This is a genomic window from Microvirga arvi, from assembly GCF_016892765.1.
In the GTDB taxonomy this organism is placed as follows: domain Bacteria; phylum Pseudomonadota; class Alphaproteobacteria; order Rhizobiales; family Beijerinckiaceae; genus Microvirga; species Microvirga arvi.
In genome coordinates, this window is record NZ_JAFEMD010000018.1 from 55,526 (window position 1) to 113,196 (window position 57,671).

Genomic DNA, 57,671 nt, shown 5'->3' on the forward strand with positions numbered 1-57,671 from the left:
CCAGCCCTCGTCGGACGCCTTGCTCTCGGTCTCCACGGCCTGCGGAGGCATTTCCTCCGGTGGGCGGAACGGGAAGGTGTCATCAGGCACCAGGCTCTGGGCAATCAAGTGGTCCGAAACCGCCCCAGGCTCGCCTTGCGAATTCTCGAGAGCTGCCCGCTCCCGCGCGGCATCCATGCGCAGGAGGCCGAAGCCCCGGAAGCCGGTCAGCTCCCGGTCAGCCCTGAAGATGGGCATGCCGGCCCAGTCGACAGGCACCTGCAGCGAAGAATTATCGATGTTCCAGAAGATGGTTTGGCCGCTCCAGGTACCCCGGCGGGCGAAAAAGGCCGCGACGGCACCATCCGGATCCTCCACGACCGATTGGGATACCTCCGTCCAGGTTCGCCCGATGACGCTGGCTGCGACCGGTCCAACGGCTTCGGCGAGCTGCGGGGACACCTCCGTGAAGCGGGCTTCCGCATCCGCCTGCCATACGAAGCGGATTGTACCGCGGGGCTGCTCCGCTTGAGGAGTATCGGTTGCGATCTCAGAGGTGGGCTCCTGAGCGGTTCGAGCCTCAGCCGCCATCTGGTACGACCGTGAACGCGCAGCCTTCGGAGCAGTCGATCCGGCAAACGCCGTCATCAGCACTGTTTCGCCATTCTCCAGGGAGGCCAATCGGCAGGCGCAGGCGACGGGAAGCCAAGGGCGGGCCGGGTCCAGCCGCAAACGCTCCACCCTGATGCCCTCGCGGGGCGCAAGCCCGCCTGCAAGAGTCCTGATGCGATCGCGCGCCCGGAAATCCCGGGTCACCCGACCGGCCGAATCCGTGAACGCCTCCTTCACCCCCAGGGCATCCGGCGATGTCCAGAGCAGCTTCTCCCCTGCCCCATCCCAGACGAGCACGACTGCGCCCGGCTGAGCCAGCAGGCGCAGGTCAGGCTCGGCGGCAAGCCGCGCGATCAAAGCTTCGAAGGGATTGGGAATACCCAACATCAACGGTCCTTGCCACACACCATTACAGAGACTCTCAGGCTGAGCTTCTAGATTAGTATCCGCGGTCAAGCATGCAAGGCGGAACCCTTGAATCCATTTACTTTGAGGTAACCTTAATAGGCCGAGGCATATGGGAGTTGATTTTGCAATGCACAATGTGATATTGCACTGCACAAATGCCTTACTTACAAGGAGCAAGCTATGGCGACGAACCAGCCCCAAGGTTATGAGATCCCCCCGGAAATGCGCGACTTCGCCGAGAAGAGCGTCGAACAGGCTCGCAAGGCGATCGACGGCTTCATGAGCGCGGCCCAGAAGACGGCCGACACCTTCGAAGGCTCGGCCACCACGGTCCAGACCAGCGCCCGCGATGCAGCCCGCAAGACCTTTGCCTATACCGAGCAGAACCTGACCGCAGCATTCGACCTCGCTCAGAGAATGGTGCGCGCCAAGGACATGCAGGAGGCCATGCAGATCCAGGCCGAGTTCGTCCGCACTCAGTTCGAGGCGATGCAGACGCAGATGAAGGAATTCGGCTCGATGGCACAGTCCGCCATGAAGCAGCCGGGCGGCAAGAAGTAGTAAAAACCCTCTCCAACATCCTCGCGAGGACCCCACGATGGCGGAAGCGAAGAAGCCTAGAGTCAAGAGTGCAGCCAAGGTCGTCGGCACGAAACCGACGACCGATCTCATCGAGTTGGCTGCCGCGCCGGCAGTTACGGCGACAGAACCGGTCGCGAACTCCAATCCGGCTTTGCCCCTGAAGGCATCCGATGTGAAGCCCATCGCGGCTGAAGTCCTCTTCTCCTCGGCGAAGAAGCAGAGCGATGCCTTCCGTCAGGCCGTCGGCGAGGTGGTCACCGCTTCGGCGAAAGGTGCCCTGGAGGTAAACGGCAAGATCATCGAAGCCCTGAATGTCCAGAGCAACGCAGCTCTCGACCTGTGGCGCTCGGCGATCAGCCCTACACCTCTTCCCGAGGCCCTCAAGGCGCAGAGCCAGGCAACGCGCCAAGCCTACGAGGCTGCCTCCGCGCAGTGGAAGGATGTTGCCGAGACCACGGCCCTCTGGTTCACCAAGAGCCTGGAGCCCCTCCAGTCGGCGTTCCAGCGACAGGGTCGTTAAGTACTACGCTATCCGTCAGCACGATCATGCGCTAAGGCTCGGCCGTCATCGGCCGAGCCTTTTTCATGTCCCCATCCCCCGTCCCCGCCGTCATTCGTGAGGACAGGGCCTTGCTGGTGCGGCGCGCAAATCCGCCAGATGCCGGCTTATGGGGCTTTCCCGGAGGAAAGATCGAGCTCGGCGAGACGGTCAGGGAGGCCGCCACCCGGGAGCTCCTGGAGGAGACGGGCGTCAAGGCCGAGGCCCAGGACATCATCACCACGCTCGACATCCTGGTGCGGAACCCGTCGGGCGCGATGCAGCAGCACTTCATCCTGATTGCCGTCCGATGCCGCTGGATCTCGGGCGAGCCCATCGCAGGCGACGACGCGCTTGAAGCAGGCTGGTTTGCGATTGCCGAACTCGCTCCGGACAAGATCGCCTTGAGCGCCGATGTGGAGGCGATCGCCCGGCGCGCTCAAGCGCTCGCTTCGGATGAGAATGCCGCAATCTGACGGCCTGTCGAACCTGCAATTGCAGGCTCAAGAAAAAGGCCTCGTCCTGTTGGGGACGAGGCCAAGTTTTATCTCGTAACTTAAAGGCCTCGAAGGCCAAACTTCACGATCCGATCTGCACATAATCGGCAGACAATCTCAACCTAGGCACCGGTGCTATGGTTGATGAACAGTAAACCTTCATAAAGCATCAATCATGTTTCTAACGGTCTCGATCCGACATATTGAAACATTCTCTCGTATTCCCTTATGTGTCTCGCGACAGGCAATAAATGCCTAGCCACATCTTCATTAAAAGCACGGAATACAGTTATGCGCACCTCTGCTCTTGGACTGCTCGCTGCCACAGCGGCCCTCGCCCTTGCGGCTTCGAACGCCCATGCGGCCGATCTTCCCTCCCGCTACTCCCCTGCCCCGGCCTATAACGCGCTTCCGGTCTTCGCATGGACCGGGTTCTATGCCGGCCTGAACGCCGGCTATGGCTGGAACATGGGTGACAGCCGTTTCTACGATCCCGCCTTCGGCACTGTGCCCGGAAGAAGGCACGGCGGCTTCGCAGGCGGTGCGCAGGCCGGCTACAATTACCAGTTCGGCATGTTCGTCGCCGGCGCCGAAACCGATCTCCAATATGCTGCGGTCGGCAACAAGGGTGCGTCCTACGGCACAACCTATTACCCGGGAGATTCCGGAGGCTTCTTCGGCACCATCCGCGCTCGCGCGGGCGTCGCCTTGGATCGCGCCCTCGTTTACGGCACCGCCGGCTTTGCCTATGGCGATATCGGCGGCAACCGCGGCTATGATCCGGTTCTCGGATATCACAGCGGGGACGAGATCAACTGGGGCTGGACCATCGGCGGCGGCGTGGAATACGCCATCACCAACAACTTCACCGCCAAGGTCGAAGGCCTCTATGTGGATATCGACACGAAGGACAATTACGACCGCGGCGGTCGCGTCAATATCGACCGCGATGCCGAGTTTGGCGTGCTGCGAGCCGGTGTGAACTACAAGTTCAACTGATCGCCCATCGCATCTCGAAGAGAAGGCCCGGTGCCGGCACCGGGCCTTTTTGCATGGGAACGGATGGCTGATGCCTCATCAGGGGTCGTTGACGCCCTTCGGCACGGGGAGGCTTGTCATCTGCGCCTCTCTCCTCTTGAGATCGAGCAGTCGTCGGGCGGCGATGCCGCCGGATGCCGATGAATAGAGCCTGCCGTTGAGCACTTCGACCTGCCAGCGTTGCAGTTCGAGCAGAGCTTTCAGGGTCCGTACGCGGACCTGCAGGTCGAGAGCGTCTTTCAAGGGGGCCGGTCCCCCTGTCGCCATGGAGCGGTGACCGGCTGTCTTGCGATGAATCATGTCTGAACGCGCAATAAGAATGGACGTTAATCGGGCTGGCCTGCAGTTGGGCAATACGCAACGCCGTACACGTCGCGGACCGGGTTAGAGGGTCCGCGTTTCTGCGATCGTGGATGGCGGGCTCTGATGAATGTAATTATCTTACAACTCATTGGCATAGGGAGTCTCATCGAGTTGGTCCTTCCGCGCTGGTAACGGCCAAGGCAGGCTCTTTTGAGGCCGATGCAGATGGGCGATGTCCGGTCGAATCGTCTCTCGGAACCTCAGGATAAGTTCAGCAGTTCCACCAGCAGAGCTTGAAGGGGTTGATGCGATGCCTGACACGCGCCATGAGATCGAAGCGGATAAAATCCTCGCTGAACTGAGCGTAGCCACGCCTGACGAGCAAACCTTGTCGCAGGGCCGCCGTCTTCTGGCGGAAGCCCTTGAGCGAGCGGAGCGGCGTGGGCGCCAGATCTCCGGGCGCCAGAAGGAATCAAGCGGCTAACGCGTTGTTTATTGCGAAAACCGATTTCCACTTTCGGCAACGGGATTCAGGCTCTGCTAACGACAGCAGAGCTACGATCTGTGATCCCGGCGGGTTAGCCCCCCTGCGACATCAACAGCTAGGAACGGCCCAAGGCGGGGCACGTTCTTCTCCTGTGCGATAGAACACAGCGGACAAGGCTCGGGCGTGATGATCTTCCGGGCATTGGAGAATCGGTTAATGCGCCCCCTTCTGACGGCAATTCTGGTTGGTGTCCTTGGCACCACTGCAATCGGTGCCGCTGCCCGCGCTCAATCCGCCGACACCCGTATCGCATCGATGCCCTATGACGAGTGCCTCTCCATCATCAGCGAGGCTGCCCAGGAGATGGACGAGGAGCCCGTCAAGCTCGTCAGCACGAGCGATGTCACGACTGTTCGGCTCAACGCCTCGGACGGCTTTGTCACCGTCTCTTGCAGCCGCAGCGATAAAAAGATGACCTTGACGAAAAGCCCTGTTCCGGAAGCTGCCGGGATGACGGCGGCGCGCTGAACGCTTTCAGGGCTTCCTCTAATACTAAAAGACGGCGAGCCGCCCGACCGTGCAGAACGGCGCATGATCCCTTTCATGCCGCAATGGGCAACCCGCCCATCTCATGATCATCAGCGGGTGGAGATTAGTCTCCGAGCTCGACGCCGAGACCGGAGACGCGCCGCAGGCCTGCGAGAAGTGGCGGTTTATCCGGCCTCCCGTCGTATTAGGGTCAAGGTTTGCTGTTGAGGTGCATTCATAGACCAGGGTGCTGCGGACTGCGTCCTAAAACCCTGGGAACCTGCATGGCTATGGATGATTCCCATCCTGACCCATCAGCCGAGCGTATATGAGTTCACATAAAACCCCTTTCATTGAGGACATATCATGGCCACCAGACATTTCAGCCAGACTCCACCCGACAGAGCCATTGAGCTTTTCGACAAGCTTCTCGCGACTTCGGACGGCGCAGCCAAGACGCGCGAGCGCCTCTTCGCCGAATTGAAGGATGAACTCGCGCTTCTTGCCACTCTGCAGGAGCAGCATCTCTTTCCCATCCTGCAAAGGCATGGGATGGAGGATCTTCTGAGGGCAGCCGTGAGCGACAATGAGGAAACCTCTTCGCTCCTGGAGGAACTTGATCAGATGCCGAAGAACAGCGGCGAGTTTCTTGGCCAAGTGACGAAACTGAGGAAAGCCTTCCAGCAGCATATCCGAGACGACCGGAAGGAGCTTCTCCCGGCTGTTCTTGACGTATTGAGCGAAGAAGAGGCTCAAGCGGTTGTCGAGCAGGTCGAGGATGAACTGGCGAGCCTCAACGACATGAAAGAGGTCGCAGCGGGTTTGTCAGCTGACGCAAACCAAGTTCTTCGAACCAGCCTCGACGGCGTGGACAATGTGGTGCGCATGGGAACCGACAGCGCTCGCACCGTGACGACCGGCGTACAGGATCTCTCGCAGGAGTGCCTGCGCATGAGCCAGAAGCGCATCCAGACCAACCTGGACGGATGGACCAAGCTCATCCAGTGTCGGTCGCTGCAGGATCTCGCCAGGACACAGGCCTCGCTCATCCAGGACAATCTCGAGCTGACGCTCAGCAACAGCGCCCGCCTGGCCGACCTTGCCGTTCAACTCGCAGAGAAGGCGACGTGGCAGGGCAAGCGCCAGGAGACATCGAGCCAACCCACCCGCGCGAGGGCATGAGCCCTCGCCTCGGATGAAGGTTTGATTCAGCCCTGGGGAGCGCCGGAGACGTATCGCTCCGGCGCTCCCCAGGGCGATACGCCCAAAGCCGGCCGGAAGAGTTGTTTCACGCGGCTTTGACTCCCTCGCTGTCAATGGACAGCCGGTCTGCAAGGTCTATATGTGAAGCATTCATGACGAGGCGCATCCATGCCTGAGACCGATGAGCAGCTTGACGACGGATTGGACGGGCTGGAAACGACAAGCCGAGTCAATTTCCGGGACTATCCAAGCTCAGGGCTCGTTGTGGTCGCCGCCATCAGCTCGGGACTGGGTTGGATGCTGTACAGATGGCTCGGCCGGAAGCGCAAGGCGCGACAGGCCGCCCCAAGCGATCCGGCGCAAGCAGACGAAACCGTTCTTCAAGCTGAGCAGCCTGTCGATAAGACCACTTGAACGAACCTGACGGCACGAGCGCTGGACGAGTGCTGCAGCGCACCGCCTTCAGATCGGCCATGGCCTACCTTCAGAACATCGCAGGAGGTTTCCATGGCCCATGATGCAGTTTCATTCGTCCTCGGCATCATTGCTCCCATTGCTTTGGTGAGCTGGCTTCTCGTCCTGCATTAACGGAGCGTCCCGCTCACTGAATGAACCTCATGACGGCCGTTCAGGCAGCCACATTGAACACATTTCGTTGGCTGATCGAGATTCAGCGCTGAAGAGACTTCCGTGATGACTATCATGCGGTCTTCCACGCTCCTTGAGCGGACCGATGCCAACGCGTCTTTCTATGCGCCTGCTGCAGGCTTTAGCTCTCAATCCGGCAAGCGCACGGATTGTCCGGATCCGCTCACAGAGAGCCTGTTGACGGACCGAGCACTCACCTTTCCCTTTGGTAATCCATCGTTTACTTTTCAGGCGCAGGCTCCGTGAGTGCCTGACTGGCACGGTCCTCCCTCTCTGGTCGCGAAAGCGACCCCCCTAGAGCGCCATCTGTCAAGGCGCTCTTTCTTTAGGTCATTTGTGGTGGCTGAAATACGCGCTGTGCAGGCTTGCAAAAGCCATGCTTCGGCTGCTCCTCAATGGCTTGGTCCGCTTTGTCCTGCAGAGCAAAGGATGATCTAATAACACCTGAAAATCTTCTGCTATCCCTGATAGATTGTCTTAGAATATTTTCTTATCGGCATCACTGTTCTCTGATTGGCGGAAAAATTACTGCCCCGCCACGATGTTGCCTTATTCAGTATTCAGAACATTCTCGCCGGATCACAGAATATTGATTTTGAAGTCGGCACTATTATGAACGCTCTATTGAACGTTCACCTGTAGCTGTACGTATCCTGCGTTTTACTCCAAGTCTATCGCAGCAGTTTCTCCATAGAACCGCGCAATTATTACTTAAAAGCCTCGAAAAAGAGGCTCACTCAATTTTGGGGCAGATATCATGGCTTTGAATCCCTCTGTCGCACCTGGCGGCAATTTTGACTTGTCCAATTGGAAGATCACCCTTCCCACCGACTCCAATGGCGGCTTCAGCGGCACCGCCATGGAGGTGAAGAACCTCTCCACCTACCAGAATTCCAAGTACTTCTACACCGCCGCCGATGGCGCCATGACCTTCATGGCTCCGGTCGATGGCGCCACTACCAGCGGCTCCTCCTACGCCCGTTCCGAGCTGCGCGAGATGAACGGCACCGCGAATGCTGCTTGGAACCTCAGCACCGGCGGCTTCATGAGCGCCACTTTGGAGGTCGATGCCGCTCCCAACCGCGACGGCATGGGCGGCCGCATCATCGTCGGCCAGATCCACGGCCAGGACAATGAGCTGGTTCGTCTCTACTGGGAAAACGGCAAGCTCTACTTCGCCAACGATCAGGCCGGATCCAGCAACAGCGAGACGAAGTTTTACTTCGTGAATGCTTCAGGCCAGCAGCCGAGCGTATCGCTGGACGAGCGCTTCTCCTACACGATCAACGCCAAGGGAGAAAATCTCGAGGTAACGGTCTTCGCCGACGGTCAGATCTACAAGTCGGTCAGCAAGATCAACAGCGTGTGGCAGTCGGATACGTTCTACTTCAAGGCCGGCGCCTATCTCGGCGCGAACGAGACCAACGGCACAGGCTACGGGCAGACCTCCTTCTATGCCCTGAACTTCAATCACAACGGCACCGTGACGACGCCGACGCAGCCCACACAGACGCCGACGCCTGAGTCGAATGACGATGCCGTCACGGCGGCGGACGACCGCTATGCGGCGACCGAGGATCAGGCGCTGACGGTGAGCGCGGCCCAGGGCGTGCTCGCCAACGACACCGCCGCCGACGGCGGCAAGGCCGCCGTGGCCGGCACCTTTGCCACCGCCCAGGGCGGCAGCGTCAAGCTCAACGCCGACGGCTCCTTCGTCTACACGCCGAAGAGCAACTTCTTCGGCTCGGACAGCTTCGGCTACACCGCCAAGGACGCGGACGGCGACACCGACGCCGGCACCGTGACCTTCACGGTGGCCGATGTGGCCGAGACGGGCACGCCGACCAGCCCGACGACGCCCACCACGCCGACGACGCCCGCCCCCGCGCGGCCGACGACGACCACCACCCTCAACGGCACGAGCGCCGCCAACAGCCTGACCGGCACCTCCGGCAACGACCTGATCGACGGCAAGGGCGGCGACGACAAGATCTGGGCCAAGAACGGCTCCGATGTGCTCATCGGCGGCGCGGGCAAGGATGCCTTCACCTTCGACACCAAGGCCGGCAGCAGCAACGTGGACGTGATCGTCGACTTCAACGTGGCCGATGACACGATCCGCCTCAACGACTCGGTCTTCACCAAGCTCAAGTGGGGCGCGCTCTCCGCGAGCAGCTTCGTGGTGGGGGAGAAGGCGTTGGATTCCGCCGACCGCATCATCTACAACGACAAGACAGGGGCCCTGTCCTACGATGCGGACGGCACGGGCTCGACGGCGGCCGTCAAGTTCGCCGTGATCGAGAATCTCGCCAGGCTCACGGCGGCCGACTTCATCGTCATCTAAGAACGCAAGCCACTGGGACACGAGCGGCTCCGGTTTGGACCGGAGCCGCTCTTCGTTTGTGCTCGGGAAGATGAGTACAGTTCGAAGAATTGCACGATTGTGACGCGCCGCTCTCGCCTGCGAGCAGCGATTTCATCTCGTGCGTTTTCATTTCTCAGGGACGAGGGGCAGACCTCAGGGCGCTGCCCGTGTAGATCGCAAGGGCCGTCCAAATCAGTCCGAAAGCGACCGCATCGATCCACCCGAAGGCCTCCCCATAGGCGAGCACGCCAAGCGCAAGCTGGCCTGACGGCGCCAGATACTGCAGAAGGCCGATGGTGGAGAGCTTCAATCGTTGAGCGGCCGCAGCAAACCAGATGAGTGGCGCCGCCGTGCTGAACCCTGTGAGAATGAGAAGCAGGTCGAGGTCCGGACGCCCTTTGAACGCTGCAGCGCTGCCATCCGCAATGGTCATCACCAGATAGCCCAGCGCCAAGGGCGTGAGCAGCAGGGATTCGATGCAAAAACCGATGAGCGGGGTCACCGGCACGATCTTCCGGACCAGACCATAAAAGCCGAAGCTGCATGCCAAAGCCAACGCGACCCAGGGCATCTCGCCGGAGGAGATGCCCAAGACGAGCACTCCCGCTCCCGCAAGAAGGCAGGCGACCACCTGGGCCGGGTGAAGCCGCTCTTTCAGGAACAGTACACCCAGCACCACGTTCAGAAGTGGATTGATGAAATAGCCGAGGCTCGTCTGGACGAGATGCCCGGAGTTCACGGCCCAGATATAGATCAGCCAGTTGATCGCAATCAGACCGGCCGAGATGCTCAACAAAATGAGACTCTTCCCGGAGAGCACAGCCTCAACAAGCTTGTTCCATTGTCTGAAGGCAAGGATCAGCCCAAGAGCAAACAGGCTCGCCCAAACGATGCGGTGAGCCAGGATCTGAAGGGCCGGGATGGATGAGAGGAGCTTGAAGTGCAGCGGAACGGCCAAGCCCCACATGAAGAAAGCGGCCAGTGCATAAAGAACGCCGACCCGCGTCCGACGCGCTTCGGCAGTCTCTGGTCCTGATCCCATCGCTATCGACCCTGTTGACCTGTTGGACGCAGCGACTTGTGCCGGAGATCGCCGCTCGGGTCCTAGTTCAAAATTCGGAAGGGGTACAGTCCAATGAGCGGGCCTCCTCCAAGAGCAGGAGCCTTGAGCCCATGCCTCCGGAAGGCGCGCCAAATCAGGTTCTCAGACGGCATGCCTCGAACCTGCAAGATCTCAACCACTGATTTTGAAGTGGTACGGCCGCCCCGGCTCGAACGGGGGACCCCCAGATCCACAATCTGGCAGCCGCACTGATCATAAGCGATCAGTAAGCATCATAGCACCGAATTTTATTGACAATTCAATGGGGACCACCAGATCATGTGATCCGAGATGATCGCTGGCAAGTATCAGCCTGCTTACCAGCTGCTTACCAGCAGGGTCCCATGCGCTTCTCAAAGCAGTCCGTTTCCAGCCTCCAAATTCCCGCCGGAAAGCCCTACCACATCGAATGGGATGAGGTGCTCCCGGGCTTTGGAGTCCGCATCAACCCGACGGGCAAAGTCTGGGTGGTGCAGTACCGCGCCGGTGGCAAATCCCGCCGCGAAACCATCGGCCGTGTGGATACTGTTCCCCTTGATGCGGCTCGCGAGAAGGCGAAGAAGACACTTGCGAAGGTGCAGCTGGGGTCAGACCCTCACGCCGAGAAGGCACAAGCCAAGGCGCGCGCGAAGATCACCTTTGAGGCTGTCGCTGAGCGGTACCTGAAGCATGCGCAGGACCGCCTGAAGCCGCGCAGCTTCGAGGAGGTCGAGCGTCATCTGAAGAGGCATTGGCAGCCTTTGCAGGGACTGCCCATCAGCGAAATCAGACGGGCTCTGGTCGCGAACCGCCTCGAGGAGATTGCCCAGCAGAGCGGGCCTGTTGCGTCCAACCGTGCCCGTGCCGCCCTGTCTGCGCTTTTCGCCTGGGCAGTGGCAGCTGGGCTCGCTGAGGCCAATCCAGTTATGGGCACCATGAGGGTGGCCGTCGAAGTCTCCCGCGAGCACGTCGTCACAGACGAAGAGCTGGCCGCCATCTGGAGGGCCTGCCGCGATGACGATCATGGCCGCATCATTCGGCTTCTGCTCCTGACGGGCCAGCGGCGCGACGAGGTTGGGGACATGAAGTGGTCGGAGGTGGACCTCGGCCAAGCACTCTGGATCATTCCAAGGGAGCGCACGAAGAATGGTTTGACGCACGAGGTGCCCCTCAGTGATGCCGCCTTGCACATTCTGCAGAGCATCCCCCGCCGAGAGGGGCGCGAGTTTGTCTTCGGCGAGGGCCAAGGCGGGTTCAGTGGGTGGTCGAAATCGAAGACCCGCTTGGATATCCGTGTTGCTAAAGGCGGGGCTGTATTGCGCCTTTGGCGCCTTCACGACCTCCGGCGAACGACGGCAACACGCTTAGGTGAACTCGGCACCCTGCCCCACGTCATTGAGGCAATCCTCAACCACATCTCAGGCCACAAGGCAGGGGTAGCTGGGATCTACAATCGCGCAACCTATGCTAGAGAGAAACGCGAAGCATTGGACCTATGGTCCAAGTATATAGCGGGCCTAACTACTTAGACTGGTTGGGTGCAGTTGAAAGATCGGCGATCATAGATAGGCTTGGATAGCCAGCCAACGCCCTCGCAGAGTTCAAGATCACCCAAGCCGCCTCAATAGGGAATAAGAGGCACTGCAAGCTCATTCAGCGCTCGAATAAAACACTCTTTCTTCATGTGAAGCTGCGTACTCGGATTTCTGATCTGGGACATTACATCTACGTCTAACCCGGATTGTGCGTCCTGAACCCTCAACACTTCCAATCTTGGCGATGCTAGATCCAAGACATTCAATTTGTAAGACTCGATAAAGTCCTCACTCGGTGAGACCGTTCCGAAAAGACTGGCCCACTCTCCGCTTGCATATATGTTGTATACAGAATCTCTATTCCGCGGTTCGCTTCTGGCCGCGAAAATTCCAAACCTTTGGAACCGTCCATTGTCAGCAACTCGGTGACTAAGGCGCTTCCAAGACGTATAGCATCCTCGCTGCCGAAAGACGTCTTGATCCCGCCAGAGAATGTGCCCGGCCTCGTGAGCCAAGATGCCAAGCAATGTCGTGTCAAATCCAGCAGCTCGGGTACCAAATGTTGATCCTAATCTAGCTGATGTATACGTGGCCTGTCCTTGATATCGACCTCGATTTATGCCTCGCACAGCTGCATTGATATTGGTTTCATGACTCGCAAAGTCCGGTTGCTGTTCCCACAGCCTTGCACTGAGGCCGATCGCACTTTGAGGTTGCCCTTGCTGGTCTAAGTCAGCCCAAAATCCCCATCCGCCCGGTGAGGTCCGTCCTGCCCGTGTGCTAGGTGGATTTAGATCGGGATCAATAAAGACGTAATCAAAAACACAAAGCTGTTTGCGAAAGAATGCCGGAGCTCCTTTGAAAGCGTCATAAAGACCGATGCTGTACGTCTGCAGCTCTAAAGGGTTCAGCGCTCGGGCCTGTGGCGGGCGGTCTTTGGATCCTACTCGCTCTGGGTGGTATTCCTGGGTTAGGATACGCAACTTTGATTCCGCGAAATCAGAAAAGTTGTCGTGGCAAAGACTGTATGCACTGGAAAAGGGAATAAGTACTACGAATACGATTAAGCTGAGTAGCTTCATTGTCTTCCTCCAAAGAGATACTACTCTTGCATAGTCTGCACCGACAAAGTCTCAGATCTGCATTAGTGATCTGGAATCAATCGCAACTATGCAAATATATGCAATGTGAACGCAAATAAATACTACAGTTTAACTGAATAGGGTGTTGCAAACAGATATTTGTGGGCACCGCAGTCGGGTTAATCGAAGATCGTTATGATCTCAGAATTAGCACTTGCTGTGCAGGGATGTTTAATGCCTATTTCGCACGTAGAACTGTTTCGTTACTATCATGGCGGCGCAGCCTTGATGTGAAAAGACGTGCATCTTGACGGAACGTCTCAATACGCCACACCAATAAGTTTACCTGCCGTAGTTTCGCGATGAGCGTCGGTCCCAGCAACCGCGTGAGGGAATGCGCCCCTGTGCTGTCTGATGGATGGCTTATTCCAGGAGAATGTCCAAGGACTATGCCAGATTAGTCTTGGTTATTTGGCATTACGGACTGCTCTTCACTTGGAAATCTTTAGTCGACGCTACTTGACAGTTTAGACGACTCGGCAGTCTACTTAACCTCAAGCGCGCCTCATCGACACGATCCATAGATCATTTAACGGTTTGGGGGACGTCCTTACATGCTGAAGTGGCTACGAAATTCATGGCGAACCTCCCTTGTGGCTGGGGTCAGCGCATTGTTTTCACCGGCCTTTGCCCCCAAAGCCAGCGCATCCGTTCCCAGCGATAGGTCTGACGGCTCAGTCATTCTCAAGCGTGAGAATGGAGCTCTGTTGATTTCTGAACGGGGCAGCCCATTCCAACCACTGAACTTAGGCGATACGCCAGAGGCCGCCGAGTTGCACAACCTGTTTCGAAAACTATCACCTAATGGATCTGCCGTGCGCGTTCCGGTCGATCGACGCATTGTAGCGGATGGTGGCATGGGAGCCTCGAAGCCTCTACAGAAGAAGCAGGGCCGACCGTCGTCTGGCAAGCGGTAAACATGTAGACCGCCTTACACGAAGCTGCTGGATCGATGAGTTCGCGCCTGCTCGATGGCTTGGGGCAACATCTCACGAAGGTATATTGGTATGGCGCCCACCGCAGTGAGTCGCCAGAGGAAACCCTTGGCCGCATGCGCCCGCTCGGAGCCAGGATGGGCATCACCCGACTCGGCAATGTCACGGGCCTCGATCATATCGGTATTCCTGTAGCAGTAGCCATCCGGCCGCGATCACACTCTGTCGCCGTCTCGCAGGGTAAGGGACCAACCCTGGTGCACGCCATGACCTCGGCCTTTATGGAGGCCGCTGAACTGCTCCATGGCGAAGAGCTTCGTGCACGCGCTCGTTGGGAAAGCTTACGCCGATTGAGCATGCATGCTCGCGTGGCCCCGCCGGACCTGCTGAACCGGACCGAACGTCATCTCAGTCCCCGAACGGAAATTCCGTGGATTGAAGGCTATGATCTCTGTGAGAACCGCTCGTGTTGGGTTCCGCTTGAGTTGGTGTACACAGATTTCGAGCTGTCATCCCACGATTGTGGAGATTACTTTCTTGCGAGTTCAAACGGTCTGGCCTCTGGCAATCATGTCCTTGAGGCCATCAGTTCCGGCATCTGCGAGGTGGTCGAGAGGGACGCCGTGGCACTGTGGGAACGCCGCAGTACGATAGTCCGCGCACGAACTCGTGTGGATCTTGCAACGATTGATGACCCGAACTGCTTGAATCTCCTTCAACAGTATGAACGGTCCGGCATGGCGGTGCAGGTGTGGGACGTAACATCTGATTGCGGAATTGCTGTCTTCATATGTGAGATCCACCCGAGAACTCACGACCCATCGACTATGAGCCGGCGGTCCCGAGGCGCTGGTTGTCATGTCGGCCGCGAGATTGCGCTCTCGCGCGCACTAACGGAGGCTGCGCAAACCCGGCTAACCCACATCACTGGGATGAGGGACGACATCTTCTCAGATGCGTATGAGGATGCGCTGGAGCAAAGAACCGGTGCGGCCGTGCTCGATGCTCTCGCGGCGATCGCGTCACCGCGATCGTTTCGGGAGGTTCCCACGTTAGTAGCGAACGATATCTGGAACGATATTGGCTGGATGCGGCAGAGGCTACGGGCGGCAGGGTTCCCATCGGTTATTGTCGTGGACCTCACGCGTCCGGAGTTTGGCATTCCTGTCGTACGAGTTATTATCCCCGGGCTTGAGGGCTTTAGCGCCCATCCCAACTATCGGCCGGGTCCGCGCGCGCGCCATATGGAAACCACCAGCATATGAAGGCAATCATCTTCTCGGGCCCTTCTTTGCCAGCGTCGGTCATTCCATCGGGCTTGGAATGGCGCCCACCACTGCGGCAAGGCGATTTGCATCGTGCCGCACTTGAGAGACCCACAGTCCTCGGCGTGATTGACGGCTACTTCGAGACAAGCCCAACCGTTTGGCATGAGGAAATCCTTTTTGCCCTTGATCGTGGCATTGCTGTCTATGGGGCGGCGAGCATCGGCGCATTGCGCGCCGCGGAGCTTCATACATATGGCATGATCGGTGTCGGCCGCATTTTCGAGTGGTTTCGGGACGGTACTCTTGAAGATGACGACGAAGTCGCTCTGCTCCATGGACCGCCCGAACTTGGATTTCTCCCGCTCACAGAAGCAATGGTGAACGTCCGCGCCACGGTGCAAGAGGCCATTCGGCACGATCTCGTTGGAGCTTACACGGGCACCAGAGTGATCGAGATCGCCAAAAGTATGTTCTATAAGACACGAACTTGGGATGCTATTCTTGAGGCGGCCCCTGTTTCAGGGCTATCGGACGAACAACTCAGACGGGCGTGTGCATCGCTGTCTGCCGCCAAAGTCGATTTGAAGCGCAGGGATGCGCTCGCCCTTGTGCAAACGCTCTTTCGCTATCATTCGGTAGGCTAATCGCGGCTTGAGCGGAGCGCTACCGGCTGAGCTATAGCTTTTATAGCGTCTAACCCTCTCTCGCTACGGAACGAGCCGTGTCTCAACCTTGGCAATGAAGTATATTTTCCTGCTGCTAGGCCACTATGATACTTCGACGAAACGCTCGCGCCCACCATACGAGGCATGTTACAAGTAATGAGTAGCTAACAGCTGGACGAGATCTGGGCTGAGCATGGAAGAGTGGCTAGCATCGATTGGTCTCGCGGAACGGATCCCGGCCTTTCACGAGCAGAGGATCACAGCCGATCAGCTCGGCGACCTCACCGACGAAGACCTGCGCGAGCTGGGTCTCACAATCGGTGAGCGACGGCGCTTCCAGCGGGCGCTCAAGGCGCAACAAGACCAAACCGCCTCCCCACTCCGCCCAATCAGTGCCTCCGGGTCTGGCGAGAATCGCCCACTGACAGTCATGTTCGCCGACTTAGTAGGCTCAACTGGTCTCAGTGAACGGCTTGATCCCGAAGATCTGCTGGAGGTGATGCGGATCTATCGGGAGTTCTGCGGCGAGGCGATCGCGCGCTATGGTGGCCACATCGCACGCTTCCTCGGCGACGGCATCCTAGCCTATTTTTGCTACCCGGTTGCGAACGAAAATGATCCCGAGCGCGCGGTGCGGGCGGCGCTCGATATCGTGCGTAGGGTGGGTGCACTCCGCACCGCCGGGGGTGGCGAGCTGCAGGTGAGAATAGGGCTGGCAACCGGCAGGGTAACCATCAGTGATCTCCTCGCTGGGGGCGCAGTCGATCCAGACACCATCATCGGCTCGTGCCCAAACCTCGCCGCCCGGCTCCAGGCTCTGGCGCAGCCCAACGAAATCATTATCGCCGAACGCACGCACGAGCGGATCGCGCCGCATTTCACATGCGAGCCACTCGGAGTTCTCGAAATCCGCGGGTTCGCGCAGCCTCATGAAGTCTGGCGGGTGATCGGCGAGCGAAGCGCTCGCCAGGTACGGGAGGTGCTGGATGACAGAGGTGCAGCCACTCCGTTCGTCGGCCGCGAGGCAGAACTCGATCTGTTGCAGATCTTGTGGCATAAGGCTCAACACGGGCACGGCGGCTCCGCCCTCGTACTCGGCGAGGCCGGGATCGGCAAGTCACGGCTCGTCCAGCATTTCGTAAGCAGTCATGCCTCTGACGCCCTTCTTGTGCAGATTGCCGCCTCTGCCTTCGACGCAAACAGTTCCTTGCGGCCCTTCGCCGACTATCTTGCCCAGGCCGCTGATATCGTAGCTGGGGACGACGACGAGGCCATTTGGGCCAAGCTGGAAGCCCTGCTGAAGCCGACACCGGACGCCCGTGATCGAGCCCAGATTCTGGCGATGCTCCTTGGGCGTCCCGATGCTCAGTCCGCCGCTGCGGCTCTCCCGCCGGAGCAACTCCGCGAACAGACCATCGACATTCTGGTCGAACATCTCGTCACGCTCAGCGGTGACAAACCGATCTGCCTTGTTGTCGAAGACCTGCATTGGCTTGACCCGACATCGTCCGAGTTACTTGAGGTCCTGCTCGACGAATTGCACGAGCGACGCCTGCTGCTGGTACTCACTGCCCGCACTGAAGTGCCAACCGAGTGGAACGCGCGGGTGGACACCACGCTGCGACTAGGGCGTTTGGACGCTGAGCACGTCGCGGAGATCATGCAAGGACTCTTCGGCGGCGGCTTCTTCAAAGACCTCGTTCGCCGGGTCGCGGAACGAACCGACGGCGTACCGCTGTTTGTTGAGGAGGTCGCCCGCGTCCTCCTTCACCGCCAAGGCGAGCCGGATCTCACCATTGCCGCTGGTCGGTTGATCCCAGCCTCGCTTGAAGAGAGCTTGATGGCCCGATTGGATCGGTCGGGCGTCGCCAAGGATATTGCATTGGCCGCCTCCGTCATTGGTCGATCCGCCCGTCGTGATGTTCTCGCGGCGGTCTGCGGCGTTGACGGCAGCCGGCTCGATGAAGCGCTGATGACCCTGATCCGGCTCGGCATTCTTGAGCGCGCCCACCATGCCCGGTCCGAAACCTACACGTTTCATCATGCGCTGCTGCGCGATGCCGCCTACGCCAGCCTCATGCGGGAACGTCGGCGCGATTTGCATGAACGGGTTGCCGGTGCCCTGCAGGCCGCGGACCCGGATGGGATCGCGCAATATCCCGAAATGCTCGCCCTGCACCTCAGCGAAGCCGGGCATATCCTCGAGGCGACCCCGCACTGGATAGCTGCCGCGCGCCGTAGCCTGGCCCAGTCCTCGCTGGCCGAAGCCACCCAACTTCTACGCCGAGCGCTGACCGATCTCGAAAAGGTGCCACAGGACGAACGCACGCGGCATCTCCGGGTTGAGGTCAGCACCCTGCTCGGTCCAGCCCTCATCGGCCTGAAAGGACCCAGCGCGGCAGACACGCAGGAACTTTACAACGCGGCCTATGAGCTATGCGAGCAGTTGCCCGATGACCCTGGGCACTTTCCGATCTACTGGGGCTGGTGGCGCGTGTCACCGTATAGTCCCGGACGCCCCGAAACCCTGCTGCAACGGGCGCAGCGTTGGAACGATCCAGGGTTACTGCTGGAAGCGCATCACTGCTCCTGGGCGGTCCAGTTCCAGCGCGCGGCATTTCACGACTGCCGCACGCATATGCAAGCTGGCCTAACCATCTACGACAGCGGCAACTACACCCACCATGCGCCGCTATACGGCAACCATGACGCCAAAGTGTGTGCCCTTGGCAACCTATCCCAGCTCTGCTGGATGGAGGGAAAGCTGCGGCAGGCGCGCGAGGCTGACAACGGCGCCCGGGCTTGGGCCGAAAGCCTGAACCACCTCGGCAGCCGTGTGCATGCTATGGGCCTGACCCTGTTGCACAGCGTCTACCGCCGTGACCTTCGTGAGGTCTTCGATCGATCAGCGGGGCTGATGCGGTTTACCTCAGAGTACGGGATGGCGGACCATGGCGCGGCTGGTATCATATTTCAAGGCTGGGTTACCGCCCTGCAGGACGATGCAGTCGGCGGTCTTGCAACTTTGGAACAGGGCTTGGCTGAGCAGCGTGCAATCACCACTAACGAAGATCTCGCAGTTTACCTGTGCCTCCTAGCGGAATGCCTCATCCAAGTAGGTCGCGCCGATGAGGCGGTGTTGCGCATCACCAGCGAGTTGCCGAGCCTGGAAAGGCCCGAGCTGCAGATCTGGATGCCGGAACTGTACCGCATGCTCGGCGAGGCCATTATCGCGGCGGATGCTGGGGCCGCCAAAGAGGTCCAGCACCGGTTCGCGCAGGCAGCGTCTCTAGCAGTTCACCAGCAGGTACCGATGCTCGGCCTTCGTGTTGCGTTGAGTCAAGCCCGTCTTGCCCGCCGTCTTGGCGACGGAGACCTTGTGGACACCGTGCGCGAGGCGCTGGCGCGCATCCCGGAACCTGAGGCATCGGTCGACATTGCCGGCGTTGAGCGCTTTCTTGCAGAGGCGAGCCCAGGCGGGCGATAGGCATGGCAGATTTTTATTGGCACTCTCCCCCACGTAATTGCGGCTATCCTCAACCACATTTCCGGTCACAAAGCAGGCGTTGGTGGAATCTATAAACCGCGCCACCTACACGAAGGGAAAAGCGAGGAGCTCTTTAACAGTGCGCTTCGCACATCGATGTTCTGCTAACAAAAAATTAGCTCACCCGATTTGTCCATTGCGAGGAGGATTTTGGGTGAGCATACCGGGATCCCGTTGCTTGACCGGGCCCGCATATACTTGCAACCCCGCACCGGCATAAAGAAACGCATAATGAGGCACCCAACGGGGAAGCTCGCCCAGTGCCGGTCAGGCAGATACTGCTGTCCAGCCCACGATAGGTAGGCAGTTGAAATCCGGCGCTCTGCGCTCCGGGATGCGGGCTACACACTCAAGAGGCTCCCAAGCATTTTAGAGTTCTCCACGTTGGCCTCTTGAGCTAGAGCTATAGCAACGCTGCCGCTGTAGCAGGAAGACTTCTGATACGCTTCCCTGTCGCGCAATACAGCGCGTTGGTGATTGCCGCTGCCGTTCCTGGAACTCCGATTTCCCCAAGGCCGCGCGCACCAAACTCATTGAAGCGCGTATCCGGCTTGTCGATGAAGATTACGTCGATTTCGCCGATATCCGCGTTCACCGGTATATGGTAATCCGCGAGATTATCATTGATCAACCGACTGTGAATCGGATCGAATTCACCCTGCTCCATCAGGGCCATGCCGATGCCAAACACAATCCCACCTTTGATCTGGCTCGTCGCTGTTTTGGGGTTGATGATCCGGCCACAGTCCAAAGCGCTGACCACGCGGGATACGCGAATACGCCCGATTTCTTCGTCTACACGAACTTCTACGAAGTGCGCTCCGAACGAGTAAAAGCTTAAGTCATGTTCGCGCGGCATTCCGGTGGAGGTCCCCTCGACAACCACCTCAGGGATCGCTTCGCGTTCGAGCAGCGAGAAAATTGACTCATTCGATTGGGGTGTCGGCGAGTACGACGCCCCTAGTAATGCTAGTTTTTCTCTAAGTGAGAGACAGGCTTGCCGCGCTGCTGGCAGGACACTTGCTGTCGATTTCGAGCGTCCGGCTGTAGGAGCATTTGGAAAAGAGCTATCGCCTAGACGGACCTCAAGCTGGGAGACCGGTAGACCCAGTTCATCCGCTACGGTCTGCGCAAGAATCGTATACATGCCGGTGCCGATGTCGGTCGCAGACGTTTCGATGATTGCACGACCTTGAACTTGGAGTCTCAGTTTCACGGTGGCAGGCAGCGCGGGGGCCGGATACGCAGTCGTGGCCATGCCGTATCCTACCATCTCGCTGCCCTCGCGAATGGATCGTGGTGGGACATAGCGCCCGGGCCAACTGAACGCGGCCGCGCCGAGCCGATAACATTCCAGGAGATGATTAGAAGACCAGTCGCGATCGTGATAGCTGTCGCGTGAAGGGAAATTCCTTCGCCGCAATTCGAGCGGATCCATCTTCAGGGTATGAGCGAGTTCATCCAACGCTGACTCCAGGGCAAAGGAGCCCGGGGTCTCTCCCGGTGCCCTAAAGGGGGTTGGAGTCGGGATGTTTTTGCGGCTGACACGGTGACGTACGTCGAGTTCTTCAGCACCATAAAGCAATAAGGAGTTGAGGCCGCAGGGCTCGAAGAAGCCACCTTGGATGGATGTAGGGACACGCGAGATATGCTGCAGCAACCGGATCTTACCATCACGATCAGCAGACAGCCTAACATCTTGCTCGGTGAAGGATCGATGCCCCGATGCCAGGGCCATATCCGAACGTGTCAGTTGAAGGCGTACCGGCCGCCCCAGCGCGCGAGCCATATGAGCCGCCAGAGCCTGATGAGGCCACACCTGATTCTTGCTTCCAAAGCCTCCCCCTACATAGGCGGAGATAACGCGGACCTTTTCCTTTGGCACCTTTAGCGACTGGGCGACATATTCTCGCGTGGCCACAACCCCCTGCGTGGAGTCAAATAATGTAACATCGTCTCCATCCCAATAGGCGGTTGTCGCAGAAGGTTCCATTGGTTGATGCAGTTGCATGGGCGTTGCATAGGTTTCCTGAATGAAGACTTCTCCATGCCTTGTTTTAGGAGCATCGCCGCGTTGGACCTGCATGTCCGCCCCGAAGAAGAACGTCGGCTCGATCCAGTCATCCTTCTCGTCGTTCATTACGACCGACGCTGCGTCTACTTCGTAACGAACTTTGATCCGTCCAACACCGTGCCGCGCCGCTTCAATAGACTCAGCCACGACAACGGCAATCCACTGACCAGCGAAGTATATTTCAGGGGACGTCAAGGGAAGATAACCTCGGGGTCTGCTGCTCCCTGATGGGAAAGCCGACAAGCCGAGGGCTTCCGCGCTAAGAGCAAGCAGCTCATCAGCGTGTATCCAGGTTAGCGCTTGGCGGGCATTTAGATGACTATAGACCGCAACAACACCTGGTGTTGCTTCTGCGGATGCGCTCTCTAGCGCAACAATCTTTCCGGCCGCGATGGTGCTCTGAAGAGCAATTGCATAGAGTTGCCCTTCCAGCTTTACATCGGCAGCATAGGTAGCACCACCTGTGACTTTCGGGATACCGTCGATCCTATCGTGGGGTGCCCCAATCGACTTTACCATTCTGCACCTCCACGTAGGGTACGGTGGATTGCGCCTCGTGCAAGGGCAAGCTTGTAGGTATTAGACGGTGTTGCAGATGCAGGCGCAAATAGCGCATCGCAGAAGGCTAAGATACTCTCTTGGGTCAGTTTTTTCCCGATCAGAAGCTTCTCGGCAGTCCGGTTCCGCCATGGAACTGTCCCCAGCCCACCAACAGCTACCGCAGCATCGATAACTATATCTCCGTCACGCAAGATGGCTGTCGCGACGGACGCACTCGCAAACTCATAAGATGCTCTACCGCGGAGCTTGAGGTATGACGATGTCGCATTCAAGTTGGTGATCGGAATCTCGACTTTTGTGATGAGCTCGTTGGGGCCGATCACCGTTTCAACACTCGGTGTGTCACCAGGCTGGCAATAGAAGTCCCCGATTGCAATTCGCCGCTCGCCCGCCACGCTCGCAAGATGAACATAGGCATCAACGGCTAATAGGGCGACAGCGATATCGGATGGATGCACAGCTATGCAAGATCGGCTGATGCCAAGAACAGCATGACCGACGTTAACCCCTTCGATTGCCGCACAGCCAGATCCAGGTTCGCGCTTATTGCACGGCCAGTCTCTAGAACGAAAATAGGTGCAGCGCGTACGTTGTAACAGATTTCCACCCACAGTCGCTGCGTTTCGGATCTGACCAGAAGCGCCAGATAGCAAAGCCTGTCCAACGGCGGGCGCGTGCTGCTTGACGGCACGATGCACGGCTACGTCGCTGTTGCTGGCCAATGCCCCAATCGACAGAGCATCACCTTCAACTGAAATCATAGAGAGAGGCAAAGCGTTGATATCGACAACGGTCGACGGAGCCTCAACACCAAGCTTCATGAGGTCGACAAGCGACGTTCCACCGGCCAGAATCCTAGATCCTGGTCGCCTTATCGCAACGAGAACATCCTGGATGTCTGTAGGTCGAACGAACTCAAACGGTTCCATTCGATTTGACCTCCATGATCGCGGCTACAATATTTGGATACGCGCCACACCGGCAGAGATTGCCACTCATTTTCTCGCTGATCGCCTCACAAGTATTTGCAAGTGGATCACCGATAACCTCCAGCGCGGACATGATCTGGCCGGAGGTACAGAAGCCGCACTGAAATGCATCATGCTTAATGAAAGCCGCTTGGAGTGGGTGCAGCGCATCGGGTTTGCCGATCCCCTCAATAGTTATAACGGCGCGCCCTTCGAGTGATGCCGCAAACTTGAGGCATGAGAGCGACCGCTTCCCATCAACCAGGACTGTACACGCACCGCACTGGCCGTGATCGCAGCCCTTTTTTGTGCCCGTTAAACGCAGTTCCTCACGAATGAAGTCAAGCAGCGTCGCACGCACATCTATGGCCGTGTCGATCGTGTCGCCGTTGACCGTGAACCTCACGCGCGTTTTCATCCTAGATAGAGTCCCTCTGTATAAGGATGCTCTTAAGCACGTCAAAGCTTAGGGACATAGCGACTAACGTAGCATGCCTCGCGAATGTTTCAGATCAGACAAATGCAAGGATTTTAGATCGTTGAATATCGCCAGAGCAGTAATGATCGTCCTCTGGCGATATTCCACCAACTTTGCAGGTTCTGATGCATTTCGCGCGCCGAAGCTGAAGGCCACTAAGCTGTTGGGCCCTTTCGAGCACCAGACAGGCTATCATCAGTCGATCAGCATACCTGCTTCACGGAGGCGCCCTTTGATATCTGCGAGACCACCTTCGTACTCCCAGGTCTGAACTGTGTTATGGGGGCATTCGATAAAGATATAGTTCTCCGTGAAAGAGAGAATACGATCGATCTTGATGACCTTCTCCACAAATTCCCGGTTTGGAAGTTCATCGGTAACGATCTTTCGGTCGGAATCATATCCGTGAAAAACCTTCTCTGGCCTGATCCGGGCGGTGATGTACTTCATTTTTTCCTCTTTCGTTGACGAATCTAGAAGGCGGCATTTGCCGTCTTGAACACGGACAGGCTGGCGACCGCTAGCGCGCGTTTTATTGGACGTAGACTTTTGATCCGCGTCACACGGCATCGGCTCCGCTCGTATGGTTGTTTACCGACATAGCGGCGCCGTGTTATGTCGCAGGTAAGGCCAAACCACTCAGGAGCGAAGGCTGTGCAGTGGCTTCTGGTGTGTCGCTATACAGATGGCAAGCCACACGGCGGGCGTCTATGGTACCAGCCTGAACCTCGGTAAGCGCGGGCGCGACCTCCCGGCACTTCGGCATCGCGAATGGACACCGAGTGTGAAACCGACACCCCGACGGTGGATGCATGGGGCTCGGCAGATCTCCTGTCAGCGTAGACCGCTTGCGACGCGGGACACTGGGAGGCAGAGGTTCTGCAATCGCCGAGAAGAGCGCCTGGGTATAAGGATGCAGCGGCTCGGTCCACAGTGCTCGCTTGGGGGCAATCTCGACGATTTCGCCCAGGTACATCACAGCAATTCTATCGGCCAAATACCCAACGACCGACAGGTCATGCGAGATGAACAGATAAGCGGCGCCGCTCTCTTCTTGCAGTCGTCGTAACAGGTTGATGATTTGAGCTTGAATCGAGACATCAAGGGCCGAAACTGGCTCATCGCAAACGACGAGGCTGGGCTCAAGGGCAATTGCACGCGCGATCGCGATACGCTGACGCTGACCACCTGAAAGCTCATGGGGGTACCGGCTCGCGTGGTCGGAATGGAGACCAACCCTGCTAACGAGCTCATTGACCCTGTCGATCTGCTCCCTTCTAGAACCCACACCATGGACTGAGAATGGCTCAGTCAGGATCTGCCGGATCGTCCGCCGTGGGTTTAGTGACGCGAACGGATCCTGAAACACCATCTGCAGATGCCGTCGTACGGGGCGCAGCGCCTTGCGCGAGAGATGACTAATGTCATTCGACTGGAACAGGATGGAGCCATCATCCGGCTCATGAAGTCGAACGATCGTGCGTCCGAGGGTCGATTTCCCGCAGCCAGACTCTCCGACAAGACCTAACGTCTCCCCGGGCATGACCTCGAAACTTACCTTATCGACTGCGCGAACCGTTCCAGCCGGGGTGGCATGATACTTTACTAGGCGATCTACCCCCAGCAGAGGCTGGGGCTTCATCGGCAAGGTCATTTCAATTTCCTGCATGGATGCACGCTACCCCGCTTGACGGCGTCAACAAGCGGAACGCCGGACTGTTGGATCGGCAGGCATCAGTCCCCATGGTGCAGCGATCGGCGAAAGCGCATCCACCACCAAGCCGGTCCAGCGGCGGAACGGTACCCGTGATCTCTGCCAAGGGCTTGACGACCCCATTCATAACGTCATTGGGACGGGGTACACTCGCCAGCAAGGCTCGGCTGTAAGGGTGCCTTGGTGACGTGAAGAAGGTCTCAGCGTCGGCTTCCTCCACTTTACGGCCTGCATACATGACCATGATCCGCTGGGCCCACTCGGCGACAACACCTAGATCATGTGTGATCAGGATGACGCCCATCCCCAGCTCACGCTTGAGCTTGTCTATGAGTTCAAGCACTTGCGCCTGGATCGTCACATCGAGTGCAGTCGTCGGCTCATCTGCAATCAGCACTTTTGGCCTGCACGCGAGGGCGATCGCGATCACAATGCGCTGCCGCATTCCGCCAGAAAGGTGGTGGGGGTACTGATGGAAGCGGGCCCTTGGCTCTGGAATACCGACGAGTTCCATAAGATCAAGCGTCCGCCGCGCAGCGACTTGCACGCTACAATGTTCGTGTTCGAGAATGCTTTCAGCAATCTGCTGCCCGACCGTCATGAGCGGGTTCAGACTCGTCATCGGCTCCTGGAAAATCATCGAGATGTCTTTTCCACGCACCCCGCGCATCTCATCCTCTGACAGAGCAAGAAGATCGCGCCCCTCAAGGAGGACCCTTCCGCCAGCATTGCGTGCTATGCGCCTCGGCAGCAGTCGCAGGATTGAGTGCGCCAGCATACTCTTACCGCATCCCGACTCGCCAACGACCGCCAATGTCTCGCCGACAGTGACCTGCAGATCGATCCGGTTCACAACCGGGAACCACTGCTTATGCGACGAGCGGAACTCGGTAGAAAGACCCTCAATGGTCAAGAGGTTTGTTGAATTCATCATCGTTTGAGCCTCGGGTTCAGAGCCTCATTCAGCGCATCCCCCAGAAGATTGATCGCAAGAACCGTCAGTAGCACTGCAACACCCGGCATGGTGACCATCCACCAGGCGGTTCGAATTGCGGAACGTCCTGCACCAATCATGAAGCCCCAGGTCATGATGTTCGGGTCGCCCAATCCGAGAAATGACAGGCCGGACTCAAAGAGGATGGAAGTCGCAACCATCAACGAACCGGCGACGATGATGGTGGAGAGTACGTTGGGAAGGATCTGCACCACCATAATCCGCACGTCGCTCATTCCCAGTGCCAAGCAGGCCGAGGTAAACTCGCGGTTCTTCACACTGATGACTTCCGCCCGAACGAGGCGAGCGAGTGGGGCCCATGAGACAATGGAGATCGCGCCGATCACATTAACGAGCGTCGGACCCAGGATTGCTACGATTACAATAGCCCCAATAAACGACGGAATCGTCTGGAAGAATTCGGTGATCCGCATCACCGCCGAGTCAATCCGCCCGCCATAGTATCCCGCGACACCGCCAATCAACGTTCCGAGAACCACGATGAACATCGTTGCGATGACACCGACAATGAGCGATATCCGCGCTCCATAAGCAATGCCAGCGGCTATATTGCGACCGAGCATGTCTGTGCCAAGCAAGTACTCATCGAGCGGCTTGCTGAAAGGCATCCCTACCATTTCAAATGGGCCTTCAGGGTATAACCACGGCGCGGCAATGGCTAGCAAAACGACGCACAACAGGAGGGTCAACCCTATGATGCCAGAAGGACTGGAAACCACGCGTCTCATAACACCCGGGCCGCTTGCATGTGTCTCAGCCATGAGCCAGCTTCCCCTTTAGTTCGATGCGAGGGTCGACGATCGTGTAAACCACGTCGACGATGGCGTTGGTCACGACCACTAGGATTGAACTTAGGAAGAATATGCCAAGCAAAAGGTTGAGATCGCGAGCAAACAACGACTCAAAAGCGAGCAAACCCAATCCTGGCCACCCAAACACCGACTCGATGATCACTGAACCACCCAACATGCTAGACACCTGCACACCAGCCATCGTGAGAACGGGCAGGATCGCGTTTCGCAGGGCATGTCTGGAGACAATCTTCCGGTCAGAAAGTCCTTTCGCTCGAGCGGTTTTGATGAAGTCGAGACCAAGGGTCTCGAGCATGGATGCCCGCATCAGGCGTGTATAGAGCGCCATGTAAAAGAACGACAGCGTGACCGCCGGCAAGACGAGGTGGTGAGCGATATCAAGTGCGTATTGCCAACCGGTCATTGTAGAACCGACAGTCGCGATCCCACTCGTCGGAAACCAGCCGAGATGAATTGAGAACACGATGATCAGCATCAGGCCAACCCAGAAGAGCGGCGTCGCATAGGAAACAATCGAAAATATCACGATGACGTTGCTGAGGATTGTTCGATCTTTGATGGCGGCCAAGGCTCCAAGAAGGACACCTACTCCCACAGAGATGACCATGGAGGCGAACATGAGCAGCGCGGTGGCTCCAACCCGCTCGAAAATCAGCGAGGAGACCTCCCTCCCGTGGCGAAATGAATAGCCCATGTCGAACATAAGAATATTCTTCATGTAACTAATGAACTGGATATAGAGAGGCTGATCTAATCCGAACTGCTGACGGATTTGGCGCATGTATTCTTCACTCGCAGCCCCTGCTTCGCCGGCCAGAACCTGCGCTGCATCGCCGGGGGCGAGGCGGATGAGAAAGAAGTTCGCGATTACGATCGCAAAAATAATCGGCAGGCCGTGAATTAGCCGATTCAGAACATACCTGGCCCGAGAGCTCCACATAAGCTCTTCCCTCTTCTGCTGTGGTTCGGAGGAGCAGATCAAAGCTCATCTGCTCCCCCTGCCTGAAGCCTGTTACTGCTTGACCCAGGTGTCGTACAGTCCACCTCGGACGCCGAGCGGCGATGTAATCAGGTCTTGAACCTTGTCGTTTTGAACGGCGACCAGATCCATTTCCATGAGCCAAATCACTGGGCTATCAGCAACCAGGAGCTCTTGCAGCTTGTGAAAATACTGCGAACGCTTGGCCTGGTCCTTTTCGGTCTGCGCCGTCTCCCAAAGCTTATCAACTTCCGGGTTCGAGTACTGGGACACGTTCCCGAATGGCACCTCGGGATTGATGTTCTTCGACCAAGTCTGGCGCTGAACACCAAGAGTCGGATCGGCCATTCCGATCGACCACGTTGAGGTCATGTCAAAGTCGTACTTGTTATGAACTTCGCGTACGAAGGTCGGATAATCCCGGTTACGAAGCTCAACCTCAATACCAACCCGAGCAAGAGCTTGCTTGATGTACTCACCCATACGGCGCCAGTCCTCACCGAATGGGGCGACGTCATGAACGATCTTCGTCCGCATGCCGTTTGCCCCACGCTTCAAACCAGCCTCGTCGAGAAGGCGATTGGCGATGTCCAGGCGATCCTTGACGTCAAACTTGAGGATACCTTGATCGGTGAAGGCGCCACTCCCTTTCACAAACGAGGAGATCGGACCGACTGCTGGCTTGCCAAAACCATACCAGATGTTCTTGGTGATGAAATTCCGGTCCAAAGCGTAGGCCACAGCCTGACGGACACGCTTGTCATCGAACGGAGCACGCTTGGTATTAAGCTCCAGCATCATCACAGGCGCGATGGCCTCATAGCCACCCTTCGCGATCGAGATGTTGGGCAGCTCCTCGAGGCGCCGCATCTCGACAGGGTTGATCGTTCCAAACGTGGCGACATCAATCTCGCCTCGCTCGACGCCAGCAGCACGCGTTGAGCTGTCTGCAATGAACCGGAAGATCAGGCGGTCGAGGTAGGGCTTTCCTTCGCGCCAGTACTTCTCGTTACGCTGAAGCTCAATGAAATTACCTTTTTCCCACTTCGCGAATTTGAACGGGCCAGTGCCGATCGGATTATTCACGGCCGGATTGTTTCGGAAATCCGTACCTTCGTAGACGTGCTTAGGGACGATGGGTGTTTCGAGGCTCGAAAGCCCCTTCATAAGCGGCGCATAAGGATGAGCCAGATTCAACACGACAGTATGGGCATCAGGAGCGTCAATTGACGTCACCGGCCCAAGATTACCCTTGCCGCGAGGGTGATATTCTTTGACGACCTTCATCAGTGAGAACTGAACGTCCGCGCTGGTGAAAGGCTTTCCGTCATGCCAAACTACACCCTGGCGCAGCTTAAAGGTGATCGTCTTGCCATCGGGGCTGATCTCCCATGACTCTGCCAACGAAGGCTTCGGATTGAGATCAAAGTCGTACTCAAGCAGACCATCAAAGATCTTTGTTGCCAGTTCGGCGGTCGTCGGGGCAGAGCTTAGAGCATTTGTAATGATCGCCGGCTCCGGCGTTGTCGTGACGACAAGAGTTCCACCTCCCTGAGGTGCAGCCATTACGGCACCGGCAGCAACTGATACTACGCTTGCGAGCGCTAAAGCACGCACTCCGTTCTTCCAACTCTTGATTAACAGCACTGATATGTCCTCCATATTAGAACTTGCTGTCAGCGAAAGTGGAAACGTTTGATTTCATTCTCATCAAAAGTTTTCACAGACGGCTATCGCATCAAAGTTACGTACCGCCTCTCACTTTAGCCGCTCAGACGAAGCACTTCCCTCATTTCGGCCCAAGGCACAGGCTGGTGCGCTTGATCCTTCTTTAGGCTCAATCTATATGCAGCCGCGATCAGGTTATCTTCAGAATATAAATCTGCAAGCCGATAATGAAAAAGCTCGGCAAAAATTTTCAAGGCATTATAATCTGTGGGGCAAGCGCGAGCTTCCCCATGCCACCTACAGTCGGTTAGCCAACAAATGACGATCAATGACGACGAGGTTGACTTCGAAACGCTCCGCGGGTTGGGGGAGCGCATACGAAGTTTGCGGACCGAACGCGACCTGACCCTTACTGCTCTGTCCGCGCTGAGCCAGATTTCGGTGGCAATGCTCAGTCATATCGAGCGCGGGAAGACCTCGCCTTCCCTGAAGCTGCTCAACCGCCTGCGTGTTGCGCTTGGCGTGCCACTGGCTAGTTTCTTTGATCCGAACACGGATCGAAGTGGCGAGGAGAGTGTCGTCACACGCGTCGAAAAGCGCTCAAAACTATCCTTCGCGCAAATGGGCCTCACTAAAGAACTGCTGTCTCCCCCAGGGCGGTCTGATTTGGAATTGCTTATCCTCTCTATAGAGGTGGGCGGAGGCTCGGGTCCTGATCCATGGCGCCGCGTAGGAGAAAAGGGTGGGATCGTTTTGGAAGGTCGATTCGAGCTCCAGGTCGGTGAGAAGACCTACGTGCTTGAAGAGGGTGATGCCTTCCAGTTCGACAGCACTCAACCACATAGCTTCCGCAATCTGGCGCAGAAGGAGACACGCGTCATCTGGGTAATCCGGTCCAACGAAGTCAGTTGAGCTCAGCCTTGTTGCCGCTTATCTCTGGCTCCGTCGCAGGTGCTCAACACTTCGATCGGGCGCTCTGGATGAGCTCGCGCGAGCGCACAAAGTATAGCTTGCCGCATGAGGTGCCGCTCAACGATGCAGTCCTGGAGGTCTTTCGGCGCATTCCCCACCGCGAGGGCGGTATGTTCATTTTCGGCGAGGGGCGGGGCGGCTTCAGCGGATGGTCAAAGTGGAAGACTCGTCTGATACCCAGTTCGCGAAGGCAGGTGCTGTAGTGCGCCCCTGGCGGCTTCATGACTTGCGGCGCCCGGTGGCCACATGCATACCGGAGATGGGCACCCTCCCTCATGTGGTCGAGGCAATCCTCAATCACGTTTCGAGCCACAAAACCGGTGTCGCCGGAATAGGTAACCGCGCAACCTATGCCAAAGAGAAGCGCGTGGCTCTCAACAGATGGGCAGATTACATCATCGAACTAAAAGATGAACCAGCTGACGGCCCTATGAGCACCTAATATGACCATCCTTGGACGAAGCGCTAGGTGATAAGGGCTGAGGCGAGCGTGAGGAAAGCAGTGTAGATGTCAGCTCTGCGTTCGTAGCGGATGGCGAGAATACGGAACTACCCATATCCAGCGAGTGTGCACTCCACAACCTAGCGATGGCGTCCCAGCGTCGCACTGTCTTCAACCCACGGCGGACAATGCGCGGTTGGATGTGGCGGCAGGTCAGAGCACGCCGGCAACAGTGGTGATCATACGCTTTGTGCGCACAATCTACACCAAGGGCCCCTCAATCAGACTGATCTGCATCGGAAATGCAGATGACCGAACACGGTACGCCAAAACACACCCGGCTCACTGCCATGGAGAACGCGGTGCTGGCCACCTTCGGGTCCGCCAGCGCCAAAAGGCAACAACGTCGGCAGTTGCCAGAAAACCGGCCAGCACGAGGGAGCTAGAGGGGCAGCCAGATCTACAGGCCAGTGAGCCGTGCTAACCGCGGTGAGCCTTCAGCGTCCGTGGGCGAACATTACGTGCCTGACCTGCGTGTATTCGGTAAGAGCCGTCATGGAGAGGTCGCTGCCGTAGCCGGAGTTTCGCATCCCACCGTGTGGCATCTCGGTCGCGAAGACGCCGTGGGTGTTGACCCATGTCACGCCATAGCGCAAGGCGGCGGAAAGTTGGGCCGCGCGTCCTAGGTTGCGTGTCCAGATCGACGAGGCAAGGCCGTAGGATGAAGCGTTGGCCCAGCCGATCACCTGGTCTTCGTCCTTGAAGGGCGTGATCGAGACCACGGGGCCAAAGACTTCCTTCTGCACGATCTCTGAATTCTGGCTCGCCGCGATGAGCGTTGGCTCGTAGAAGAAGCCCTTCCGATCGGGGATACCGCCACCTGTGATCACCGTCGCCCCGTCGGCCTGGGCGCGGTCCACGAAACCGGCGACACGATCGCGTTGCCTCTGCGTGATCAGCGGTCCGAACTCGGCCCCGGCCTCGTCCGGGCCTCCATAACGGATAGAGGCAATGGCTCGTCCGAGATCGGAAACGAGACGGTCGTAAATCGGGGCCGCCGCGTAGACATGACAGGCGGCCGTGCAGTCCTGACCGGCGTTGTAAAAGCTCGCCTCCTTGAGGGTCTCGATCAGGCTCGGAAGATCCGCGTCGTCGAACACGATGACGGGTGCCTTGCCTCCAAGCTCAAGATGCGTGCGCTTCATGGTTTCCGCCGCTGCAGCCAGGATCTTGCGCCCGGTGCCCACATCGCCTGTCAGCGACACCATCCGAACCAAGGGATGCGAGACGAGTCGCTGGCCGACAAGAGCCCCAGTCCCGGTTACGATGTTAACGACGCCTGGCGGCAACACCTCCGCGAAGATTTCAGCCAGCTTCAACAGGGTCAGGGGCGTATGTTCCGAGGGCTTGATCACGACCGTGTTCCCGGCGGCAATGGCCGGCGCGATCTTCCAGGCCGCCATGAGAAGCGGATAGTTCCAGGGAGAAATCGAGGCGACCACGCCGACCGGATCGCGCCGCAGCATGCTGGTATGTTGACCATTGCGGTACTCGCCCGCGGGCACACCCGGCATGCTCCGCGCAGCGCCGGCAAAGAAGCGGAACACGTCCACTACATTCGGAATCTCGCCGCCCAGCACATAGCGGTGTGGCTTGCCGCAATTGTCGGCTTCGAGCCGTGCGAAGTCCGCGGCGTTGGCTTCGATCCCGTCCGCGATCCGCAAGAGTGCCCTCGAACGCTCGCGGGGCGTCAGAGCGGCCCAGGCAGGGAAAGCTGCCTCGGCAGCCGCGACGGCACTGTCGACCTGAGCCTCACTGGCGCTGGCAAGAGACAGCATAAGATCGCCGGTGGACGGATTCACCACTGGTTCGGCGGCTCCCTCGCCAGCCTGGAAACGACCGTTTACGAAAAGCTGTGCCTGATCATACATGATTAAGTTCCTGTGAAATGTGTATTCAGCCGTGAGCCGGGATGACCTTGCCCCGGAGAACATCGCCATAGAGACGAAGGAGAGCCTGGGACTCAGGATTGTTATGGACCTGCCATTCAGGATGCCATTGCACCGCAAGGATGGAGGATGTGCCTACGCGTGCAGATACGGCCTCAACGACGCCATCGGGAGCCGTCGCTTCGACCGAGAGCCCTGGGGCCAATCGATCGATACCTTGGTAATGCACCGAGTTGACCACGATGCTCGATGCCGCCAGCGCGCGGGCGAGAACGCCTTCTTCCATAAGACGGACCTCGTGACTGTGCCCAAACATCGAATCCATATCGGCATCGGTTGGGGCATGATGGCTTAGGGGGCCGCTGCCCGTTGCAAGGTCGCGTCGCAGGGTTCCGCCGAGAGCGACATTGATTTCCTGCAGGCCTCGGCAAATGCCGAGAACAGGCTTACCAGCGTTGACCATCTCCGAGAACAACCGCCTCACGACTTCGTCCCGCTCCTCATCGAACGGTCCTTCAGCCCCGGCATCGGGCCCGCCATAGAACCGGGGGGCTATGTTGGACGGGCTGCCGGTCAAAAGGCAGCCATCAATCATGCTCGCCAAACGCGGCGCCTCGATGAAATCGGGCAGGCTCGGGATGATCACCAGAGAGGCGTTCATATGCTCAGCCGCGGCGAGCAGATAGCGCTGCATCACGCTGGCGGCGACTTCTCCAGCAACCATGCGGTTGCAGGCGATCACGCCGAGGAGCGGTCGTTGGGGTTGACCGGAGTTATTTTGCAGCGCGGTTGTCAAACCGATCATGGCGCTGGGCTCCTCACGGGTACGGTCAAAGTTAGGTCGAAATAACCTGTGCCCCGCCTTCCGGCAGGCGCACCGTCACCCTCTCCCCCGCAGAGAAGTCATCGGATGCGGGAGCCAGGCATTTGAGGCGCAGATCTCCCATGCGGAGTACGTAGCGAATACGCGCGCCAAGAAAGACCCGGGTCTCCACCGTCGCGAGGAAATCGCCGGACATGCCGGGCTTGGCAGGAAAGAGCTTCAAATCCTCTTGGCGAAGAACCAGGTGAGTTTCGCCATGCGGCTTCGTACCCACCGCAACGGCGATGGTTTCACCGTTCGGCAGCTGGGCCTGGGGCCCCGATGCACCCTCAATGACCTTTACCGGGACAAGATTCGCGGAGCCTAAGAATTCGGAGGCGAACCCCGTGTGAGGAGATGCGTAGATGGTCTGGGGATCTCCGACCTGCTCGATGCGACCGCTATTCATCAGCACGACCACGTCCGAGAGGCTGAGAGCCTCCTCCTGGTCATGGGTGACGAAGACGGTGGTCAGCCCCAGCCTGCGGTGAAGCTCGATCAACTCCACCTGCATGTCCTCGCGCAGGCGGGCATCGAGATTCGACAGCGGCTCGTCGAGAAGAAGGATCTTCGGATCGGATACGATGGCCCGGGCCAAGGCGACACGCTGCTGCTGGCCGCCTGACAATTGGCGCGGCATTCGGTCCGCGAGATGGCCGAGTTGAACGGTCTCGAGAGCAGCCTGGACGCGATCGTCCTGCTCCGCCCGCGTGCCTCTGCGCCGCATCCTCAGAGGAAACCGGATATTCTCACGCACGCTCATGTGCGGCAGAAGCGCATAGGATTGGAACATCATGGCGATGTCCCGGGACTCCGGCGGCAAGCCTGTCACGTCGCGCCCATCAATGTGGACGGACCCACGCGTGACGCCCTCCAGCCCGGCAATGATGCGCAGAAGCGTCGTCTTTCCGCAGCCGCTCGGGCCCAGCAGGCTCACGAACTGACCACTTTCGATGGCGAGAGAGATGCCGTGCAGCACCTGTGTCGAGCCAAAGGATTTCACGATTTCGGTAAGATCAAGGGTTGCCATGTCAGGTGCCGACGAAGCGTTGAATGCCGAGGAACCGGTCGATCACCGCGATGAGCAGGATCGTGAGCCCCATCATCAGGGTCGAGACGGCCGCCACGGTAGGATCCGGACTAAATTCAAGCTGGTTGTAGATTTGGATCGGAAGGGTCACGAGGTCGGGCGTCCGCAGGAACAGGGCAACGACGGCCTCATCGAATGAAATATTGAAGGCGAAGAAGGCACCCGCCGCGAGGCCGGGCGCGCATTGCGGCAGCACCACATGGCGGATCCGCTGCCATCGGCTTGCTCCCATGGTGCGTGCGGCTTCCTCGAGAAAAGGATCGGAGTCCGCAAGAACCGCGAGCGTAGTGCGGATGACGTAGGGCAGAGCAATCACCGTATGGCCGATCCACAGGACCGGGAGGGAGACCGGCCCGACGCTTGCGCTCCACAGCATGAGCAAGCCGATGGCGAAGATGATGGACGGCAGGATCAGGGGTGAAAGGAAAAGGCCGGCGAGAATTCCGGTGCCCGGAAGCCGTCGGCGATGGAGAGTGATGGCCGCTCCAGCTCCAATCACAGTTGCAGTCACCGTGACGAGCAATGCGAGCTGAAGGCTCGTGACAAGGGCCCCCACATAGGCGTTCGACTCGAAAATCGCGCCGAACCAGCGGAGTGAGAATCCCGCCGGAGGAAAGGCGATAAACTGGCTCTCCGAAACAGAGACGCCTGCAACCACAATCAGCGGGCCAAGTACGAAGACGAGCGTCAGCGCCACGAACACCCATGTGAGTGCCTTCAGCCAGCGGGGAACGCCTCTAACCATGACGTCGTCCTGAGAGCCTGATGTAGGGCGTCAGCGCAAGGAGTACGCCGATCAGAAGGATGACCGACTGAGCCGCCGCAAAATTCCACTCTAGCGTCTTGGTCGCGGCATCGTAGATGGAGCTGGCCACTACGGGGAGCCTGACGCCGCCAAGCAGCGACGGGGTGACGAAGGAGCTGACCGACAGCGTAAAGGCCAGGAGAGAACCGGCCAGAATTCCAGGCATCGCGAGCGGAAGCACAACGCTGCGCAAAGTTGCCAGGAAGCTCGCGCCCATGGTTCGCGCCGCCTCCTCCAGACGGCGATCGATCTTCATGACGACGCCGAGAATGGAGAGAGCCGTGAACGGGAGCAGAACCTGGACCATGCCGATGACGATCGCTGCTTCCGTATGCATCAGAGTGAAATTGCGCCCGACGAATCCGAGTTTCCAAAGGGAGAACGGGATCAATCCGCCGCGCCCGAGCACAACCATCCAACCGAATGTGCGCACGACGACGCTTGTCATCAGAGGCAGGATGATGAGTACGATGAGCCAGAGCCGCATCTGTGGGCTGACCCGGGCCATTACATAGGCCAGCGGAAAGCCGACGGCAGCGCAGATGATGGTGATCAACAGGGACAGGTATATCGTGCGCCACACCACGCCGAGGTAATAAGGATCTGACAGGAAGCGGACGAAATGCTCGGCGGTCACGCCTCCGTCTGCCCCGACAATGCTAAGACGCAGCATCTCGACAAGAGGAAGGACGAAGGCGAGCGCCAGCAGGAGAATGCCGGGGCCCGCGAGTGCAATGTCTTCAATGCGATCACGCATGGCGAGCCCCGGTCAACCAATCAGCGGGCGATCAGCTTCTTCCAGCGCTCGACCAGCGAAGCGCGGGCAGCATCCACCTCGACGGGATCGAAGCGTATCAGGCCGGACACGGCCTGCTCACCATAGACGACCTCCTTCGCAAGAGTGTCGTCGAGCTTGGTCGCCTTGTTGGTGGGCGAGTAGCGCAGCTCACGAGCCCAACCCTCCTGCACTTCGGCAGAGAGAGAAAAGTCGATAAATTTCTTCGCCAAATCATGATTTGGACGGTTCGCCACAAGGTTTGCCGTGAGATAGACGGCTGGCGTGCCTTCGGCGCCCTGCACGAATTCAATCGGCAGGCCTGCTTTGCGTAAGGTGTAGGCATAGTCCTGCGCATAAGGGGCGACCCAGGCGTCGTTCTGCGCGAAATTCTGTTGCATCTCGGGCGAGGTTGACACGACAACGGCGCTATCGAGCAGGTCTTTCACCGCAGTGAAGCCCGGCTCCGGATTCTTGATGTCGCCGCCCTTGACCTTGTTCATCATCAGGAAGCCCAGGAGGCCATAGCTGTTGGATAGGTCGGTCAGGACGATGTGGTCCTTGTATGCAGGATCCCAGAGGTCAGCCCAGCGCGCCGGCTTCTTAGGCGCCTTGTCCTTGTTGTAAAGGAGACCAATGGCGGCAACCGCGTGAACAGGCCCTTCGCCTCGCGACAGCCCTTCAGTGGCGAACGGATAGAGATCCTTTGCGTTCGGTAGCTCTTCCGCCTTGACGGGCGAGATCAGCCCTTCTCGAGCGGCCACGACTTCCTGTCCGCCAGAGAAGTGGATAACGTCGAACTGCGGAGATGCCTTCTGGGCGCGCAGCTGCGCCAGGGCGTCGGCCGAGTAGGCTGTGACGACCTGAACGTCCACATCGTACTTCTTCATGAACGGCTCGATCACGAGCTTCCGGTGGATCTGCTCGTAAGCACCGCCATAGGAGTTGATGACGAGCTTGTCTTTGGCTGCAGCCGGCGTGACGAGAGCCGTTGCCACGGCAAGAGCCGCCGCGAATTGTGAGACTCTGGCAAACATTGTTTTCACCCTCTGGTTTGTTGCACAGGTTCAGGCTACGCTGTTTCAGGCCAAGCGCCCAATTTCTACAGTCTGAATGCCCTCAATACGAATGCTGCGGCATGCGGCAGCCACCTCTTCGAGACCCTCGGTCATACGGCCGAAGATGTTGCAGGGGGTCCAGCCGATGGGCCCGAAGATGCGCCCCCCGTTGTCGTAGAACATGCCGATCTCCCAGAACTCGTCGGTCATGCCCTTCATGAGATTTTTGGCCTGGTAGAACCACAGGAGCTCTCCCGCAATGGGGAAGCAGGTCTGATTCTCGGCCGGAATCGAGAGAGGATCGAAGGTCTGCGCCTCGGCCGGAAGACCGGTCATGATCTCAGGCCCAGCGAACATGGCATGGCCGGCTGGCATTCGGACGGGATTGACCAGAGCATTCCAGATTGTGTCACAGGTTACAGGAGCATTTTCCCAATAGAGATCGATGGTTCCCTGAACATCCTTGTCGACGAACTTTAGGTAAAGGCGGCGTGTTGTCATGAGCTGTTCCCCAAGGCCGGGAGCAAACCCAGCCAGTATTTGCCACGGAAGCGTTGCAGCCAAGGCAAAACAAGTCCAATTATCGTTCTATATCGCGACGATAAAAATTATTTATTGACCACCTCTGTCAATCCAAGCAAGGCTTGGATTGGCCGCAGCGCAGAAATCTGCTGCGGTTCGCCGGGCCAGCTCCGCCACTCTCTCGGTCAAAAGAGACCCAGGAACCGGGCAGTAGCTCGCAATAAATGTCAGAGGTGGAAAAGGCTTGTTGATCTGGACTTGAACCAGTTCGCCCGATGCAAGCTCCCGTTGCACCACGATGGTAGGAATAGCAGCCACTCCGAAACCATCGAGAGCCAGACGGATCATGGTCGGCAGGGAATTGGAGTTCGACAACTGGGAAGCAAGAACACTCTCGTCCTGGAAATAGGGCGCGATCATCCGATACGGCGGCGAGCCGCGTGGGAACGTGATGAGCGGCATGGCTCCTAGTTCCGCAACTGAATAGAGCTGGTCGCGCTCCACAAGCTTCGGGCTTCCAACCCAGGCCATCGCATAGGAGCACACGACAAAGCTGCGATAGCCCTCCTCCAGGACAGGATCGAGACAGAAGGCAATATCCAGTTCACCGCTTTTCAGGTGCTGGTTGAGGCTGAAGGTCGAGTCTGTAACGATCTCGATCTGCGAACCTGGATAGGTCTGCCGCAGCTGTTCATAGAGGCGCGGAAGCCACGTCTGGACAATCGCGTCGATTGCGCCGATCCGCAAAGTGACAGGGATGCTTTCTGGGTCCGTAAAACCTAGCTTCAGGTTATCGAAGTCAGTCAGCATCTTTTTGATCACCCGCAGCGCCTCGTGACCGGCCGGGGTGAGGTGAAACTCGCGCCCTTCGCGATCGATCAGCTGGACTCCCAACTCCCGCTCGAGAGCGGCCAAGCGAGACGATATTGCAGGCTGGGTCGTGTTAAGGTGTTTCGCAGTCCGACCGAAATGACGGAGGCGCGCCAGATGCACAAACGTTTCGAGATTTGCTAGCTTCATTGCGGACATCTTCCTTGTTGCCCGAAGATACCGACCACCTCAGGAATGTGAAGCTTCGCCTTCCGCACAAAGAATGGCTTAACCCATGAGGTGCCGCTCAGTGACATCGTCTTGCAAATTATGCGGGGCATCCCGCGCCGCGAAGGGCACGACTTTGTATTCGGCGAGGGTCGAGGCGGATTCAGTGGGTGGCCAAAGTCGAAAACTCGTCTGGACGCCCGGATCGCGAAAGCCGGGGCAGTGATGCGCCCGTGGCGGCTTCATGACCTGCGGCGGACGACAGCCACACGCCTGGCGGAGAGGGGCATCCTCCCCCATGTGATCGAGGCAATCCTCAACCACGTTTCTGGCCACAAAGCCGGTGTCGCCGGAATATATAACTGCGCGACCTATGCCAAAGAGAAGCGCGAGGCTCTCAAGGGATGGGCAGATTACATCCTCGAACTAAAAGATGAACCAGCCGACGGCACTATGAGCACCTCATAAGACCATCCTCTGACGAAGCGCTAGGTGATAAGGGCTGAGGCGAGCGAGGGGCAAGCAGTCTGGATGTCAGCTCCGCGTTTGTAGCGGATGGCGAGCCTGCGGAACTACCCGTACCAAGCGAGTGTGCGCTCTACAACGTAGCGATAGCGTCCCAGCGTCGCAATGCCGTCAACCCACGCCGGGCAATTTGCGGTTGGATGTAGCGCTGATTCAGAGCACGCCAGCAACGGTGGTGATTATCAGCCTAGCTTATACAGTCTAGCCCCTGCCCGACCTAGACCACTTAGGCTGATGGCCTTGGCCTAGATTGCCCAAAGCCACCTTCTCAGGCTATTCGCGCTGAAAGCTCTCTTCCGGCAAAGTACGCCACCAAATTACTGATCGCTCGGTCAACAACAGCTGCCATCGCCTGCCGTGACAGTCCTGCTACATGTGGCGTAAGAACCACGTTTGAAAGTGACTTCAAGTCATCTGGGACATGTGGCTCGTCTTCAAAAACGTCCAGTGCCGCCCCAGCAATCACTCCCGTGGTTAGAGCTTTGATTAAGGCCTTGGTATCGACGACTGTTCCGCGACTAACGTTCACCAGATAGCCGTGCGGGCCTAGTTCCCGTAGCACCTCCCTGTTAACGATGTGATATGTCTCCGCTCCCCCTGGACAACTCAGCACGAGAATGTCGCAGAGCTTCGCCAGTTCCTTGGGATCTGGGGTGAAAGCATAGGGTACGTCGTGGCGTTCACGGCGGCTGCAATAGATGATCTTGGTACCGAATGCTTCGGCTCGCTTAGCGATAGCCTCACCGATGTCTCCCAACCCAAGAATCCCTACAACCATGCCATGAAGACTAGGATCGCGTGTCCTCATGTCCCGCCACCGCCCTGCACGCACGTCACGATCCATCTCCGGTATTCTTCGCAGCAGCGACAGCATCAAACCCAGCGTATGGTCGGCAACGCTCTGAACGTTGGCTCCTTTACCCGTAGTGACGATGATCCCACGTTCCTTTGCTGCAGCGAGATCCACGTTCTCGTAGCCGACACCCTGAACAACGATGATCTCGAGCTTCGGGAGGCGTTCCATAGCCTGGCGGGACATGCCGATCGTTCCGAGCGTCCAGACGCCCCTTATATCAGGGCTTGAGCCACTAACTGTCGCTGGATCTGCCCCAGGGGCATAAACAACTTCGCAGAGTTCGGCGATCTTGACCATGTCCTCTTCTGCCTGCTCTGCGACAATGAGGATTTTCGGTTTACAGTGCATCGACGCCCCCTCAACTGCCAACGGACGTGGATGCGGTCAGGCGGCGAAGCAACGCAATGGTGCTCAGAGCAGCCATCCGGCTGGTCCTTGGATTTCCCGGCGCAGGAAGGTTTTCGATCCGCATGGACCATTCGGCTGCGTCTGACATCACGCGAATTTCATGCGTATTGCGCAGGATTGTGGGGTCGGCCCAGATCTCGAGGACGGTGCGATCGACCCCGATACCAGCGAGGCCCAAAGCCACAGCGACATTCACGTTTGTCGGGAATGCCGTTCCACCTTCGCGAGCTGACCCTTGAAACAGGCAGATGGGCTGCGAAAGTTGTTCCAGTTCGGCTTTCCGACCGGCAAGATTGGGCAGGCTCATGAAAGCCATAGGCGGCTTGCTGGTCTTGATCGTTACGGTTTCGATCGTACCTTCGAGACATGCGCGAACGCCGTCCAGACCGGCGATCGCTCCACTTGTGATGTGGAGGGGCACGCGGCGCTCTTGAGCCCGCGCCAGAAGGTCCTCGTTCTCCAGCAAGGCCGCTGCGCTAACAACGACAAGGGTGCGTCCTGCCTCGATAGCGGGTTCCGCAATGCTGCGAAAGGCGGCCGGCGGTAGACATTCGACGATGATGTCGGCATGCGACGGCAATTCGCTCAACTCGCAAACCGGTATCGCAAGGCCCAACTCGGCCAGACGCTCCTTTGCCCTAACCTTATCGCGAGCCGAGACGGCCGCAAGGGTCAGACCGTCAATCCCTCGCGCGAGAGCCCCGATGACCTCGCCGCCAATTGTACCGAATCCGGCGACACTAACCCGAAGGCTTGCTGGAAGCATGACATTTCCCTTGGAAGTGAATCGACGACTCTCCTGATGAGGAGATGACTGCTCAATAGGTCGCGAAGATACGCCGGATCTCTTGCGCATCGTAACCTTGGCTCAGAGCAAGGGCGAGCAGGAGACGGGCCTTTTCCGGGTTCAGGTTGTCGGCGCTCAAAGCCTTGCCCTCTAGCAGGCGCCGACCTTCCGGCACGCGCCCTTCTTGGGCGCGAGAGGCCTGCACCACGATGACGCCTGCATCTGAGGCCTCCTGAAGGATCCGATCCTCCAATGAGCCCGGGTGCCCTGGAGCGAAGCCTGCTGAGACAATACCCTTGGCTCCAGCCTGAAGAAAAGCCTGAATCGCCGTCCCATCGCTCCCGGGATAAGCGTATACGATATCGACTCTTGGCATGCTATCGCTCGCAGCCATATCGAACTCCGTCCTGGGATAGTGGCGGCGAAGCGGCCTCCGATAAAAGCTCACACGATCTCCGTCGACGCATCCCAGCGGACCTGAGTCCGGAGACTGAAAAGCGTGCAATCGCAGCGTCGATCCTTTCGTCACCTCACGCGCCGCATGAATCGCATCGTTGAGGACGACGAGCACACCCATGTTGCGGGCCTCGGCGCAAAGAGCCACCCGGACCGCATTGACGAGATTGATGGGTCCGTCGCTTGAGAGTGAGTCGAAGGGACGCTGGGCTCCAACAAGCACTACTGGAACGTCGATGGTGAGAGTGAGGTTGAGGACATAAGCCGTCTCCTCCATCGTCGATGTTCCATGCCCGATCACGATTCCACTCAGATCCGCATGCTCCTCGACCAAGGTCTCACAGAGACCGACCAGCTCACACCATTCCGGCCAAGCGATGTCAAAACTCGCCAGTCCCCTGAACGAAACTGGCACTATATCGGCATAGAGCTGCAGTTCCGGCACGTTCGCCACGATCTCGTCCGCGTTCAGCCTCTTGCCGCTGAGGCTGTAATCGACGAAATCAAGGGAATGCGCCCCGAGTGACGAGAGCGTTCCACCCGTTCCGATGAAGGCGATCTTCGGCTTCATTTGCGTTGCCCGTTCTTGCTGGTGGCAGCTTCGAATGCCTCAGCAATGGTGAGCAGCATGCGGTCACTCCTCCAAGGACCGATAATGGAGAGACCGATAGGAGTTCCATCCGGCATCGACCAAGGAATGTTGACCTGCGGCACGCCGGACAATCCGGCAGGCGTGGTAAGACAGGAGATCTGATCGCGCAGGTAGCCCAGAGTGGAAAGCGGCTGGTCTTTCAACGGAGCCGCAAAGGGCGTGGTTGGCAAACAGACGATCGTGCCGGGCTGCAGCAGATGCCGCATCCGCCCCATGGCCTCCTGACGGATCAGGGCTGCTCGTCCCCGCTCCTCATCGGTAAACTGTGATGCCCGAAGCAAAGCGCGGGCGACGCTGTAAGACATGAGCGGATTACAGGTGTCCAGCCACCGCGACAGACCAGCATAAGCCTCGCTGGACTGCAGGACCCGTTGTGCGCCTTGCCAGACATTTAGGCCAGCGGGAGCGATAGGTTCATCCGTCCGGGCTCCCACACAGTGCTCCAGCGTCCTGACGGCGCTCTCCAAAGCATCTTGAACACCCTTCTCCGCAAATCCGAATGCATCGGCTGCGACCACTAACCTTCGGGGAGCCCGCTGCTCGGCCAACTCCTTCAGGAGCACGCTGCCTACGCGGGAGAAAGTTCTGGCATCACGTGCGAACCAGCCGACGGTGTCATAGCTCGGAGCCTGAGAGACGATGCCTTCGAAACCGATGAGGCCGTGGGTGGGACGTATGCCGTACAGCCCGCAGAAGGAAGCCGGGACCCGGACAGATCCACCCGTATCCGTTCCAAGAGCGAAGTCGCAGAGTCCGGCCGCAACGACGGACGCCGAACCACTGGAGGATCCTCCCGGCACACGGTCCGGGGCGCGAGGGTTCATCGGCATGCCGAAATGTCCGTTCTCACCCAGAATGCCCAGGGAGATCTCATCGGTCATGGTCTTGCCGATGATGCTCGCGCCGTCTTCAAGGAGAGCCGAAACGACTGGTGCATGCTGTGCGGGCACCGGGTGCGTGCGGCTCCAGTCCGGATTGCCGGCGCCTGTTGCATAGCCCGCAACATCAAGCAGGTCTTTGACCGCGAAGGTCAGGCCGGATAGAGCGCCCTCGCGTATGGCCGCCACAAGGCACCGCTGGCCTCGTACAAAGGCATTCAAGGAGTCTTGTCGATCATCCGGCATCATGGCCCCTCGGTGGGAGGATGACAGGCGGCAGCCGAGGCTGCCGCCTGAACGGTTAGATGACGAAGATTTCCTCGTTGTCAAAGGCGTCCGAGAGCAGCCGGGGGCCATTCTCCGTGATCTCGAACAGGTCCTCCATGTGGAGCCCCTTCTGCCCGACCCACCGCACACGCGTTTCGACGGTCGAGATCATGCCGGCCTCGTAAACCGTATCCTCGTACGGGCCGATGAACGGCGCCTCATGAACCTCCAGTCCGATCGAGTGGCCATTATGTGCGAAGGGAAAAGGCAATCGAGCCTTCTCATGCATGATGGCTGCCGCTTCGAAGACTTGGCGGCCCGTGTTCCCGGGGCGCAGGAGATCGATGGTGTTGTGATGGATCTCGCGCAGACGTTTCCAGGTATCGCTCTCTTCCTGCGTCGGCTTCCCGAGCTTCGCCGTGCGTCCCACATTGGAGATGTAACTCTGGTAATAACCTCCCGAATCGGCTTTGACGATGTCGCCTTTCTGGACCCGGTAATTGGATGGACCAGCGTGCGGAAAGCCCGTATTTGGCCCGGCGTTGATGTGATTGAAGGCTACAAGATCCGAACCTGACAGGATGATGTGATCAGCCAAGCGTCGCACCAGGCTCCATTCGTCTTCACCTTCCTTCACGGTCGCATAGGTCGCGAGCATCGCCTTTTCAGTCCCGCGGAATCCAAACCTGAGGATGTCCTTCTCGCGCTGGGTCTTGATCATGCGCGCGCGGCGGAACATCTGATCGCAGGGCTCAAGGACGACTCGTGGCATGAGCGTTTCGAGTTGTCGGACATACTTTCCGGCAAGATACTCGAGCTCGCAGCCGATCCGGGCATGCGTCAATCCCTTCTCGGCCAGAACCTCGGCAAGAAGGTCAATGGGAGAGGTCACGAATTCCTTGAAGCCTCGGATATCGGTGATCCACGTTTCCTGACGAACGAAGCCCTCCTCGACCTGGCAGACGATGAAGACAGGCTCATGCCCCTTCGCCCACAGGATGAGTGCCAGACGATCGCGGATGCTCTTTTGTGTCGCGATCTCGACGTCGGCGATGTAACGAACGTTCTCGGGTGATACTGCGATGACAGCATCGAACGGACCCTCGTCGATGGCCTTGCGAACGCCGGCAATGTTACCGACAGCTTGGTCGAATGTTTTCAATCTTTCCCTCCTCAGATCAGGTAGTTCTTCATTGTAAAGAGAGCGGAATTAGCACCTTCCCGACAAGCAGATTTTATCGCTCATCGCGATGCTGTTTTTGCATCGCTAGGAGTGCGGCTCGTGTCTTCCGGATTCTAGAGCATCGGACGAAAAGGTGGATCCATGACGTCCCACCCCTCTCCACTGGGAGAGGCGGGAACCGAGCGGGTCCGAAAAACCGTCCGACGCTCTAGACTGCATCAACGACGCTGACATGGGCTGCCACGACACGCCATCCGTCAGGCATGCGAACCCAGGTCTGCATTTGCCGACCGATGAGGCCAGGAGCATCATCCCTCAGGAAGAGCGTTGATGCCGTTGCAAGATCTCGCCCAAATGTTGTGATCGTCGTACGGTCTAAGCGACGCCATTCTCCGGCGATGGGTGGACGAGACACCCGGAAAGACTGGATCTCGTCCCATCCATACTGGTTCTCTCCTCCCATCCCGTATCGCACAGTTCGGCGGTCGTGCCAGAATTGTGACCCAAGTGTTTCGGTATTGTTGGTCCGTAGCGCCTCCTCATATCGGAGGAACTCGACCTCGACCTCGTAAACGACGTCAGGCAAATTGATGTCCATAGATCAGCGGGCCGCAACGATGCCGATCTCGATTTTGAATCCCGGTTGGGCCAAGAGTGCGTTGACGCACGCCCGCGCCGGCGCATCCCCTTCAGGAATCCAGGCGTCCCACACCTCGTTGAACTCGGCAAAGTAGCGCATGTCCGTCAGCCAGACTGTTGCAGACAAGAGCTTCGTCTTATCGGAGCCTCCGAGCGTGAGTAGGCGCTCGATCTTCTTGAGGACCTGTCGGGTCTGCTCATTGATCCCCGCTGCCGGATCGTCGGGGACCTGACCGGCCAGATACACAGTATCTCGATGAACGACGACTTGGCTCATACGGGTCTTTGTCTCTAAACGCTCGATCATGTATCTCTTCTCCGTTGAAGGCTGAAGGCTCGGAACGATGAACCGGAATACGTTGCGTTATTTCATCGCAATCGTTGAAGAAGGCTCTATGAGGGCCGCCGCGGAAGTCCTGCATATTTCGCAATCGGCCTTGAGCCGTCAGATCATCAATCTCGAGGAAGAGATCGGCGCGCCCCTTTTGGAGCGACAGCCACGCGGTATCAGTCTCACGTCCGCAGGCCAGCTTTTTCTGCGTTACGCCCGAGAGGGAATTTCTCAGTTCGAGCTCGTGAAATCCGAGGTCACGGCTCTGCAAGGGCTTCACCGCGGTACGGTTCGTGTCGCGGCTCCCGAGTCCTTCATGAACATGGTCCTGCCAGATTGCATCCGGACCTTCCGACACCAGTATCCAGGCGTGAACACCGTCGTTCGCATTGGTACGACGAATGGCGTGGTGGAGGATGTAAAGGACGGTGCCGTCGACTTCGGACTCGCCTACAATCCGGAACTCGATACGGACATGAAGATCAGCTATTCGCTTCCCGAGCGGATCGTGGCCGTAATGCCGTACTCTCATCCTCTCGCATCGAGAGAGCAACTTTCCATCAGCGACCTTGTCGACATTCCTCTGGCCCTGCCTCTGCCGCAATCGGCCACAGGCGACTTGATCTTCCGGACAGCGCGACGCAGCGGGGTCAAGCTGAGAGCTGCTCTGGAAAGCAACTCCGTTCAAATTCGACTGAATATGGCCGTTCATGCGGATCTCATCGCTCTTCTGGCACATATCTCCGCGGCAGACGCCATCCGGTCCGGAGCCGTGAAAGCCCTGCCTTTCCGGGAGAGATCTTTGAATCAGGGCCGGATCACGATGTTCTCCCTCCCAGGACGGCGCCTGTCGGTGGCCGCAGATGCTTTTCAGCGCCTCGTTCACCGAGAACTCCAATCAGTTCGCTTCCGGGCCAACACCTTAGGCGGCCTGCCGCATACGGGGATCGAAGCGCTCGCGAAGCCCATTGCCGAAAAGGTTGACCGATAGAACGAGCAGGATGATGGCAAGCCCGGCCGCATTGGCGATCCACGGTGCGACGAACAGTCGGTCCCGCCCTTCCGCGAGAATATTGCCCCATGTAGCCGCAGGCGGCGGAACCCCAAGTCCAAGGAAGGACAACGCCGTTTCCTGTAGGATCATCTGCGCCACCTGAAGCGCCGCCAGAACCGTCAGGACGGGCACAAGCTGGGGAAGAATGTGACGGAAGGTGATATAAACGTCCTTTGCCCCATATGAGGCCGCCGCCTCCACGAAGGGCCGCTGCTTGATCGAGCGCGTCAGTCCGAAAATCACCCGCGCATAAATCATCCATCGGGAGATGCCGAGCACAAGGATGAGGTTGAATGCTCCACCTCCCATCGCCGCCACCATGACGATCGCAAGCAGGATATCGGGGAAGGCCATATGCGCATCGGCCAAGCGCATGATAACTTGCTCGCATCGGCCGCCCTTGTATCCAGCGAAAATCCCCGCGACCAATCCGATCGTGCACGACAGCACCATAGACGACACGCCAACAAGCAGTGAAATCCGCGCGCCGTAGATTAATCTCGATAGCAGATCTCTGCCGTAGTTGTCGGTTCCCAAGAGATGTCTCGTTGATCCACCTTCCATCCAAGCCGGTGGCTTCAAGCGCATCAGCAGGTTCTGCCGATACGGATCATAGGGAGCGATCCAGTCCGCGAAAATTGCCATCAGAACAACGGCAAGAACGAAGCCGCCGCCAAGCCAAAGCTTCAGTTGTCCTTTGAAGAGAGATCTTGCCATGTCTCTAGTGCCTAATGCGAGGGTCGATGATGCTATGAAGGACATCGACAACAAGGTTGGCTAGGATGATCGTGATGCTGACCAGGAAGACGGTGGCAAGGACCACGGGCGCGTCACGATTGGACACTGCACTGATCATCAGCCGCCCAATTCCTGGCCACCCGAAAATACTCTCCGTGATGATCGATCCGCCCATCAATGTGCCGATCTGGATGCCAAGAAAGCTCAGCAGCGGATTGGCCGCATTTGGGAGAATATGCGTCAGCAGAATTCTGATGCGTGATAAGCCTTTGGCGCGAGCCGTCGCAACGAACTGCTCGTTCATGAGGTCGAGCACAGCCGTGCGTGTGACTAACATGAAGTTAGGCAACAGAACGGCGCTCAGTGTCAGAGCAGGAAGGATCAGATACTTGAATCCGCCGCTTCCCGACGTGGGAAGCCACTGCATCTTCAAGGCAAAAAGCTGAATGAGGAGAATTCCGAGCCAGAAGCTAGGCATGGACTGCCCCGCTACCGCTAACGCGGAGAGCACCGCATCGGGGAAGCGGTCGCGGTAGACGGCTGCCACCAAGCCTGCGACGGTGCCAAGAGTAACGGCCAGAAGCAACGCTGCAGAGAGCAAGCGTAATGTCGGCCCGATACTCGTAATAACAGCGTCGATCGCTGGGCCGCCATATTGCAGGGATTGCCCGAAGTCCCCCTGCACGAGATCTCGGAGATAGATCAGGTACTGAACGAGAAGCGGCTTATCGAGATGCAGCCGCTCGGTCAAAGCGGCGACCTGCTCGGGGGTCCGGTTGATATCCAGATAGATATCAACCGGATTGCCCGTCACGCGCAGAATGATGAAGGTCACAAAGCTGACGAGAAGAAGTGTCAGAGGCGCGAGGGTCAGTCTGTGCGCGATGGTGCGGAGCATTGGCGTCAGCCTTTACTTGAGTTCCGCCTTATTGACTCGGAGCACCTTGTCAGACGCGGCCCCGAAACCGGTGATGCTGTTGCTGACGGCGTAAATGCTCGGGAGTCCGAAGAGGAACATCGCCGGGTTCTCCTTGTGCATCAAGGCCATCATCTCATTGTAGTATTTGACCCGCTCTTCCTCGCTGCTCGTCGAACGGGCCTTGGTAAAGAGAGCATCGTACTCCTCATTGATCCAGACAGATCGCTTACCGAGTTTGGTGAACCAGACCGAGGAGAAGTCTGCATCTCCCAAGCTGTACCAAGCGATCATGTGGAGTGGCCCCATCTCAAGGGCCGTAGACATCTGCGACCAGACGCCGCCTTCAACCACATTGACAGTAGCATTGACGCCGATCTCGTTGAGCATGCCGGCCACCACGTTCGCGATGTCCACGTCGGACGTGTACTTTCCCGATTGGGTCGCGAGAGGGACAGTGGTCTTGAAGTTGAACCCTGCTTCCTTGAGCAGCGCCTTAGCCTTCTCCGGATCATAAGGCCGTGCTTTGATCTCGGGGTTGTATCCGAGGGTGCTCTTCGTCAGCAGCTGGCCATCCAGGATCTCACCACGGCTTTTCAGGATCTCTTTGAAAATGGCAGGCTTATTGATGGCATAGTCAAAGGCCTCACGAACCTTTGGATTGTTAAATGGCGGCTTGCGCACGTCATAAGTCAGGATCAGGCCTGCACTTGTGGTAATCTCATCGATCTTCGCTCTGCCGGAGCTTTCGATCTGTTCGATGAGATCGACAGGAACCTCTTCGATGATCTGCGTTTCACCAGCGATCAGTGATGCAACGCGCGTTGCGGCCTCGGGGATCTGACGGATCACCAGATTCTCATACTTTGGCGCCCCGCCCCAGTAGTCCTTGTTTGCCGTGAGTTCGTAGCGATCTCCCGGCACATACGTCTTGTAGATGAACGGGCCGGTCCCGATAGGTCGCTGAATGACGGCTTGTTCACCGGCCTGCTCATAGTAATGCTTCGGCTCAATCACGATATCCGATAACCCGCGCACGAGTGTGGGGAAGATCGTCTTGGTCGTGATATCGACCGTGTACTTGTCGACAACCTTCGCTCCGGAGACCTGACCGATACGGGCGAGAAGGCCATAGCCGACCTTCGGATCCACGATGCGATTGATGGTAAAGGCAACATCCTCAGCTGTGAAATCCTTGCCATCATGCCACTTCACACCTTGTCGCAGATGGAAGCGCGTTGTGGTCTCGTTGACAGCCTCCCACTTCAGAGCAAGGCCAGGCGAGATATTGCCGGCGTTATCTCGTCCGACAAGAGCCTCGTTGGTTTGGGCGATCAGGCTCAATGCGGCGAAAGAGCTTTGACCGGTCTGAAGTGACCGAGGGAACACTGCGGCAGCGACCGAGAGCGTCTTCTCCGCAGAGAACGCGAGCGTGGTTGCTGACAGTGAGAACAGGGCGGCAAGAACGGGAACGATACGCGTGCGCATGCATACACTCCTTTCGAGTCGTATGAGAGATGATCAGGCTGATACTGGTACCGTCTCCCCGATGATGGGGATTTCCTCTGGAGCGATACCCAACGTCATTAGTCGGAATCCACTCTCCGTAACTTCCAACAGATCCTCTGTGTGATACTTGGTCCCGTTATCATCCAGAACGGAGGGCTCGATGTTCAGGATCATTCCCGGAGCAAGCTTTGTCTTCTCACCAGGACGTAACATTGGCGTTTCATGAAGCTCCACACCGAAACTATGTCCGATGTGAGCTTGCCGGAAAACGAGTCCGTTCTTCTGGAACTCGTCCCGGGTCAGGAAGTAGAGATCCTCAGCCAGAAGGCCGGGACGCACAGCGTCGATCACAGCCTTCTGAACTTTCACCAGAGCAGAATAGGTCTGGCGCTGCAGAGGAGTTGGGTTACCGGTGGAGTAGGTCCGGGCGAAGTCGCTCGAATACACGCCATAGGTGCCCCCGAGGTCGAAGCGGATAATCTCGCTCTCCTTGGGCACGCGATCAGTCGCCATAGCATGGGTCATATAGGTACGTTCGCCGCTGGCAAAACACAGGAAGGCCGTGCCGTCGGCGCCGTTGCGTATGATGCCGCTCGCGATCTTCAGGCACATGTCGCGTTCGCTATCGCCGAGTTTGCTCTGGGCCATACCGTCGAGAACCGCCTGATGCGTACCGCGGGTTGCATGCTCGATATGGTCAATTTCTTCCTGTGTCTTGATGACGCGAACCGTTGAGACCTCCTCGGTCGTGTTGACGACCCGTATCCCCGGCAGCAGCTCCCGGAACCGTTCATAGGAACTCAGGGGAAGATAGTCGCTGTCCATCCCGACCCGTGCTGATGCCAAACCGAGCTCCTTGAGGCGCGTCGCCAGGACATCCATGGGGTGATGCACAAATTCCGTGTACGGATGGATGGTCGAGACCCACCCCTCCTGCTTGGCCTGGGGAACCTCAATGCTGCAAAGAACAAGCTCTGGTTCGCCCTGGCGCGGCATGATCAGGAACGCCTGACGGGGACGGATCATGCTGACAGTGATGATATGGAGTCCTGAGCCATATGCGAAGTTCTCGGGGCTCATAAGAACAATGGCATCGAGACCGAGTCTCTGAACCAGAGCACGAAGTGCGGGTTCCTTGGAGGCAGCTTTCTTCATTTCACATCCTTTGTGGCTCAAGAGCTTGCGGTTGAATGTCCAGAGATTGAGAGACAAGGTGGCAGGCCACTTGCCGCCCATCGCCCGTCACCACGGTGGCAGGATCGCGCTCATGGCAGATGGGCATGGCGTAGGGACACCGGGGATGAAAGCGGCAGCCCGATGGAATATTTTGGGCGCTCGGGATCTCACCGGTCAGCCGGGTGTGCGACGTTGCGCGGCCTGGCTCGGGAAGTGGGACGGCTGCAATGAGAGCCTGTGTGTAAGGATGAAGGGGCCGGCTGTAGATGGCCCGCTTATCTCCAATCTCGACAATGCGGCCGAGATACATGACAGCGACACGGTCCGCGATATGACGGACGACTCTCAGGTCGTGAGATATGAAGAGGTAGGTGAGGTCGAACTGCTTCTGCAGGTCTGTCAGAAGATTGATCACCTGGGCCTGGATGGAAACGTCCAACGCCGACACAGGCTCGTCGCAGATGATGAACTCCGGGTGAACCGCGAGGCTTCTTGCGATGCCGATGCGCTGACGCTGACCTCCAGAGAACTCGTGCGGGTAGCGGTCCGCATGGAAGTCGGCCAGCCCCACCAGCGGCAGAAGCTCCTTGACGCGCTCCCGGCAGCGCTCCCTCGAAAAGCCGGCCAGTCGCATCGGCTCCGCGATGATAGCGCCGACTGTCATGCGGGGGTTGAACGCGCTTGCGGGATCCTGGAATATCAGCTGAATACGGCGGCGGATTGTGCGGAAATCTGCGTCATTGGCCTTCAGGAGCTCGATGCCGTCGAAGTCTACCTCACCGGAGGTCGGCTCAATGAGCCTCATGAGAAGACGGCCCATAGTCGACTTTCCGCAGCCGCTCTCCCCAACGAGAGCCAACGTTTCGCCGCGTTGAATTTCGAAACTTACACCGTCGACGGCACGGACGCCCCTCCCCTTTCTCCTTGCGAAGATTCCCCCCCGCGGCGAGAACTCCTTCACAAGATTCTTAGCCCTCACGAGTGTACTTGGCTCGCTCATGCGTGCATCCTTTCAAGCTCGGTCACGCGCAGGCAAGCAGCGACATGGTTGGGACCGCATGAGGCGAGCTCCGGGACGGCTTCCAGGCATGCGCTGGAGGCGAAGGTGCACCGCGGGTGGAATGCGCATCCGGACGGCATGGCGAACGGAGACGGAACTGTACCGTTGATGGCGGGCAGCTTTTCAAGCTCCTGGTCACCGAACGGAGGGATACTGTTGAGGAGACCTTGCGTATAGGGATGTCGCGCTCGCGCAAAGAGCTGAGATACTGGGCTCTTCTCGACCATGCGGCCGGCGTACATCACCAGTACATCGTCGGCGAACTCCGCGACGACGCCTAGATCATGCGTGATCAGGATCACAGCCATATGCAGCTTGGATTGGAGTTCGCGCAGGAGATCGAGAATCTGGGCCTGGGTGGTCACATCGAGTGCCGTTGTCGGCTCGTCCGCAATGAGGACTTTTGGCCTGCAGGCCAGCGCCATCGCAATGACGACACGCTGGCGCTGGCCGCCTGACAGCTGATGTGGATAGCTGCCGAGGCTTTCCCGTGGAGAAGGAATCCCGACGAACCCGAGGAGGTCGACTGCTCGCTCCTTTGCCTCCGCCCGGGATAGCTTTAGGTGAAGCCTAAGCGGTTCACAGATCTGGCGGCCGATTGTCAGAACCGGGTTGAGGGAGCTCATCGGATCTTGAAAGACAATGGAGACGTCACGACCGCGGATTCTCTCCAGTTCCGATTCCGAGGCCTTGATGATATCTCGTCCCTCTAGAAGAATTTCTCCGCGGGCAATCCTGGTCGTTGCAGGCGGAAGCAGACGAAGAAGCGACATGGCCGTGACGCTCTTGCCGCTCCCCGACTCTCCGACAATACCGAGCGTCTGCCCGGCTCTTAAATCGAAGCTGACGCCATCGACCGCCGTAATGAGCCCTTGGTCGGTCCGAAACTGAACGCTCAGGTCCCTGACCGACAGAAGTGGCGTTCCTCTCAAGGTTCCCATGAGCATCAGATCTCGAATATTTCTTCTTTGGGAGAGATGTTAGAGTGGCGGATGGGGCCATGTGCGGTGATCTCGTATAGATCCTCCATGCTGGCAGGCGGCTCTATCTTGAGGGCCTCGAGATTTCTGATCGCATCGCTCATTGTTTTCATAGCAATACATCCCATCACCAAGTGCAATCATGGTTGCCGGCTTCTGACTTCCCTACAAGCGCGATGTTTCGCTCACATTGATGACTTTTTTGCATCGCTTCAAGGGCATACTGTTATCGACACGGGCAAGGCTGAAAGTTTCAGGAGAGACGGCGGCTTTAGTGCCTATTTGCCTTATGTTTGCTTAAGGGCCTTTGACGATCTTGGATCACTGCTGTTCACTAGAAGCTGTTATGGACCTGATTTGAGGTCATCGCCGGGCTCCTCCACACTTACTACCGTATCTCTTGAGTGAGCTTCGGCAGAGGTAAGAGCCTCGCCCACTCTCCGAGTGTGCCTGCTTAACTTCAGGCGCCGCACGGCCATCGGCTGACCTAGGGCAGGGCCTGCAACGGAACCCCCGCTTTGCGACCTTCTATCTCTGATAGAATGTGTGCGGAGACCTGCCCTCAATCGGGTAGGCTGGGTCGTTATACCCAGGCGTCGACGGATGCCCTGCCATGACGAGGCCATCAACGAACATTTCATCTTCAGCGGTGAACCGATACTCAAGAGCCTTAAGATACTCGTCCCACTGTTCCTCGGTGCGGGGACCGCCAATAACGGCCGCAACGAAACGGTTGTTGAGCACCCAAGCCACGGCAAATTGGGCAGCGGAGATCCTCCGGCGACTGGCATACTCTTTGATTTTCTGCGCAATCAGTAAGGACTCGGGGCGCCACTCAGTTTGCATCATCCGCAAGTCCTGCCTCCCGGCTCTGCTGGTTTCAGGCGGCGGTTCTCCAGGCTTGTATTTGCCGGTGAGCACGCCGCGTGCCAGGGGGGAGTACGGCACTACGCCTAATCCGTAATACTCGCACGCAGGAAAGTGCTCGGCTTCTGGCATACGGTTCATGGCATTGTAGCAGGGCTGGCTCACCACCGGACGGTCAATTCCAAGCTCATCACAGAGGCGACAAATCTCCGCCACACGCCACGCTCGATAGTTGGATACTCCAAAGTAGCGGATCTTTCCTTGCCGCACCAGATCGCCCATGGCACTGACTGTCTCAAGGAGCGGTGTCGCGTGGTCTTCTTTGTGGAGGTAGTAAATGTCGATCCAATCTGTTCCGAGGCGGCGCAGGCTCGAGTCAACCGCCTCCATCATGCGTCGCCGAGACAGTCCTCTCTGATTGGGGCCTGGCCCGGTGGGATTGGCCACTTTTGTAGCAAGCACCCAGTGACTGCGGTTTGCTGCGATGGCACGCCCAGTGACCTCTTCAGACTCGCCATCATTGTAGACGTCAGCAGTATCAATGAAATTGACACCCGCCTCCTGAGCCTTTGCGACGATGCGCGTGGAGTGGGTTGCGTCGGTTGGGCCACCGAACATCAGGGTCCCCAGGCAAATGGGTGAGATCTTGAGCCCAGAGCGGCCCAGGGTGCGATACTCCATTCCAGTCTCCTTGATAGGCTGTCAGTGAATACTCTGCTCCCGTGAGCACGGATTTACGTGTGCACTATACGGCCTCATGGGTGTAGGCCGCCCCCTGATTTGGCGCTTGCGCACAGTAGTCTGACAAGCCCGGAGTAGTGCCGTGCCCGATTGGAACGGGGATATCTACAGGCTAGATGTCCATGCCAAACATCTGGACCGGAGCTCGAGTCCGCTACGAAGCCACTGAACTCCTACTTTAGGCAAACAGGGCGTGGACCCCCACCGAATACCGAGCCCGAATGCTATTCTCGACTACATGAGAGCGGCAGGAAGGAATGTAGCCATCTCCGGCACGAACACGAGAACTAACACCACGACTAACATGATCACGACGAATGGCCATATATCCACCTTGAAGACTGATATTTTCGCAATGTCCGCAGCAATGAACAGTTGCAAGCCCACGGGAGGTGTGATGGTCCCGATCATAATCGTGATGATCACAATCATGGCGAATTGGATATCATTGATCTCATAGAGCTGGACCAGCGGCATGAAGATCGGCACAAAGATGAGCATCGCGGCGGTGCCCTCAACAAACAGACCAACCACCATGAAGATCGTTACCACGATCATAAGAAGAGCGATTGGACTCGTGGTGATCTCCTGCAACACATCCTGCACCATGAAGCCGAAGCCAGATGTTGTTAACGCGAACCCGAAGATTGATCCCGCCGCAATGATAAACACGGGCACCGCCGTTGCCTCAACTGTCTCAGCCAGGATGGGCAAGATGTCCTTTAGGGTCAGTTCCCGATAGACAACGAAGCCGAGGAATAACCCATAGACGCAGGCAATGACGCCAGCCTCAGTCGGAGTCGTTACCCCAGTGAAAATGCCTCCAAGAATGATAACAGGAGCCAATAAAGCCGGCAATGCATCGAGAACTGGACCAACACATTCGCGCCACGTCATCTTTGGCGCACGTGGATAGCCGCGGCGTCCGGCCAGAAACGAAACCACAACCATCATCCCCAGACCGGTGATCAGTCCAGGAATGACTCCCGCAAGGAAGAGGGCGCCGACTGAGATGTTTGTAACCGACCCATAAATCACCATTGCGATGGACGGAGGAATAATCGCTCCGATGGTGGCAGATGCCGAGTTCACGCCTGCCGCAAAACCTGCATCATACCCCTCCTTCCTCATGTGAGGGATCAGAATGCGCCCCTGCGAGGCGGCGTCGGCCGTGGCAGAGCCTGACATCCCTGCAAAAAAGATGCTTGCAAGGATGTCGACCTGCGCGGTACCGCCCCGGAAATGCCCAACAAAGCAGCGTGAGACACCCAGGAGGCGATCAGTCAATCCGCCGCGGTTCATGATGACCGCCGCAAAGATGAAGAACGGCACGGCCAGAAGCGTGTACGAGTTGATGCCGCTCAGCACCCGCTCTGCCATGATCGTCATTGGCATGCCTCCGACGAAGAGCGAGAGAACGGCAGACATGATCATGGCAGCCGCCACTGATGTCCCAAGGAGAAGGAAGACAATGAACGACACGAACAGGACCGTCAGCTCCATAGCGGCTCTCCAGTGGCTTGACGATCAGGAACGCAGCGCGATTAGTCCGCGCAGGATATACCAAAACATAAAGAACGAGCCGACTGGTACCGCTAAGTAGAACAGGACCTGCGGGGCATCAGGGATCGTGTAGAAGAAAGAAAATCGATTTCGCCATGCCACGATGATACCTGAGTAAAGCAGCATACCAATAGCGGCGAGTTCAACGAGGCGCCTCAATATGTCGGAGATGCGCATTCCGGCCGGCCCCAACAATGCCGGGATGGCATCCACCTTGATGTGGGAATCTCTGGCGAACGCGACGGCAGATCCGAGAAAAGTGATCCACACGAACAGATACCGGCCGACTTCTTCCGACCACGCCTGTGGATTGTTGAAGATATAGCGCAGGACGACTTGCACGAAGCTGAGTCCAACGGTTGCAGCGACCAGGATGGAGGCAATCAGGAGGAGCAGCCGCACGGAGCGGCTGTCCTTTGTCTGGCTAACGGAGTCCAATGCAGGTTCCCCAATCATTGCTCGGATACCAGCATCTTGATGAACCGGTCGGCTCCCCTGTTGCGAGTGGCGACTTCATCCCTCAGAGGAGCCATCGCGGCCCGCCACTCCTCGATTTTCGGGGCCTCCACAACCTTGACGCCAGCTTTGGTGAGCCTGTCGTATGCTGACTTCTCCTCGGGCATCGCTATCTCGGTGTCGCTCCAGTCTCCGGTTTCAACTGCGGCAGCCTTCATGAGCGCCTGATCCTCAGGCTTCAGCCCCTTAAACTTGTTTTCATTCATCGCGAAGATCATTGATCCAAACATATGGCCGGTCTTCACGAGCGATTTGGTCACCTCGTTGAACTTCATATCAAGCGCAGTCGCGGGCGGGCTGTCGAGGCCCTCCGCAACGCCGGTCTGCATGGACGTGTAGACTTCGCCCCACGTCACGGGAGTTGGTCGCGATCCCATCAGCTCGAACATCCGGATCCAGACCGTGTTCTCCGGAGACCGCATCCGC

At 58.1% G+C, this 57,671-nt stretch carries 52 protein-coding genes and 3 pseudogenes (2 of these 55 running past the window's edge); 16 read left to right on the plus strand and 39 right to left on the minus strand.

What is annotated here, in order from left to right; genetic code table 11:
* Positions 1–978: the beginning of an ATP-binding protein gene (locus ILT44_RS13225; RefSeq protein WP_204240060.1), read on the minus strand. 1,728 nt of this gene lie to the left of the window's left edge; 978 of the gene's 2,706 nt are visible here — the first part of the coding sequence; it begins with the start codon at positions 976–978; the stop codon falls past the left edge of the window.
* Positions 979–1,179: 201 nt separating this feature from the next.
* Between ILT44_RS13225 and ILT44_RS13230 the strand changes: the two genes are divergently transcribed.
* From ILT44_RS13230 to ILT44_RS13245, 4 genes are all read left to right on the plus strand, one after another.
* Positions 1,180–1,560, plus strand: coding sequence for a phasin (locus ILT44_RS13230; protein WP_204240061.1), 381 nt, complete (start codon positions 1,180–1,182; stop codon positions 1,558–1,560).
* 37 nt (positions 1,561–1,597) lie between these two features.
* Positions 1,598–2,101: a phasin family protein gene (locus tag ILT44_RS13235; RefSeq protein ID WP_204240062.1), complete on the plus strand. Its 504-nt coding sequence runs from the start codon at positions 1,598–1,600 to the stop codon at positions 2,099–2,101.
* Positions 2,102–2,166: 65 nt separating this feature from the next.
* Positions 2,167–2,595 carry an NUDIX hydrolase gene (locus ILT44_RS31450; protein ID WP_204240063.1) on the plus strand — a complete coding sequence of 143 codons (429 nt, stop codon included), beginning with the start codon at positions 2,167–2,169 and terminating at the stop codon, positions 2,593–2,595.
* Positions 2,596–2,907: 312 nt separating this feature from the next.
* On the plus strand, positions 2,908–3,615 hold the full coding sequence (locus ILT44_RS13245) for an outer membrane protein (RefSeq protein WP_204240064.1): 708 nt from the start codon (positions 2,908–2,910) through the stop codon (positions 3,613–3,615).
* 78 nt (positions 3,616–3,693) lie between these two features.
* Here ILT44_RS13245 and ILT44_RS13250 read toward each other — a convergent pair whose 3' ends face one another.
* A complete protein-coding gene (locus ILT44_RS13250) occupies positions 3,694–3,897 on the minus strand; it encodes a hypothetical protein (RefSeq protein ID WP_204240065.1) in 204 nt (67 codons plus the stop codon).
* 370 nt (positions 3,898–4,267) lie between these two features.
* Here ILT44_RS13250 and ILT44_RS13255 point away from each other — a divergent pair, with 370 nt between their 5' ends.
* The 5 genes from ILT44_RS13255 to ILT44_RS13275 all read left to right on the plus strand — a co-directional run bounded on the left by ILT44_RS13255 (position 4,268) and on the right by ILT44_RS13275 (position 9,167).
* Complete coding sequence (locus ILT44_RS13255; RefSeq protein WP_204240066.1) at positions 4,268–4,441, plus strand: hypothetical protein; 174 nt, start codon at positions 4,268–4,270, stop codon at positions 4,439–4,441.
* 219 nt (positions 4,442–4,660) lie between these two features.
* On the plus strand, positions 4,661–4,972 hold the full coding sequence (locus tag ILT44_RS13260; protein ID WP_204240067.1) for a hypothetical protein: 312 nt from the start codon (positions 4,661–4,663) through the stop codon (positions 4,970–4,972).
* A 366-nt stretch (positions 4,973–5,338) separates the two neighbouring features.
* Positions 5,339–6,154 (plus strand): phasin family protein, encoded by an 816-nt coding sequence (locus tag ILT44_RS13265; RefSeq protein WP_204240068.1) that lies wholly within the window; start codon positions 5,339–5,341, stop codon positions 6,152–6,154.
* A 189-nt stretch (positions 6,155–6,343) separates the two neighbouring features.
* Complete coding sequence (locus tag ILT44_RS13270) at positions 6,344–6,589, plus strand: hypothetical protein (RefSeq protein WP_204240069.1); 246 nt, start codon at positions 6,344–6,346, stop codon at positions 6,587–6,589.
* 991 nt (positions 6,590–7,580) lie between these two features.
* The gene (locus tag ILT44_RS13275; RefSeq protein WP_204240070.1) at positions 7,581–9,167 is read left to right on the plus strand and encodes a polysaccharide lyase family 7 protein; all 1,587 of its coding nucleotides are present in this window, start codon (positions 7,581–7,583) and stop codon (positions 9,165–9,167) included.
* A 154-nt stretch (positions 9,168–9,321) separates the two neighbouring features.
* On the opposite strand, the gene rarD is transcribed toward ILT44_RS13275, so the two are convergent.
* Entirely contained in the window at positions 9,322–10,230 is a 909-nt protein-coding gene (gene rarD / locus ILT44_RS13280) for an EamA family transporter RarD (RefSeq protein ID WP_204240071.1), read from the minus strand.
* 404 nt (positions 10,231–10,634) lie between these two features.
* Here rarD and ILT44_RS13285 point away from each other — a divergent pair, with 404 nt between their 5' ends.
* The 4 genes from ILT44_RS13285 to ILT44_RS13300 all read left to right on the plus strand — a co-directional run bounded on the left by ILT44_RS13285 (position 10,635) and on the right by ILT44_RS13300 (position 19,301).
* Positions 10,635–11,798 carry a tyrosine-type recombinase/integrase gene (locus ILT44_RS13285; protein WP_204240072.1) on the plus strand — a complete coding sequence of 388 codons (1,164 nt, stop codon included), beginning with the start codon at positions 10,635–10,637 and terminating at the stop codon, positions 11,796–11,798.
* Positions 11,799–13,898: 2,100 nt separating this feature from the next.
* Positions 13,899–15,146: a YcaO-like family protein gene (locus ILT44_RS13290; protein ID WP_204240073.1), complete on the plus strand. Its 1,248-nt coding sequence runs from the start codon at positions 13,899–13,901 to the stop codon at positions 15,144–15,146.
* The gene (locus tag ILT44_RS13295) at positions 15,143–15,793 is read left to right on the plus strand and encodes a TfuA-like protein (protein ID WP_204240074.1); all 651 of its coding nucleotides are present in this window, start codon (positions 15,143–15,145) and stop codon (positions 15,791–15,793) included. Before ILT44_RS13290 ends, ILT44_RS13295 begins: the two co-directional genes overlap by 4 nt.
* A 214-nt stretch (positions 15,794–16,007) precedes the next feature.
* Positions 16,008–19,301 carry an ATP-binding protein gene (locus ILT44_RS13300; RefSeq protein ID WP_204240075.1) on the plus strand — a complete coding sequence of 1,098 codons (3,294 nt, stop codon included), beginning with the start codon at positions 16,008–16,010 and terminating at the stop codon, positions 19,299–19,301.
* A gap of 463 nt (positions 19,302–19,764) precedes the next feature.
* Here ILT44_RS13300 and ILT44_RS13305 read toward each other — a convergent pair whose 3' ends face one another.
* From ILT44_RS13305 to ILT44_RS13345, 9 genes are all read right to left on the minus strand, one after another.
* Positions 19,765–21,954: a xanthine dehydrogenase family protein molybdopterin-binding subunit gene (locus tag ILT44_RS13305; protein WP_204240076.1), complete on the minus strand. Its 2,190-nt coding sequence runs from the start codon at positions 21,952–21,954 to the stop codon at positions 19,765–19,767.
* Positions 21,948–22,925, minus strand: a complete 978-nt coding sequence (locus ILT44_RS13310; protein ID WP_204240077.1) for an FAD binding domain-containing protein — start codon at positions 22,923–22,925, stop codon at positions 21,948–21,950. Before ILT44_RS13310 ends, ILT44_RS13305 begins: the two co-directional genes overlap by 7 nt.
* Entirely contained in the window at positions 22,912–23,382 is a 471-nt protein-coding gene (locus ILT44_RS13315) for a (2Fe-2S)-binding protein (RefSeq protein WP_204240078.1), read from the minus strand. The genes ILT44_RS13310 and ILT44_RS13315 overlap by 14 nt, the downstream gene beginning before the upstream one ends.
* Before the next feature lie 255 nt (positions 23,383–23,637).
* Complete coding sequence (locus ILT44_RS13320; RefSeq protein WP_204240079.1) at positions 23,638–23,892, minus strand: hypothetical protein; 255 nt, start codon at positions 23,890–23,892, stop codon at positions 23,638–23,640.
* 163 nt (positions 23,893–24,055) lie between these two features.
* Entirely contained in the window at positions 24,056–25,096 is a 1,041-nt protein-coding gene (locus ILT44_RS13325; protein ID WP_372441158.1) for an ABC transporter ATP-binding protein, read from the minus strand.
* A gap of 1 nt (position 25,097) precedes the next feature.
* On the minus strand, positions 25,098–26,087 hold the full coding sequence (locus tag ILT44_RS13330; RefSeq protein ID WP_372441161.1) for an ABC transporter ATP-binding protein: 990 nt from the start codon (positions 26,085–26,087) through the stop codon (positions 25,098–25,100).
* The gene (locus ILT44_RS13335) at positions 26,087–26,932 is read right to left on the minus strand and encodes an ABC transporter permease (RefSeq protein WP_204240082.1); all 846 of its coding nucleotides are present in this window, start codon (positions 26,930–26,932) and stop codon (positions 26,087–26,089) included. Before ILT44_RS13335 ends, ILT44_RS13330 begins: the two co-directional genes overlap by 1 nt.
* Positions 26,925–27,923 carry an ABC transporter permease gene (locus ILT44_RS13340; protein WP_204240083.1) on the minus strand — a complete coding sequence of 333 codons (999 nt, stop codon included), beginning with the start codon at positions 27,921–27,923 and terminating at the stop codon, positions 26,925–26,927. Before ILT44_RS13340 ends, ILT44_RS13335 begins: the two co-directional genes overlap by 8 nt.
* A 72-nt stretch (positions 27,924–27,995) precedes the next feature.
* Positions 27,996–29,579: an ABC transporter substrate-binding protein gene (locus ILT44_RS13345; protein WP_204240084.1), complete on the minus strand. Its 1,584-nt coding sequence runs from the start codon at positions 29,577–29,579 to the stop codon at positions 27,996–27,998.
* Positions 29,580–29,948: 369 nt separating this feature from the next.
* Here ILT44_RS13345 and ILT44_RS13350 point away from each other — a divergent pair, with 369 nt between their 5' ends.
* Positions 29,949–30,542, plus strand: a complete 594-nt coding sequence (locus ILT44_RS13350; protein WP_204240085.1) for a helix-turn-helix domain-containing protein — start codon at positions 29,949–29,951, stop codon at positions 30,540–30,542.
* Between the two features lie 525 nt (positions 30,543–31,067).
* Here ILT44_RS13350 and ILT44_RS30865 read toward each other — a convergent pair.
* The 9 genes and pseudogenes from ILT44_RS30865 to ILT44_RS13390 all read right to left on the minus strand — a co-directional run.
* A pseudogene (locus tag ILT44_RS30865) lies at positions 31,068–31,300 on the minus strand (IS5/IS1182 family transposase); the annotation flags it as partial.
* A 241-nt stretch (positions 31,301–31,541) separates the two neighbouring features.
* Positions 31,542–32,975 carry a gamma-aminobutyraldehyde dehydrogenase gene (locus tag ILT44_RS13355; RefSeq protein ID WP_204240086.1) on the minus strand — a complete coding sequence of 478 codons (1,434 nt, stop codon included), beginning with the start codon at positions 32,973–32,975 and terminating at the stop codon, positions 31,542–31,544.
* 25 nt (positions 32,976–33,000) lie between these two features.
* A complete protein-coding gene (locus ILT44_RS13360; RefSeq protein ID WP_204240087.1) occupies positions 33,001–33,798 on the minus strand; it encodes a gamma-glutamyl-gamma-aminobutyrate hydrolase family protein in 798 nt (265 codons plus the stop codon).
* 31 nt (positions 33,799–33,829) lie between these two features.
* Positions 33,830–34,885 (minus strand): ABC transporter ATP-binding protein, encoded by a 1,056-nt coding sequence (locus ILT44_RS13365; protein ID WP_204240088.1) that lies wholly within the window; start codon positions 34,883–34,885, stop codon positions 33,830–33,832.
* Position 34,886: 1 nt separating this feature from the next.
* The gene (locus ILT44_RS13370) at positions 34,887–35,690 is read right to left on the minus strand and encodes an ABC transporter permease (protein ID WP_204240089.1); all 804 of its coding nucleotides are present in this window, start codon (positions 35,688–35,690) and stop codon (positions 34,887–34,889) included.
* Positions 35,683–36,507, minus strand: a complete 825-nt coding sequence (locus ILT44_RS13375; protein WP_204240090.1) for an ABC transporter permease — start codon at positions 36,505–36,507, stop codon at positions 35,683–35,685. The genes ILT44_RS13370 and ILT44_RS13375 overlap by 8 nt, the downstream gene beginning before the upstream one ends.
* A 20-nt stretch (positions 36,508–36,527) precedes the next feature.
* Entirely contained in the window at positions 36,528–37,562 is a 1,035-nt protein-coding gene (locus ILT44_RS13380) for an ABC transporter substrate-binding protein (RefSeq protein WP_204240091.1), read from the minus strand.
* 45 nt (positions 37,563–37,607) lie between these two features.
* Positions 37,608–38,084, minus strand: a complete 477-nt coding sequence (locus tag ILT44_RS13385) for a DUF3830 family protein (protein ID WP_204240092.1) — start codon at positions 38,082–38,084, stop codon at positions 37,608–37,610.
* A gap of 111 nt (positions 38,085–38,195) precedes the next feature.
* On the minus strand, positions 38,196–39,134 hold the full coding sequence (locus ILT44_RS13390; RefSeq protein ID WP_307826490.1) for a LysR family transcriptional regulator: 939 nt from the start codon (positions 39,132–39,134) through the stop codon (positions 38,196–38,198).
* A 66-nt stretch (positions 39,135–39,200) separates the two neighbouring features.
* Here ILT44_RS13390 and ILT44_RS13395 point away from each other — a divergent pair.
* Positions 39,201–39,611 (plus strand): annotated as a pseudogene (locus tag ILT44_RS13395) (tyrosine-type recombinase/integrase); the annotation flags it as partial.
* A 325-nt stretch (positions 39,612–39,936) separates the two neighbouring features.
* Here ILT44_RS13395 and ILT44_RS13400 read toward each other — a convergent pair.
* From ILT44_RS13400 to ILT44_RS13430, 7 genes and pseudogenes are all read right to left on the minus strand, one after another.
* Positions 39,937–40,872 (minus strand): 2-hydroxyacid dehydrogenase, encoded by a 936-nt coding sequence (locus ILT44_RS13400; RefSeq protein WP_204240095.1) that lies wholly within the window; start codon positions 40,870–40,872, stop codon positions 39,937–39,939.
* Between the two features lie 10 nt (positions 40,873–40,882).
* Positions 40,883–41,698: an aspartate dehydrogenase gene (locus ILT44_RS13405; protein ID WP_204240096.1), complete on the minus strand. Its 816-nt coding sequence runs from the start codon at positions 41,696–41,698 to the stop codon at positions 40,883–40,885.
* A gap of 52 nt (positions 41,699–41,750) precedes the next feature.
* Positions 41,751–42,746, minus strand: coding sequence for an asparaginase (locus ILT44_RS13410; RefSeq protein WP_204240097.1), 996 nt, complete (start codon positions 42,744–42,746; stop codon positions 41,751–41,753).
* A 35-nt stretch (positions 42,747–42,781) separates the two neighbouring features.
* Positions 42,782–44,062, minus strand: a pseudogene (locus tag ILT44_RS13415) (amidase); the annotation flags it as partial.
* Positions 44,007–45,134, minus strand: coding sequence for a M24 family metallopeptidase (locus ILT44_RS13420; protein WP_204240099.1), 1,128 nt, complete (start codon positions 45,132–45,134; stop codon positions 44,007–44,009). The gene ILT44_RS13420 and the pseudogene ILT44_RS13415, both read right to left, overlap by 56 nt.
* Positions 45,135–45,363: 229 nt before the next feature.
* Entirely contained in the window at positions 45,364–45,753 is a 390-nt protein-coding gene (hpxZ, locus tag ILT44_RS13425) for an oxalurate catabolism protein HpxZ (protein WP_239468200.1), read from the minus strand.
* 3 nt (positions 45,754–45,756) lie between these two features.
* Positions 45,757–46,101: a RidA family protein gene (locus ILT44_RS13430; RefSeq protein ID WP_204240101.1), complete on the minus strand. Its 345-nt coding sequence runs from the start codon at positions 46,099–46,101 to the stop codon at positions 45,757–45,759.
* A 37-nt stretch (positions 46,102–46,138) separates the two neighbouring features.
* Between ILT44_RS13430 and ILT44_RS13435 the strand changes: the two genes are divergently transcribed.
* On the plus strand, positions 46,139–47,116 hold the full coding sequence (locus tag ILT44_RS13435) for a LysR family transcriptional regulator (RefSeq protein WP_204240102.1): 978 nt from the start codon (positions 46,139–46,141) through the stop codon (positions 47,114–47,116).
* On the opposite strand, the gene ILT44_RS13440 is transcribed toward ILT44_RS13435, so the two are convergent.
* The 11 genes from ILT44_RS13440 to ILT44_RS13490 form a co-directional block, all read right to left on the minus strand.
* Positions 47,048–47,896, minus strand: a complete 849-nt coding sequence (locus ILT44_RS13440; RefSeq protein WP_204240103.1) for an ABC transporter permease — start codon at positions 47,894–47,896, stop codon at positions 47,048–47,050. The two genes, ILT44_RS13435 and ILT44_RS13440, sit on opposite strands and share 69 nt — an antisense overlap.
* Positions 47,897–47,900: 4 nt before the next feature.
* On the minus strand, positions 47,901–48,815 hold the full coding sequence (locus tag ILT44_RS13445; protein ID WP_204240104.1) for an ABC transporter permease: 915 nt from the start codon (positions 48,813–48,815) through the stop codon (positions 47,901–47,903).
* 12 nt (positions 48,816–48,827) lie between these two features.
* Positions 48,828–50,177, minus strand: coding sequence for an ABC transporter substrate-binding protein (locus ILT44_RS13450; protein ID WP_204240105.1), 1,350 nt, complete (start codon positions 50,175–50,177; stop codon positions 48,828–48,830).
* 177 nt (positions 50,178–50,354) lie between these two features.
* Complete coding sequence (locus tag ILT44_RS13455; protein WP_204240106.1) at positions 50,355–51,497, minus strand: M24 family metallopeptidase; 1,143 nt, start codon at positions 51,495–51,497, stop codon at positions 50,355–50,357.
* Position 51,498: 1 nt separating this feature from the next.
* A complete protein-coding gene (locus ILT44_RS13460) occupies positions 51,499–52,518 on the minus strand; it encodes an ABC transporter ATP-binding protein (protein WP_204240107.1) in 1,020 nt (339 codons plus the stop codon).
* On the minus strand, positions 52,515–53,525 hold the full coding sequence (locus tag ILT44_RS13465) for an ABC transporter ATP-binding protein (RefSeq protein ID WP_372441159.1): 1,011 nt from the start codon (positions 53,523–53,525) through the stop codon (positions 52,515–52,517). The genes ILT44_RS13460 and ILT44_RS13465 overlap by 4 nt, the downstream gene beginning before the upstream one ends.
* Complete coding sequence (locus tag ILT44_RS13470) at positions 53,525–53,671, minus strand: hypothetical protein (RefSeq protein ID WP_204240109.1); 147 nt, start codon at positions 53,669–53,671, stop codon at positions 53,525–53,527. The genes ILT44_RS13465 and ILT44_RS13470 overlap by 1 nt, the downstream gene beginning before the upstream one ends.
* 415 nt (positions 53,672–54,086) lie before the next feature.
* Positions 54,087–55,106, minus strand: a complete 1,020-nt coding sequence (locus ILT44_RS13475; RefSeq protein ID WP_204240110.1) for an aldo/keto reductase — start codon at positions 55,104–55,106, stop codon at positions 54,087–54,089.
* A gap of 294 nt (positions 55,107–55,400) precedes the next feature.
* Entirely contained in the window at positions 55,401–56,669 is a 1,269-nt protein-coding gene (locus tag ILT44_RS13480; RefSeq protein WP_204240111.1) for a TRAP transporter large permease, read from the minus strand.
* Between the two features lie 24 nt (positions 56,670–56,693).
* Entirely contained in the window at positions 56,694–57,131 is a 438-nt protein-coding gene (locus ILT44_RS13485) for a TRAP transporter small permease (protein WP_204240112.1), read from the minus strand.
* A 50-nt stretch (positions 57,132–57,181) separates the two neighbouring features.
* A protein-coding gene (locus tag ILT44_RS13490; protein WP_204240113.1) for a TRAP transporter substrate-binding protein crosses the window boundary here: on the minus strand, positions 57,182–57,671 show its final stretch. Its footprint extends 497 nt past the window's final position; the window shows 490 of its 987 coding nt (coding positions 498–987); the start codon falls outside the window, past its right edge; the stop codon is at positions 57,182–57,184.

What these genes read in the sequence shown, in the direction of transcription:
- ILT44_RS13445 (WP_204240104.1), bottom strand. Translation starts at nt 48,815, where the DNA reads ATGCTCCGCACCATCGCGCACAGACTGACCCTCGCGCCTCTGACACTT.
- ILT44_RS13310 (WP_204240077.1), bottom strand. Translation starts at nt 22,925, where the DNA reads ATGGAACCGTTTGAGTTCGTTCGACCTACAGACATCCAGGATGTTCTC.
- ILT44_RS13335 (WP_204240082.1), bottom strand. Translation starts at nt 26,932, where the DNA reads ATGGCTGAGACACATGCAAGCGGCCCGGGTGTTATGAGACGCGTGGTT.
- ILT44_RS13440 (WP_204240103.1), bottom strand. Translation starts at nt 47,896, where the DNA reads ATGGCAAGATCTCTCTTCAAAGGACAACTGAAGCTTTGGCTTGGCGGC.
- ILT44_RS13410 (WP_204240097.1), bottom strand. Translation starts at nt 42,746, where the DNA reads ATGAAGCCGAAGATCGCCTTCATCGGAACGGGTGGAACGCTCTCGTCA.
- ILT44_RS13465 (WP_372441159.1), bottom strand. Translation starts at nt 53,525, where the DNA reads ATGCTCATGGGAACCTTGAGAGGAACGCCACTTCTGTCGGTCAGGGAC.
- ILT44_RS13330 (WP_372441161.1), bottom strand. Translation starts at nt 26,087, where the DNA reads ATGAATTCAACAAACCTCTTGACCATTGAGGGTCTTTCTACCGAGTTC.
- ILT44_RS13350 (WP_204240085.1), top strand. Translation starts at nt 29,949, where the DNA reads ATGACGATCAATGACGACGAGGTTGACTTCGAAACGCTCCGCGGGTTG.
- ILT44_RS13315 (WP_204240078.1), bottom strand. Translation starts at nt 23,382, where the DNA reads ATGAAAACGCGCGTGAGGTTCACGGTCAACGGCGACACGATCGACACG.
- ILT44_RS13435 (WP_204240102.1), top strand. Translation starts at nt 46,139, where the DNA reads ATGAACCGGAATACGTTGCGTTATTTCATCGCAATCGTTGAAGAAGGC.
- ILT44_RS13470 (WP_204240109.1), bottom strand. Translation starts at nt 53,671, where the DNA reads ATGAAAACAATGAGCGATGCGATCAGAAATCTCGAGGCCCTCAAGATA.
- ILT44_RS13380 (WP_204240091.1), bottom strand. Translation starts at nt 37,562, where the DNA reads ATGTTTGCCAGAGTCTCACAATTCGCGGCGGCTCTTGCCGTGGCAACG.
- ILT44_RS13480 (WP_204240111.1), bottom strand. Translation starts at nt 56,669, where the DNA reads ATGGAGCTGACGGTCCTGTTCGTGTCGTTCATTGTCTTCCTTCTCCTT.
- ILT44_RS13270 (WP_204240069.1), top strand. Translation starts at nt 6,344, where the DNA reads ATGCCTGAGACCGATGAGCAGCTTGACGACGGATTGGACGGGCTGGAA.
- ILT44_RS13455 (WP_204240106.1), bottom strand. Translation starts at nt 51,497, where the DNA reads ATGAAGAAAGCTGCCTCCAAGGAACCCGCACTTCGTGCTCTGGTTCAG.
- ILT44_RS13460 (WP_204240107.1), bottom strand. Translation starts at nt 52,518, where the DNA reads ATGAGCGAGCCAAGTACACTCGTGAGGGCTAAGAATCTTGTGAAGGAG.
- ILT44_RS13340 (WP_204240083.1), bottom strand. Translation starts at nt 27,923, where the DNA reads ATGTGGAGCTCTCGGGCCAGGTATGTTCTGAATCGGCTAATTCACGGC.
- ILT44_RS13260 (WP_204240067.1), top strand. Translation starts at nt 4,661, where the DNA reads ATGCGCCCCCTTCTGACGGCAATTCTGGTTGGTGTCCTTGGCACCACT.
- rarD (WP_204240071.1), bottom strand. Translation starts at nt 10,230, where the DNA reads ATGGGATCAGGACCAGAGACTGCCGAAGCGCGTCGGACGCGGGTCGGC.
- ILT44_RS13265 (WP_204240068.1), top strand. Translation starts at nt 5,339, where the DNA reads ATGGCCACCAGACATTTCAGCCAGACTCCACCCGACAGAGCCATTGAG.
- ILT44_RS13230 (WP_204240061.1), top strand. Translation starts at nt 1,180, where the DNA reads ATGGCGACGAACCAGCCCCAAGGTTATGAGATCCCCCCGGAAATGCGC.
- ILT44_RS13295 (WP_204240074.1), top strand. Translation starts at nt 15,143, where the DNA reads ATGAAGGCAATCATCTTCTCGGGCCCTTCTTTGCCAGCGTCGGTCATT.
- ILT44_RS13235 (WP_204240062.1), top strand. Translation starts at nt 1,598, where the DNA reads ATGGCGGAAGCGAAGAAGCCTAGAGTCAAGAGTGCAGCCAAGGTCGTC.
- ILT44_RS31450 (WP_204240063.1), top strand. Translation starts at nt 2,167, where the DNA reads ATGTCCCCATCCCCCGTCCCCGCCGTCATTCGTGAGGACAGGGCCTTG.
- ILT44_RS13475 (WP_204240110.1), bottom strand. Translation starts at nt 55,106, where the DNA reads ATGGAGTATCGCACCCTGGGCCGCTCTGGGCTCAAGATCTCACCCATT.
- ILT44_RS13405 (WP_204240096.1), bottom strand. Translation starts at nt 41,698, where the DNA reads ATGCTTCCAGCAAGCCTTCGGGTTAGTGTCGCCGGATTCGGTACAATT.
- ILT44_RS13275 (WP_204240070.1), top strand. Translation starts at nt 7,581, where the DNA reads ATGGCTTTGAATCCCTCTGTCGCACCTGGCGGCAATTTTGACTTGTCC.
- ILT44_RS13370 (WP_204240089.1), bottom strand. Translation starts at nt 35,690, where the DNA reads ATGGTTAGAGGCGTTCCCCGCTGGCTGAAGGCACTCACATGGGTGTTC.
- ILT44_RS13290 (WP_204240073.1), top strand. Translation starts at nt 13,899, where the DNA reads ATGAGTTCGCGCCTGCTCGATGGCTTGGGGCAACATCTCACGAAGGTA.
- ILT44_RS13385 (WP_204240092.1), bottom strand. Translation starts at nt 38,084, where the DNA reads ATGACAACACGCCGCCTTTACCTAAAGTTCGTCGACAAGGATGTTCAG.
- ILT44_RS13360 (WP_204240087.1), bottom strand. Translation starts at nt 33,798, where the DNA reads ATGATCGGTTTGACAACCGCGCTGCAAAATAACTCCGGTCAACCCCAA.
- ILT44_RS13355 (WP_204240086.1), bottom strand. Translation starts at nt 32,975, where the DNA reads ATGTATGATCAGGCACAGCTTTTCGTAAACGGTCGTTTCCAGGCTGGC.
- ILT44_RS13255 (WP_204240066.1), top strand. Translation starts at nt 4,268, where the DNA reads ATGCCTGACACGCGCCATGAGATCGAAGCGGATAAAATCCTCGCTGAA.
- hpxZ (WP_239468200.1), bottom strand. Translation starts at nt 45,753, where the DNA reads ATGGACATCAATTTGCCTGACGTCGTTTACGAGGTCGAGGTCGAGTTC.
- ILT44_RS13390 (WP_307826490.1), bottom strand. Translation starts at nt 39,134, where the DNA reads ATGTCCGCAATGAAGCTAGCAAATCTCGAAACGTTTGTGCATCTGGCG.
- ILT44_RS13285 (WP_204240072.1), top strand. Translation starts at nt 10,635, where the DNA reads ATGCGCTTCTCAAAGCAGTCCGTTTCCAGCCTCCAAATTCCCGCCGGA.
- ILT44_RS13375 (WP_204240090.1), bottom strand. Translation starts at nt 36,507, where the DNA reads ATGCGTGATCGCATTGAAGACATTGCACTCGCGGGCCCCGGCATTCTC.
- ILT44_RS13365 (WP_204240088.1), bottom strand. Translation starts at nt 34,885, where the DNA reads ATGGCAACCCTTGATCTTACCGAAATCGTGAAATCCTTTGGCTCGACA.
- ILT44_RS13245 (WP_204240064.1), top strand. Translation starts at nt 2,908, where the DNA reads ATGCGCACCTCTGCTCTTGGACTGCTCGCTGCCACAGCGGCCCTCGCC.
- ILT44_RS13325 (WP_372441158.1), bottom strand. Translation starts at nt 25,096, where the DNA reads ATGACCTTGCCGATGAAGCCCCAGCCTCTGCTGGGGGTAGATCGCCTA.
- ILT44_RS13320 (WP_204240079.1), bottom strand. Translation starts at nt 23,892, where the DNA reads ATGAAGTACATCACCGCCCGGATCAGGCCAGAGAAGGTTTTTCACGGA.
- ILT44_RS13305 (WP_204240076.1), bottom strand. Translation starts at nt 21,954, where the DNA reads ATGGTAAAGTCGATTGGGGCACCCCACGATAGGATCGACGGTATCCCG.
- ILT44_RS13400 (WP_204240095.1), bottom strand. Translation starts at nt 40,872, where the DNA reads ATGCACTGTAAACCGAAAATCCTCATTGTCGCAGAGCAGGCAGAAGAG.
- ILT44_RS13430 (WP_204240101.1), bottom strand. Translation starts at nt 46,101, where the DNA reads ATGATCGAGCGTTTAGAGACAAAGACCCGTATGAGCCAAGTCGTCGTT.
- ILT44_RS13300 (WP_204240075.1), top strand. Translation starts at nt 16,008, where the DNA reads ATGGAAGAGTGGCTAGCATCGATTGGTCTCGCGGAACGGATCCCGGCC.